Raw genomic sequence first — 48,120 nt, 5'->3', positions numbered from 1 at the left:
TTAGCAAAGCACCTCCGATATTGATTAAGAGGTTGGCCAAGGCTGTACGCTGGGCCGCACGAGAGGAAAACAAAGCAGCTATCAAAGCCGTACTACAGGTGCCTATATTAGCACCGAGAACTATGCTCAAGGCGCCGGGCATGGTAACTACTCCTTCGGCGGTCAGTACCATGGTTATTCCTGTAACAGCGCTGCTGGAGTGAAGGAAGGCAGTAAAGACCATCCCTGCCAGTAAAGCCTGCCAAGGGGAGGTGCCCAAGGCGGTTAAAAGCCCGGGCAAACTCGTACTATGCTTTAAGGGTGCCGAAGCCCAACACAAAAGGTAGAGGGAGGAAAATATAAGTCCGCAGCCCAGCAGGCTTAAGCCCACTGGCCGGGAGAAACGCAGGATGAGAAAAAGGAAACCCGAGATTACGGCCGGCCAGGCCAGGGTTTGCAGGTTAAAGGCCAGGAGATGGACGGTCAAACAAGTTCCTACATTGGCACCCAAGACCAGGCTTAAGCCTTGATAAAAGGAGATTGTTTTGCTGTCTACCATACCTACGATCAACACCGTGGTGGCCGTGCTGGATTGCACCAGGGCCGTAGCTAAGGTTCCCCAGAAGAAGCCCTTCCAGGGGTTATCGGTGGCCCTTTGCAAAAGCCTTTCCAGGCGGCTGTGACTTAAAGAGACGAGGCCGGAGCGTAATAAATTAACCCCCAATAAAAGTAGCCCTATGCCTGCGGTAAGCCCGAAAAGTATTTTCCCCATGGTTCGTCCCCCTTTGAATTGCCCCAACCGTACAAGACTCTACGGTGGATTTTTTTGTTTTAGACCTGGACTTTGTGTGAAACCAAGAGGATTTTGAGGCTCAAAGGAGAATAAAAAGTTACAGTTTGGATTTATAAAGAGGTGAAAAGTATGGAGCCCCGCGAGTTATCCAGCATAATGGCTCAAAATTGGGATTTGCTTAAGCGCGTAGAGAGAAGAAGCGGTGTGGACGTAAAAAATTGCTATCAATGCGGCAAATGTTCGGCCGGCTGTCCCATGGCCTTCGCTATGGACTACGTTCCCCGGCAGATAATACGCTTGCTACAGCTGGGTTTTGTTGATGAAGCTTTAAGGAGCCGGACTATATGGATATGCGCACATTGCCAGACGTGCTATACGCGTTGTCCTAAAGAGGTAGACCTGCCGCGGCTTATGGAAGCTTTGCGCCAGGAGGCTGGCCGTGCGGGCCTGGTAACGGATAAGAAGGTACACCTTTTCGACCGAGCCTTCTTAGGTTCTGTGGAACGTTACGGAAGGGTGCACGAGATGGGGCTTATAGTGCAGTTTAACCTCCAGTCTGGCCAGCCCTTCAAGGATGCCGGATTGGCTCCCGCCCTATTTTTGAACGGTAAAATAAGCCCTTTCCCTTCCCGGATTAAGGATAGCGCGGCAGTTAAAGCCATCTTCCAAAGGGTGCGCTCCCGAGGAGGTGCTGAGCATTGAAGTACGCCTATTACCCCGGGTGTTCCCTTCACGCCACAGCAGTGGAATACGATATCTCTGCCAGGTTGGTGGCCAAGCATCTGGGCTTGGAGCTATGGGAGATCCCGGAATGGAACTGTTGTGGAGCCTCGGCAGCTCATAATACCGATCATCTCCTGGCCCTTGCCCTTCCGGCTAGGAATCTGGCCATTGCCGAAAGGGAGGGCCTGGATGTGGCCGTTCCTTGTGCTGCTTGCTTTAACCGGCTAAAGGCTTCCCAAGTGGCGGTACGCGGGTCAGAAGAGATGCGCAACACTATCAAAGAAATAATCGGGATGGATTACCAGGGACGGGTCGAAGTGCGGGCTTTTTTGGATGTTGTGGTGAACGGAGTGGGATTGGAAAAAATCCAGGGCTTGGTAACCCGGCCCCTTACGGGGCTTAAAGTAGCAGCCTATTACGGGTGCCTTCTGGTGAGGCCACCGGGGCTTACGGGATTTGATGACCCTGAGGATCCGCAGACTATGGACCGGCTGGTGGAAGCCTTGGGAGCTACGCCGGTACCCTGGGCTTTTAAGACCGAGTGCTGCAGCGCTAGCCTTGCTACATCACGGACGGATATAGGGCTGTGGCCCATCTTCCGGATTTTAAAACATGCCAAGGCCAGTGGCGCAGATTGTATAGCCGTGGCCTGTCCGCTATGTTTTCTTAATCTCGACATGCGTCAAGGGGAGGCCAAGCGCCGATTCCAGGAGAGCCTTGATATTCCTATATTCTACTTTACCGAACTTATAGGGATAGCACTGGGTTACCCGCCCAAGGAGTTAGGCTTGTCCAAGCATTTTGTTAACCCGTTACCCTTATTAGAGAGCAAGGAGATTTTACGACATCCTGCAACGAGGAGGGAGACGGCTTGAAGCGGGTAGGGGTATTCGTTTGCCACTGCGGGACAAATATTGCTTCGGTGGTGGATGTTAAGCGGGTAGCAGAGGCGGCCCGGAGCTTTCCCGGTGTAGTTTTTGCTACTGATTACCAGTATATGTGTTCGGACCCCGGTCAGGAGCTTATTCGTAAGACCATTAAGGAACAGCGCTTGAACCGCGTAGTGGTAGCCTCTTGCACCCCCAGGCTGCACGAACCCACCTTTCGTAAAACCCTGGAAAGTGCGGGGCTAAATCCCTACCTCTTAGAGATGGCCAATATCCGTGAACAGTGTGCGTGGGTTCATGCCAAGGACAAAGAAGGAGCTACAATAAAGGCTATAGAATTGGTACGCGTAGCTGTGGCCAAGGCTTGCCTCAATGCGCCCCTTAAACCCAGTACCATCCCCATTACCAAGCGGGCCTTAGTAATAGGGGCTGGCATAGCGGGTATGCAGGCGGCTTTAGATATTGCCGATGCAGGATATGAGGTGGTCCTCCTGGACCGTGAGCCTACCATAGGGGGGAACATGGTCAAGCTGGATAAGACGTTCCCTACCCTTGATTGTTCTGCCTGAATAAGCACGCCTAAGATGGTTGCTGCGGCGCAGCACCCTCAAATTCAGGTTATAACCTATGCTGAGGTGGAACAGGTAGCGGGGTACGTAGGTAATTTCCAGGTAACGATCCGCAAGAAAGCCCGTATGGTGGACGCTACCAAGTGTACGGGTTGTGGTACGTGCTGGGAGAAGTGTCCGACTAAGGTGGACAGTGAGTTTGATTTAGGCTTGGGCAAGCGTAAGGCCATATATATACCTTTTCCGCAGGCCGTTCCCGCCGTGCCGGTTATCGACAAGGAGCACTGCCGCCAGTTCACCAAGGGGAAGTGCGGGGTATGCCAGAAGGTTTGTCCTACAAAGGCGATAGACTACGAGCAGCAGGATGAGGTAGTCACGGAAAGCTTCGGGGCCATCGTTGTAGCTACGGGCTATGAACTTTTCCCTTGGGAGCAAGTATACGGAGAGTACGGTTATGGCCGCTACCCAGACGTCATCACCGGTATGCATTTTGAACGTATGAACAGCGCCTCTGGCCCCACAGGCGGTAAGATCGTACGGCCCTCAGACGGTAAGGAGCCTAAGACTGTAGTATTTATCAAATGCGTAGGTTCGCGTGATGAGGCTAAGGGTAAAAGTTACTGTTCCCGGGCGTGCTGTATGTATACGGCCAAACATGCCCACCAGGTGCTAGAGAAGATACCGGGCGCCCAGGCTATTGTATTCTACATGGACGTCCGTACACCGGGCAAGGCTTATGAAGAATTCTATTCGCGGACCGTCCACGAAGGAGCAGTATACGTTCGAGGTCGGGTAAGCCGTATCTATCAGGAAGGAGACAAACTTATCGTCTGCGGCGAGGATACCCTGTTAGGTAGGCAGGTCACGGTGGCTGCGGACCTGGTGGTTCTGGCCACAGCTATGGTGCCCAGTCGCGGATGGGAAGAATTGGCCAAGATGTTGGGGTTGGCCACGGATAAGGACGGCTTTTTCCAGGAAGCCCATCCTAAACTGCGTCCGGTGGAAACCTATACGGCAGGAGTGTTCATAGCGGGGGCTTGTCAGGGGCCCAAGGATATACCGGATACAGTGGCCCAGGCTAGTGGCGCGGCAGTGAAGGTGTGCCAGCTTTTAAGCAAAGATGAGATGGCTACCGATCCCATGATCTCTACGGTGGACGAAAATTTATGTTCGGGTTGCGGCCTTTGCCAGCCTGTCTGCCCATATAAGGCCATCGATATGAAGACCATTACCGAAAGGGTGGCAGGTAAGACCGTAGCCCGCCGGGTAGCCAGTGTCAATATGGGATTATGCCAAGGTTGCGGCTCCTGCACCGTTGTATGCAGGTCTGGTGCCCTGAACCTGCGCGGGTTTACCAACGAGCAGATACTAGCGGAGGTGGATGCAGCATGTCTGTAAATCAAGAGGCCAGTCGTTGGGAGCCTAAGATAATTGCTTTCTGTTGCCACTGGTGCGCATATGCTGGCGCGGACCTGGCAGGGCTAAACCGTCTTAGTTATCCGGCCAATGTCCGCATTATACGGGTACCTTGTTCTGGGAGGGTAAATCCGCAATTTGTTCTCCGTGCCTTCCAACGCGGAGCGGATGGTGTGCTGGTGGCCGGTTGACACCCGGGCGACTGCCACTATGTTAGTGGCAATTATCACGCCCGCCGGCGGTTGCTGGTGTTAGAGCGTGTTCTAGAATTTATAGGCATTGAGCCCGCTCGGTTTAGGGTGCGCTGGGTTTCGGGCTCGGAAGGCCCTCGTTTTGCAGAAATAATTACCCAAATGACCGAAGAGATCAGGGCATTAGGCCCCAATAGGAAGCTGAGGGATGTGGTATGAACAAGATCACCGAAAGGATGCGGGAACGCGCCCAGGAGCTCCTTGCCAAAGGTGAGGTTGAATGGGTTATCGGTTGGGAGAAGGGTTCTTTATGGTATCATTCTTCGCCGGCTTTCGTACGCCGTCCGGAGGAAGTGGAGCGCTTAATTTGGGATGATTTTTGCGCCAACAATTTGGCCAAGTATCTCCTGGATTTTACCCAGCTGGAGGGGAAAGTAGCGCTGTTCGTAAAAGGATGCGATTCGAAGGGTATAAACAGGCTCCTGCAGGACCAGCAGATAGAGAGGGAGAAAGTATATATCATCGGTATCACATGTCCCGGGGTGCGGGATGCTCGTAAGGCCCGGGGGAAAGGCCCGGAGGCCTTGGAAACGATTGACTTAGAAGAAAGATGTACTTTTTGTACCCGTCCGGAACCTGTGATTTTTGACGAGATCATCAATACAGGCGAGAAGTTACCCGGTAGAGGGGAAAAGGAGCCCCGGGACCGCTTTACGGAAGTAGAACGCTTACTGGCTTTAAGTCCTGATGAACGTTATGAGTTTTGGGCAAAGCAGTATGAACGGTGCTTGCGCTGTTACGCTTGCCGCAACGTGTGCCCGGCGTGCAACTGCCGGGAGTGCATCTTCGATCGTTCCCAATCCGGTTGGTGCAGCAAGCGCATAGTTAAAACTGAAAATGAATTTTACGGTTTAACCCGGGCATTGCATGTGGCGGGACGCTGTATTGAGTGCGGGGAGTGCGAGCGGGTATGCCCGGTGGGGATTCCCATCATGAGCCTGCACAGGAAGATAATCAAAGATCTTAACGAACTCTTCGGACCGTATGAAGCCGGCCTGGATACGGAAACCCCGCCACCTTTGGGTACCTACCGGACAGAGGATCCTGATTACTTTGTCTAGAGGGAGGTGCTGAAATGTTAAAGGTTAAAAGAGATAAATTACCCCAAGTTTTATCTGTATGGTCGGAGGAGGCTGTGGTATATACTCCCCAGGAAGAGGACGGTGTCAGCACCTTCCGCCCCTGGACCGGGCAGGCAGAAGTAACTTTTAAACCCGGAAGCACAGTTTTGCCGCCCAAGGAGTTATTTTTCCCGCGTACGGAAGAAATGTACCGATACCGTGTAGAAGGCCAGGCGGCTTTTTTAGAGGAGCTTTCTCTTCCCCAACAAAAGTGCGTGCTGGTCGGGGTGCGCTCTTGCGACGCACGGAGTCTTTTGCTTTTAGACGACGTTTTCCTTACCAAAGGGTATGTGGATGAATTCTACCGCCGGAGGCGGGAGAATACCTTGGTAGTAGCCCTGGCCTGCCGGGAAGCACTAGATACTTGCTTTTGCACCTCCTTAGGCGTCGACCCGGCCCGGGCCGAGGGAGTGGATATCCAGGCCTGGGAGAAAGACGACGGGTACCTCTTGCAAGCCACCAGTGAAAGGGGCAAGGCTCTTCTGGATAAGGTAGGAACTCTATTGACCGAGGTATCTGAGGAACCTCCTGCTGGGGCTCGTCCTTCGTTGGAGGTAGACCCGGAAGGGGTTACGGAAAAGCTCCAAAGGATGTTTGAGCATCCCTTCTGGGATGACCTGTGGCACAAATGTGTAGGTTGTGCGGCCTGTACCTTTCTCTGCCCCACCTGTCACTGTTTCGACATTCAGAGCGAAAACCGGGGCAATGAGGGTTTTAAATTTAGGTGCTGGGATTCATGTATGTTTGCAGAGTACACCCGCATGGCCGGCGGCCATAATCCCCGACCGACAAGGAAAGAACGGGTACGCAACCGCATTTTACACAAGCTCCGGTACTTCCCCGAGCGCTATGGTAAGCTGGGTTGCGTGGGATGTGGCCGTTGCTTGGAACGCTGTCCGGTGCATATGGATATCACCAAAATAATCCAGGCCATAAAGGAGGTGGCCTTGGATGGCTGAAAGTTTTAGAAACGGGAATCCTTTGGTACCGCAGCTCGGCCGGATCATAAACATCGTTGAGGAGACGCCGGATATAAAGACTTTTTATATAACTACCGACCAAGGTAAACCATTTACTCCTTTACCTGGCCAGCTAGCTATGTTATCATTATTAAACGTGGGAGAAGCCATGTTTTCTATTACTTCGCAGGGGCCTGAACACCTGGAGATTTCTATTAAAAAAGTGGGCACCCTGACGGAGGCCTTTCATGAAGCTGAGGTAGGCCAGACCGTTGGCATACGGGGTCCGTATGGCAACGGGTTCCCCCTGGAAATGTTTTACGGTAAAGACGTTCTCTTCATCGGCGGCGGTATAGGGCTGGCCCCGGTACGCTCCCTGATCAATTACTGTATTGAACACCGTGATAAATTTGGGCATTTGTGGATCATCTACGGGGCCCGCTCACCGGCTGACCTGTGCTTTAAGAAGGATCTTTTTGAAAACTGGCCTAAAGTGGAGAATTGCCGTGTAGACGTCACAGTAGACAAAGGAGACGACACCTGGACCGGGCACGAAGGTTTTGTTCCCGCCTTTGTGGAGGAGCTTAAGCCTACGCCTCAAGGCAGGGTAGCGGTAACTTGCGGGCCGCCCATAATGATTAAGTTTGTCCTGCAGGTACTGGAGAAGTTGGGCTTCAAAGACGACCAGATTGTTACCACCCTGGAGATGCGCATGAAGTGCGGTATCGGAAAATGCGGGCGGTGCAACTTGGGAAGCAAATACGTATGTCTGGACGGCCCGGTGTTCACTTTGGCGCAGCTTAAGGAGTTGCCCAATGAGTACTGATCTGCATGTCCATGGCTTGGGACATATCGGTCCGCCTCATACGATAGAACGGCTGTGGCCTTATGTTGAAGCGGCTCAAAAGCAGGGCTTGAGAGAACTCGGTTTTGCCGAGCACGATGAATACCTCTACGGCCTGGATTTTAAGGTTTTTGAAGAGTTACGCCGGTTATCTCCTATAGAAATAAAGAGGGGGCTGGAGGTTAGCTTCCGGCCTGACAGGTGTGATTTAGAGACTGTTGCCTCCCGCCCCTGGGATTACCTTATCGCTTCTGTTCACGATATTGGGGCTTGGGGGTTTGACAGCCCGGGCGGAGAGGCCTTTTATGCTGATTGGGATATGGACGAGCTTTACAGTGTTTATTTTGAACTGGTTGCCCGGGCTGCTTCCAGCGGTTTTTTCCAGATAATTGGGCACTTAGATCTGATAAAGTTATACGGACATAGGCCGCGAAGGCCTGTGGTGGAGCTGGCTGAGCCTGCCCTTAGGGTTGTCGCCCGGGCCGGTGTGGCAGTGGAGGTAAATACTGCAGGATTGTACAAGCTGGTGGGAGAAATATACCCTTCGGTGGAGCTGTTGGAGCGCTGCTTTGAGCTTAACATTCCGGTAACCGTGTCTTCGGATGCTCATAGTCCGGAGGAGGTGGGTAGAAGCCGGGAGAAAGCCATTCGCCTACTCAAAAGAATAGGTTATACCAAACTTGTGACCTTTAGGGAGAGAAGAAGGGAAGTTATAGCATTAGAGTAGCACAAATAGGTTGGGAGATTGTGCTCTAAGGGACATCTAACACACACGGTAAGGGTGGCAGAGGATACTCTACAGCTTCCATAGAGGAGCTGAAAACAAGTAACATACATGGTGTGGGCTCTAAGGGGAGTAGCCGCCGGGACTCATACAGAACGACCCGGTACCAGGATCCGTCAGCACGGCGTATATGGCCCGGATCCGGTTTACATAAGGGCGAGACCTTACCGCCCAAGTTAGGGGGGGGAGGTCTCTTAATTTTTTCAGGTAAGATTTGAGATTTTTAAGAAGTTCCTGTGAAGCTTATGATTAATCGGGGGTGAAGGTGTATGGCAGATATAGTCTTGCTCGTTATCAGCCTCGGAATCATCTTACTCGGAGCAGAAGTGTTCACTAATGGTGTGGAATGGTTGGGCAAAAAACTCAACCTCGGTGAAGGAGCTGTGGGCAGCATACTTGCAGCCGTGGGGACTGCCCTCCCCGAGAGCATGATCCCGGTGGTAGCCATCCTGTTTGGAGGCGGTCACGTAGGAGAAGAGGTAGGTATCGGGGCTATTTTAGGAGCACCTTTTATGCTTAGTACTTTAGCCTTTTTCATTGTAGGTCTCGCCGTAATTGCCTACCGGGGCAGGCGCCATGATTTTCCCCGCATGCGCATTAATACAGTGATCATGGGGCGGGACCTGGCCTTCTTTTTGCTTGTTTATGCTGTAGCTATCCTGGCTGCCCTATTAAAAACACATCTATGGAAGCAGATAATAGCCATTTTCCTCGCCATAGCCTACTTTGTTTACGCCTATCTTACCGTAACCCGGGAAAGCGGCAATAACGAAGAAGAGGAGTTACACCCGCTTTATTTTGCGCGGCGTAGCGAAGACCCTGCCTTAGGGTTGGTCGTATTTCAGGTTTTAGTAGCCCTGGGATTGATTATAGGAGGGGCGCGCATTTTTGTCAGAGGCGTGGAGCATTTATCTAACCTGTTAGGTGTACCGGCCTTTGTATTATCCCTCATCATAGCACCGATAGCTACAGAGCTTCCCGAGAAGTTTAATAGTATCATCTGGATAGGTAGGGGGAAGGATACCTTAGCTTTGGGTAACATTACGGGGGCCATGGTTTTCCAAAGTTCCCTCCTGCCTGCACTGGGAATAACCATGACCAGTTGGGACCTTACTGTTGGTGCGATGATCAGTGCGGTTCTAGCCATTCTTTCAGCAGGGGCTGTATACCTGCAGATCCGCTGGAAGAAACATTTAACGCCGTATACCCTTATGGGCGGTGGGGCATTTTACCTGATATTTGTAGTCTTGGTTTTTGCCGGAGTTATAAGATAAGTAGCGGAAATCAGAGGCGGCTCTCCCTTAATTATATATTTGCGCATAGTACAGCCCGGGATGACCGGGCTTTTTCTTTATGGCCTGTAATGGGGAAAGCCGAGTTGACAGCACGGATAACGAAAGTTAGAATGGAATCGACTAGATTGATAACTATTATTGATTTTAAGCCTGTGCGGGTGATTATATGAAGCGGGTAATCAGGCGTATGACCAAACAAAAGAGGCTGATATTGGAGATTCTGCGCAGTACAAAGTCCCACCCCACAGCCGACTGGATTTACGACCAAGCCCGCAAGGTGCTCCCGAGCATAAGCCTGGGTACAGTTTACAGGAATCTGGCCATTCTTAAGGAAGATGGGCAGATCATGGAGTTAAGTTACGGTAGCACTTACAGCCGGTATGACGGTAACCCTGAAAACCACTATCATTTCGTGTGCTTGAAATGCGGCCGGGTGGAGGATGTGGATATACCAGTGCGCGGTGAGCTGGAAAGGGAGGTAGAGAAAACCGGGGTAGGCGATGTTTATTACCACAGATTAGAATTTTATGGCTTGTGCGCGCATTGCCGGAGTAGCAGGACAGATAAGCCCGGAGGAGCGGGGGAGGATAGTAGGTGAAGGAAGCCTGGAAGTATCTGAAGCAGATACCTGTTTTTGCCGATCTGGAGGAGGAAGACCTTAAGAAGATCGCTGGCCTAGCTCTGACCAGGCGGTACCCTAAGAATGCCTATATTTTCTTCGAAGGAGAGCCGGGGAAGGCGTTTTACTTTGTTAAATCAGGAGCCATTAAACTTTTCCAGGTATTAGAGGACGGACGGGAAAAAATTCTCCATTTTGTTCGGGAAGGGGAGATTTTTGCCGAAGTTGTCCTTTTCGACGGGGGTCCTTATCCTGCTACTGCCCAGGCTTTGGAGGATACTGAAGTAGGTTATATCCGGAACGAAGATATGGAAGAACTGTTGCGCCGGCATGGTGAGATAGCAGTAAAGATTATTAAAGTGATGAGCCGGAGGTTAAGACAAGCTCAGCTCCATATCCGGGATTTAGCCCTCAAGGGAGCTTACGGCCGGCTGGCTAGTATGTTGCTTAATCTTGCCGAGGAATACGGGGAGAAGGAAGACGATGGAGTGACCATTGTCTTGTCCTTAAGCCAGCAAGAAATAGCAAATCTAATAGGCGCCTCCAGAGAGACCGTCGCCAGGATTTTAGGAGAATTTAAGCGCCTAGGAGCTATTAAAGTAGAGAGGCAGCGGATAACCGTCCTACGGCCGGAACTTCTTAAAGATTGGGTTTAAAGATTCACCCGTTGGGAATAATATTTTTGCACTCTAGACCCAGAAAGTTACTTTTTAACCCATAGTACTTGCGAAAATACCTAAAGGTATTATAGAATAAAGAACAAAGATTAAGTTTTGCACCTAGGAGGCGGCGATTATGAACCACGAAAGCGAACTCAGCGTATATCCAGAGCTTAACCCGGAAAACTGGCTTGAGCGCCTGAAATGGTTGGGTATCAATGTAGAGAAGGTAGCAGAAGATAAGAATTAAAACAGACATCCAGCGTAGGGCCCCGTTGTTAACGGGGTTTTTATTTTGGTGTTAGTGAGATTCCTGGTCTTAGGCATTTAAGACGTGCGGCCATTCGGAGCAAAAACCTTCGTCCGCAGTTAGCGGATAAAAAGGGAAAGTTAGGCGGGCCAAGGATAAATGCTCTCTATTGACAGCGTAAATTACACACAGTACAATAGAAACAGTCACAGGACCTAGGGGGTGAGAGGGATGCCACTTTATGAGTTTCAGTGCAAGGATTGCGGGGAAAAGTTTTCGGTTCGGGTTTCCTGGCAAGAAAAGGATAAAGCGACTTGCCCTTCCTGTAAAGGCCGGAACTTAAAGCAGCTCTTTAGCGGTATAACCATACTGGGTGGCAGCTCTAAGGTTGGCGGCTGCAGCACTCCCGCGGGTAGTCCCTTTAGCTGAGCGTAGTTTTACAGGGCCGTGGGCCCTGTGAGATAAGTGAGCCCCTTGGAATCAAGGGGCGTTTTATTTTTTTGAGCAAGGCGTTCTTCTTGCCACTTAGGTAAGTACGTTGTAAAATCCTTGGTGGTAAGCCTTTGAGGAAGGGGTTGTATACTGGTGGGTTTCATGAGCAATTTGAGGAACTTGAGCAGGAAGCGACCTGTACTTGGCATAGCATTAACAGTAATCATTAGTTTAGGACTCATTGCCAGCTATGTGTTTTGGGCCCTTCCCTCCAGTAACTCCGCAAATACAGGCCAGGCGACTAGTGAACTGGAAAGCCAGGTTGAGGCTTGGCAGAAGGCAGCCCAGCAACAGATAAAACAGACAGAGGAAGAAGTTAAGGAACTGGAAAAGCAGGTTCAGGAGAAGCCGGAGGATGCCGGTTTGTGGCTAAAGTTGGGCGATGGACATTATACGCTGGGGTCTCTATATCTTCTTACCGGTAATGACACGGCTAAGGCAGAAACTGCTTTTAAGGGAGCCTTGGCAAGTTACCAAAAGGTACAAGAACTTAATCCCCAGGAAAAAGGGGTTTACCTAAGGCTGGCCAAAACAGCGGTTTTTTTGGGAGATAATAACCTGGCGGAAGCTAACTACCGCCAGGCCGTCGCTGCAGATCCCAAGGACAATAGTGCCAGGATGTCCTACGCCATGTTTTTGGCCTGGGTGAAGTCCGACTACCAAGGAGCTATAAATCAATGGCAAGAGATATTGAATAACAATCCGGACGAAGAAACTGCCGAACACGTCCGGGAGATGATAAAACAAGCCCAGGAAATGGCCCAGAAAAGCTCCGGACAAGGGAACGAGTAAAGTTTAGCTGCTTTGTTTAGCCAGCGAAGGAGAAGGAAGGGTTAAGTTGCTTAAGCGGTCCAGGAAGTGCTGGAAACGTTTGCGTATATTTAAGTTCAAGGCCCACAGTATGGCGGCATGCTTTTTAACCAGTCCGAGGCGGCGCGAGATGGAGCTTAAAGAATAGAATTCCTGCCAGGCCCAGTTGAAACCTTCTTGAAGGGTTTTGGGGCTCATACGTTTGGGCTCAAAGACTACTTTGTTTATGGTATACTCGCTCCAATCATTACTCAATATCCGGTGTTCTTTTTCCAGTTTTTGACGGAGAGGGGTACCGGGAAAGGGGGTTAGGATACCGAACTGAGCTGCTTCTAACCTGTTTTCCTGGGCGAATTTTACCGTACGCTCGAAGATACTTTCATCGTCTTCGTCAAAGCCGAAAATGAAAGCTCCTTCAATGGCGATACCGTGGTCGTGGATCCTTTTTATGGCTGCACTGTATTCCTCAACCTTATTAAAGGATTTCCCGACTGCGGCAAGGTTATCGGGGGAAAGGGATTCAAAGCCAATAAACAACCCGATACAGCCGCTCTCCGCAGCCAGGCGCAGGAGATCTTCATCCCTTGCTATATTAAGAGACCCCTGGCTAAACCACTTAATCTTAAGGGGAGCGAGGGCCTTAAACAAGCGTTTAGCGTAAGAAGGATTTCCTATGAGATTGTCGTCTACAAAGGCAATAACTTCGCCTTCCAGAGTTTTTACTTCATTTACCACTTCTTCCACCGGCCGGAAGCGGAAGCGGCGACCGAAAAACTGGCTTACGGTACAGAAGGAGCAGGAATGGGGGCATCCCCGTGTAGTCTGAAGAGTGTCGGGGACAAGGTAGCGGCCCCGATCCAAAAGGTCCCGGCGGGCAACCGCCATATTTCTTAGCGGGGTTATTTTTTCCTGGCGGTAGAAGGGCTTTAACTCACCGCGAGATAAATCTTCCAGCAGGAGGGGCCAAGTAATTTCAGCTTCACCGATGACTACTGCATCGGCGTGCATCTTGGCTTCGTCGGGGAGGGTGGAGGGGTGCATGCCCCCGAGGACTACCGGTATCCCACGGCTCCGGAAAGCATCGGCGATGGTGTATGCTCTCGGGGCCAGGGCGGTCATGGCCGATATGCCTACTAAGTCGTATTTTTCTTCCCAATCGATATCCGTGACGCTTTCATCTATTACTATGACCTCATGTTCTGGCGGGGTCAAAGCAGCTAGTGTGATCAGGTTTAAAGGTGGAAAAATAGATTTTTCCTTTTCGCTTTTCCACAAGGGATCTTCCCAGGCTGGAGCAATTAAGGCTATCTTCATATTCTAGATTCCCCCTCGGTAAGTTAGTTTTCCCCGCCAGGCGAACTTTACATGTGTTGGATGTTATGATAAAAATTCGTTAGTGTGCAGAAAATTCCTGCTAAAGAAAGGGGAACAGGGGTGTATTTTTTAGGCATCGACCTGGGTGGTACCAGTATAAAGGGGGGAATTGTAGATAAGGAAGGGCGCATTTTGGCCCAGGGGCAAGTCCCTACTAAAGCTCAAGATGGAGCGGAAGTAGTTTTAGCCCAGATGGCAACCTTGACCGAAGTACTCAAGGTCACTGCAGGTATAAAGGAAAGCGAGCTCCAGGGGGCAGGCGTGGGTATTCCTGGTTCAGTAGATGTGGAAAAAGGCTTAGTAAGGCTAGCCCCCAACCTTCACTGGTCCAACTTCCCGTTAAAAGAGAAAATGGAAAAGGTCCTGGGGATTCCGGTGTCCCTAGATAATGATGCCCATGTCGCTGCTTTAGGGGAAATGTGGCAAGGGGCCGGCCGGAACTACAAGGATATTTTGATGGTTACCATTGGTACGGGTATAGGCTCCGCGGTAATATTAGACGGCGAAGTCCGCCGGGGTTTTTGGGGTTACGGAGCCGAGTTGGGACATGTTAAGGTAGATCCCGAGGGCGCCCTATGTCAGTGTGGAGGTCGGGGTTGTCTGGAAACGCTGGCTTCAGCCACGGCCATAGTCCACCAGGTAGAGCGTGAATTGAAAAGAGGGCGGCCTTCTTCATTACAACATAAACCGGGCTTGGAGGCCAAGGATGTTTTACTTGCGGCCCGCGAGGGCGACGAGCTGGCTCTGGAAGTAGTAAATAGGGCGGCAAGTTACCTGGGAATAGCCCTGGCCAATGCCGTCTTTCTTTTAGGGCCGGAAGTGGTTATTATAGGAGGGGGGGTGGCTCAGGCGGGAGAGGTGATTTTAAAGCCTCTTAAGGAGAGGTTTGTTGAGGCTTTAGGCCCGTGGCAGATAAGGCCGTTACCCTTGCTTGCGGCCCGTCTGGGCAATAAAGCCGGGTTTGTAGGAGCGGCCTATTTAGCCTTAAGCCTCTTGGAAAAGGGGTGTAATGAATAGACCTACTGCAGGGGAAGGCCGCTGGCGGTTTGTAGTTCTACTTTATCGGTATCGAGGTACATGCGTTGCCAGACTCCCCTTACAGGTCCGTACCTGAAACCGTGGCGGAGGTAAAAGTGGATGGCACGGTAATTACGGGCTCCCACCCACAAGCCGATACGTCTATGTTTTCTAGAATATAGAAAACGAATGCCACAGTGCAGGAGGAGGCTACCCGCACCCCTACCCTGAAATTCCCGGGTAACTACTAGTTCATGGATTTCGCCGATCCTTTTGTCGTCCAAATCCCTCCAGTCCGGATCGGTACATATAAACCCCCGGGGTAGCTCCGAGTGCAGCAAGAGGAAAAACCCTCCCCGGCTCCGGTGGAAGAGCCACTTGAGGTAATGCCAGATGTCCTGCGTGGTCGTGTAAGCATATTCCGGTATGGTGGCGTAGCCGGAAAGATAAATATCGGTAAGGGCATGGCGCATTCTATTAAACTGAGCCGCTTCGGTAAGGCAGATTACTTCCATAATCACTCAATGTTTATAATACCACGCGCTCCACAAAGATTAAACGCAAGAGTACTGCCTTGAAAGGTGGTGGAAACCGTGCAGGTGCCGGGAAATTTTTGGCCCTGCGGTATCGGCAGCTTACCTTTTAAAGAGCCCGAGCCTGCGCTGGAGCTAATTTTTAAAAGCATGCCTCAGATCCCCCATTGGCCGCAGTTACCCAAGAGGGGACGGGTGGAGCATTTTGTATACCAGAGCCTAGCTCCTTTGGTACGGTTGGGGCTGATTGTAGTACCCGAGGGTGAGGGGTTGCCTTACTTTAATACCAGGGCTTCAGATTGGCCGGAGAAGCTTACTCAATTTTATACGCTACTTTTGGATGCCGCTTCGGGACACTCCCGGGCCTTAGAGTACTTTGCCATCCCTAGGGAGGCCGGCCGGGGTTTTTATGCTTTTGTTGAGTTCCTGTCGCGTGAAGGAACAGGGCAAGCTTTATTTCTTAAAGGACAGGTGGCCGGCCCTTTAACAGCGGGATTATACTTAACCGATGCCGAGGGACGTTACGCGTTTTATGACCCTCAGCTCCGGGATTTAATCGTAAAAACTACGGCTATGCAGGCACGCTGGCAGGCCAAGGTTTTAGGAACAAGGGGCCTACCGGCCATAATCTTTGTGGATGACCCGGCTTTATCCGCCTACGGTACCTCGACCCACGTAGCCTTAAACCGGGAGGAAGTGATAGAAGCTTTAAAAGAGGTGGCTTTAGAAATTATCAACGCCCCGGGGATCCCCGGAGCACACTCCTGCAGCGGCGTAGACTGGTCCATTTTTATGGTATCCGGTTTCCGGATAATAAGCTTCGATGCCTATAACTATTTTGAGAGCCTAAAGGTGTATGCTTCCCAGGTCGAGGATTTTCTTAATGAAGGAGGGACCCTGGCGTGGGGTATCGTACCCACCTATGAGAAGGCCTGGGAAGAAAGTTGTGCCACCTTGTGCGCTCTCCTCAAAAATTATATCGAGGAACTGGTGAAAAGGGGAGTAAACTCTAGCCGCCTTTACCGGCAAGGATTGGTAACTCCTTCTTGCGGTACCGGTGTACTAGATGAAGAATTGGCTAGACGGGTCTACCAACTTACATTTGAGGTCGCGGAAGCAATGGCTGGGGAATAACTGTACGAGTTTTTAAACCGAGCATGAGAAAACTCCCTCCCTTGCTTTATTTAAAAGTCTGGAGGGAGTTTTTTATTTTTCCTTGGCAGGAATTTTCCTCCTGGTGAAGAATATATGTGGTGGAAAGTGGTTGATAGTGGTGAAATAGGGAAAGAAAGTGGGGCCCGGGTCCTTGTTTATCGGAGAGTATTACCACACCATAGATGAAAAGGGTCGCCTCATCATCCCGGCCCGCTTCCGCGAGGGGCTGGGAGACCGGTTTATTGTTACGAAGGGCCTGGATAATTGTCTCTTCGTTTATCCCCGTAAAAACTGGGAGGAGATAGAACAGAAGCTCAGATCCTGGCCTCTCACCAGAGCTGATGCCCGGGCTTTTATGCGCTTTTTTTTCTCCGGAGCTACGGAATGTGAGTTCGACCGCCAGGGGAGAATATTGCTGCCGGCAAGCCTAAGGGAATATGCCCGCTTAGAAAAGGAAGTGGTCATCGCCGGGGTTTCTACCCGCGTAGAAATTTGGAGCCGGGAGCTATGGGAGAAATATTTGGCGGAGACTGCCGCCCAGTACGAAGCTCTAGCGGAGAAGATGGGTGATTTAGGCTTTTAGAATGGGGTGTCTTATCCTACTTGAATTTTGTTCATAAACCTGTTCTTTTGTCGGAGGTTTTGCGTTTCCTCGATCCCAGGCCAGGTGAGATTTTTATAGATGCTACCGTGGGCGGTGGGGGGCATGCGTATGCTCTCTTGGAGCGTCTGCAGCCCGGAGGCTTCCTTATAGGCCTGGACCGGGATGAAGAGGCCGTACATGCAGCCGGCCTAAAACTTAAACCCTTCGAGGGGAGGTTTAAACTCTTTCACGCTAACTTTAGCTCGTTATCCTCTATCCTGGAGGTAGAAGGGTTAAAGGGAGCCGATGGCTTGCTTTTCGATTTAGGAGTGTCTTCTTATCACCTGGAAAATGCAGAGCGCGGGTTCACCTATCAGGTTGACGCTCCCCTGGATATGCGCATGGACCGCCGGCAGGAACTAACAGCAGCGGAAATCGTAAATACCTGGCCGGAGGAGGAACTGACCCGTATCTTAAAGGAGTACGGTGAAGAACGCTGGGCGGCGCGTATAGCCCACTTCATAGTTAGGGCCCGCGAGAAAAGACCTATATTGAGCACCTTGCAGCTTGTGGACATCGTTAAGGCTGCCATCCCCGCCAGATTTAGAAGGAGCGGCCCCCATCCTGCTAAAAGGACTTTTCAAGCCTTACGTATAGCAGTAAACGACGAGTTAGGGGAGCTGCGGAGGACGCTTGCTGAGCTAGAACGCGTGCTCAATCCGGGAGGACGGATCGTAGTCATATCGTTTCATTCCTTAGAGGACAGGATTGTAAAGCAAACCTTTAAAGAGCTTAGCGGAAGGCTGTTAGAAATACTGACCCCGAAACCTGTAGTGCCTTCTTTAGAAGAGATTGAATCTAACCCCCGGGCACGCAGCGCAAAGTTGCGGGCTGCCAGGCGTGTTCTAAAAAAGGAGGAAGGTGAATAAGTTGTGTTAGCGGCACCTCAGGTTAAGTTATCCTGGCCCCAGCAACCCTTGGTGCAACCTTATCCCCAAAGAAGCAAAGCTCGAGGCAAGCCGAAAGCAATGGCCGTAGTATTAGTCTTGCTGGCCTTTGCCATAGGTCTAACCTGGACTGTACAATGTGTCTTCTTAACACTAAAAGGATATGAGCTGACCAGGATCAAAAGAGAGATCCTTGCCTTGCAGCAAGCTAATGAACAGTTAGAGCTGGAGGTAGCACGCCTTAAGTCTCCCGAACGGGTGGCGGAGTTAGCTACCACCAAGTTGGGGATGGTTAAGCCGGCGCCCCAAGATGTGCGCCTTAGCACTTCAACCTGGGATGATGATCCTAAGGTAGCTGAGAATTCCCCAGCCACCCAGTACTCCCAGGAGACGAAAATGCATTCCTTCTGGTTAAGGGTCGGCCAGGCTTTGCAACAATGGTTAGCGGGGGCCCGGCCGGCCGAAGCTGCTGACAGTTAGAAATTACCGGGGATAAGGGGAGCCAAAGCTGGGGGACTGAACAAGGGGCAGGCTAACATGTATACCAGTATAAACCTCAAGAAGCGGCTACTGGTTGTCTTTTTGCTTCTCTCGGCCGGCCTTTTCATTATTATGTTGCGCCTTACTTGGTTACAGTTAGTTCGTGGAGGGGATTTACAGAAAAAGGCCCTGCAGAACAGGTTGGCCGTTGTTCCGGTACCAGCCCAGCGGGGCATTATTTATGACCGCCTCCGGCGGGAGTTGGCGATAAATATAACTAGTGACTACATAGGAGTCTTTCCGCCGGAGGTCAGGGACTCTGGCCGGCAGCAGGAGATAGCTGCTAAGCTAGCTGAGATTCTGGGACAGCCTCAAGAGGAGATATTAGAAAAAATCACACGTCCTACCGGCTTTGAATTTATAGCTCGCCGCGTAGACTTGGAGAAAGCGCGCAAAATAAGGGAGCTTAAGCTTCCAGGTATAGTGGTGGTGCCGGAAAACCGCAGGTATTACCCTAATGGCGTACTAGCTGCCCACGTTCTGGGATTTGCTGGTATAGATAACCAGGGCCTCGAGGGGCTGGAGGCTATGTACGATAAGGAGCTTAGCGGTGTACCCGGACAGATCGCCCGGGAGTTCGATGCCTTAGGCCGTGAGATACCTCAGGCTACCCACCATTACGTACCACCCCAGAACGGGCACAGCTTAGTTTTAACCATCGACCAGACCCTCCAATATATAGCGGAAAGAGAATTAGATCAGCTCATGCATAGCTCCACCAAGCCCCGCAAGGCCAGTATTCTAATTATGAACCCCCATACCGGAGAGATCCTAGCCCTAGCCAGCAGGCCTACCTTTGATCCCAATCGTTTCTCCGAGTCGCCTCCGGAGGTCTGGGGCAATCCTGTAGTAAGGGATGCCTACGAGCCGGGTTCAACTTTTAAAATCATAACTGCAGCTGCAGCCCTGGAAGAAGGTGTGGTAAAACCTGAGGATAAATTTTACGATCCGGGTTACATCCAGGTAGGCCAGGACTCCATTAGATGCTGGGCCTATCCCTTAGCTCACGGCAGCCAGACTTTTGCCGAAGGGGTAAAGAATTCTTGTAATCCCGTTTTTGTTAGCGTAGCTTTAAAACTGGAGGAGAAGAGAGCGGGGAGTTTTTATGATTACATACAGGGCTTCGGTTTCGGAAGCCCCACCGGGATCGATTTGACGGGTGAGGGGACAGGGATACTTATTCCCCGGGAAGAATTAAAGCCCATCAACATTGCCACCATTGGCATCGGCCAGGGCATAGCCGTTACTCCTATACAGCTCGCCGTGGCTGTAGCTGCCGTGGCTAACGGGGGGAAGATCGTAAAGCCCCACTTGGTTAAGGAGATTTTGGACAGCGAGGGGAAAGTGGTACGGCGTATAGAGCCGGAGGTACAACGGCAGATAATATCTCCAGCTACAGCCCAGGTTCTTCGCCAGCTTCTGGAGGGGGTAGTGAGCGGAGGAACGGGGAGAAATGCCTATATTCCCGGGTACCGCGTGGCGGGAAAGACCGGTACGGCCCAGAAGCCCGGACCGGGAGGTTACCAAGAGGGAAAGTATGTTGCGTCATTTATAGGGTTTGCTCCGGCCAACGATCCCCAGATACTGGCTCTAGTTATAGTAGATGAACCCCAGGGTTATCCCTACTATGGTGGAGTAGTGGCCGCGCCCATCTTTCAGAGGGTGGTAGCCGATGCGCTCCGTTATCTAAAAATACCTCCACAGTATGTTGAGACCCCCAAGGAAGAAGGAGAAAAGAAGTCGGTAGAAGTTCCTAGCCTTACGGGGTTGTCCGTGCAGGAAGCTAAAGCCAAGTTGGCAGCCTTGGGGTTAGAAGCCCGGGTAGAAGGAGAGGGCGGGGTGGTGGTAGCCCAGATACCTAAGGAAGGTGTGATGGTCCCCCAAGGTAGTAAGGTTATCCTTTTTCTCCAAGGGCAGGGTGAAGAGCCCAGGGTGCCGGATTTAACGGGGCTCCGTATTCCTGAGGCGGCAGAAGTCCTAGAAGCTTTGGGTCTTAAGTTGTGGCCGGAAGGCAGCGGCCAAGCAGGCGAGCAAAATCCCGTACCAGGTACCCGCGTACCGCGCGGTACGCAGGTAAAAGTAAAGTTTTACGAACCCACCCGTCCTACTTTAGGACCCTAACCTGTTGTCTAAAAGATATGTAGATGGTTAAAAATAGAAATGACAGCCTTTGATTCAGTTGCGCCGGCGGGTGAGGGGGAAACAAAGGGGGCAGTTGTTTATGTTTAGCTTGCAGGAACTGTGTTCTGTGGTGGAAGTTCTGGATCGCGGTGGGCGGCAGGATTTGCCCATACGCGGGATCCATTATGACTCCCGCCGGGTGGAGCCCGGGTTTCTTTTTGTAGCCATACCTGGTTTCCGTACCGATGGTCATTTTTTTCTTAGGGATGCGGCAGAACGGGGGGCAGTGGCAGCGGTGATCCAAAAGGAGGCGCCCTTGCCCCCGGGGATGTCGTGGATTAAGGTGGAGAATTCTCGCAAAGCTCTGGCCGACCTGGCAGCTTACTTTTACGGGTATCCCTCACGGCGGCTACGCTTGTTCGGTGTCACGGGAACCAACGGGAAAACCACAACTACTTATCTTATTGAGGGAATTTTGAACTCTGCTGGTTGTGCTACAGGCCTGCTGGGTACGGTAACCAACCGGTTGGGGGGGCGAGTGCTAACTACGGAACACACTACCCCCGAATCTTTAGATCTCCAGAAAATTTTAGCTTGGATGGCCGACAATGGGGCTAAAGCTGTAGTTATGGAGGTATCTTCCCATGCCCTAAGTTTAGACCGCGTGCGGGGTACGGAATTCGATGTCGCCGTATTCACCAACTTGACCCAGGATCACCTGGATTTTCACCTGACTATGGAGGATTACTTTAACGCCAAGGCCAAGCTTTTTACTTCTTTAAAAGAGGGCCACAAGCCGGGTTATAAGTATGCCGTAATAAATTGTGATGATGTCTGGGGCCAAAGGCTTATCACTTTAACGAAGGTGCCGGTTATTACCTACGGTTTAAACACAGCGGCTATGGTCCGGGCGGAAAATATACAACTTAGAAGTACGGGGACTCTGTTGGAAGTGGTCTGTGACGGCAAACGCTATACGTTACAGTTGAAGCTAGTAGGCCAGTTTAATGTCTATAATGTCTTGGCTGCGTGGGCTGTAGGATGGCAGGAAGGGATAGAACCGCCGTTATTAGCCGATATATTAAGCCAGCTAGAAGGAGCGCCGGGGCGCTTTGAGAAAGTAGACGCAGGCCAGGATTTTATGGTGATAGTGGACTACGCCCATACTCCGGACGGTTTAGAAAACGTGCTTAAGACAGCTCGGCAGGTGACACCAGGACGGGTTATAGTAGTATTCGGTTGCGGTGGCGACCGGGACCGGACGAAGCGTCCTCTTATGGGGGAAGCGGCGGCCAGGCTAAGCGACTTCTGTATTATAACCTCTGATAACCCCCGGAGCGAGGATCCCGAAGCCATCATAAAGGATATTCTTCCAGGTGTGCAACGTGTTAAAGATAGGGATTATATGGTGGAAGTAGACCGGCGCCTAGCCATTGCCCGGGCATTAGAAATGGCGAGGGCGGGAGACACCGTCGTCATTGCAGGGAAGGGCCACGAAACTTACCAGGTAATTGGTGATAAGGTTTTACCCTTTGATGATAGAGAAGTAGCCCGGGAAGAACTGAGACGTCTGGGGTGGGAAAGATGATCTCCTTTAGCGTTGGAGACCTTTGCCGTGTATTGGGAGGAGAGCTGCTCCTAGGAGAACCCGATGTTAAAGTACAAGGCATCAGCACGGATAGCCGCCAGATTAGGGGAGGAGAAGTATTTTTCGCCCTAAAAGGTGAGCGGTTTGACGGTCACGATTTTGTGGGAGAGGCTTTGGCTAAAGGAGCAGTAGCGGCTGTGGTGGACAGGCGGGTGGAGGGGATAGGCCGGGGCGGGCTTATTTTGGTGCGCGATACTTTAAAGGCCCTTCAGGATTTGGCCCTTTATCATCGGCAAACCGTATTCAAAGGAGAGCTTATAGGGGTTACGGGCTCATGCGGTAAAACTACTACAAAGAATCTCTTGGCCCGGGTTTTAGAGGCCAAGTTTAAGGTATGGAAAAATCCTGGTAATTTCAATAATGAAATAGGCCTCCCCCTGACCCTGCTAAATCTTAAACCCGACCACCAGGTTGTGGTGGTGGAGATGGGGATGCGGGGAAAGGGGGAGATCGCCTCCCTTTGTAGGATAGCCCGGCCCACGGTGGGTGTCATAACAAATATCGGTACGGCCCACCTGGGAAGGCTAGGCTCGGTGGAAAACATAGCCCGGGCCAAAAGGGAACTTTTGGAGGCACTTCCTGAAGGCGGGTTGGCCGTCTTAAATGGAGATGACCCTTGGTGCCGGCGCCTGGCGGAGGGGCTACCCGTGCGTACTGTATTTTACGGCTTTGAGAATGGAGCCACCGTTCAAGCACGGGACATGGCAACGAGGGGATTAGAAGGCGTAGAATTTGTAGCAAGGTTTCCGGAAAAAGAAGCGAAGGTCCATCTTCCGGTACCGGGGAAGCATAACGTTTTAAATAGCCTAGCCGCCTTAACCGTGGGATACATTTTGGGGGTAAATATAGATGATATGGTGACTAGGTTGCAGGAATGGCCGGTCGAAAGCCTAAGGCAGGAAGTTCTGCCGGGCCCCCGGGGTTCCGTGATTTACAACGATACTTATAATGCGAACCCGGAATCCGTTGTAGCCGCTTTGGAGGTTTTAAAAGAGCTGCCAGGCCGGAAGATCGCTGTGTTGGGCGACATGCTTGAGCTAGGGGAAGAAGGTCCGGAGCTTCACCGGAAAGTGGGGAGACGAGCTGCAGAGGCGGGGGTAGCAGTTCTGGTGACTGTGGGGGAGCTGGCCCGGGAGATAGCTACCGGGGCAATTGCCTCTGGGATGCCAAAGGAGCAGGTATTTTCCTTTCTTCATCCTAGCGAGGCTGGCCGGTTCCTTGCCCGGTACCTGCAGCGCGGGGATGTAGCGCTTCTTAAGGGTTCGAGGGCGGTAAAGTTGGAGCAGGCTTTAGAGGAGCTAAAAGAGGTGAGAGGATGAAAGCAGGGCTTGTTGCACTCCTTTTAAGTTTTGCGTTTACCGCCCTTCTAGCGCCTCCGCTTATAAGAGTATTACAGTTGATGAAAGCTGGCCAGACAGTACGGGATGACGGGCCCCGGAGACACCTTAGCAAGGCAGGAACTCCCACCATGGGAGGACTTATATTCCTTATAGGGCTGACCCTGGCCGTCTTGATTTTAAGTGAACGCAGTCTACTTTCATTTACTTTATTAGGTATTACTTGGGGTTATGGCCTACTGGGTTGGATAGATGATATGCTGAAGGTGGTTATGCGGCGCCCCTTAGGGCTTTTGGCCAGGCAGAAGCTGGCCGGGCAGCTAGCTTTGGGTTTATTAGCGGGAATAGTGGCCATGCTTTATTTAGACCGGGGTACTGAGGTAACACTCCCTTTCAGCTCTGTGCAGTGGGACTTGGGATGGTACTATCCTGCTTTAGCCGCGGTGGTGTTGGTGGCGACCAGCAACGCTGTGAATTTAACAGACGGATTGGACGGGCTGGCGGCGGGAACTACTCTGTTAGTGTCCCTGGCCTATTTCATTCTTACCCTAGCTTTGGACAAGGTTGAGCTCGTGATTTTTGCAGGGGCGCTAGCGGGTGGATGTTTGGGGTTTTTACTGTACAATTTCCATCCTGCGCGTGTGTTCATGGGTGACACGGGCTCCCTGGCTTTAGGAGGGGCTGTGGGTATTTTGAGTGTTTTAACGAGGACAGAACTTGTTCTTCCTATTTTAGGCGGAGTTTATGTCTTAGAAGCGTTATCCGTGATTTTGCAAGTAGTATACTTTCGTTTAACGGGTCGGCGCCTTTTCCGCATGAGCCCCTTGCATCATCATTTCGAACTGGTGGGTTGGTCCGAGACCAAGGTAGTCTTGTTTTTTTGGGTATTAGGCCTGGTTTTTTGTGGCTTGGGGCTATATGGCTTGTCCTGGAGCTAAAACGAGGGTTGAAATTAATCACGCTTAAGAAAGGTAGTTGAAAGTATGGAATGGCATTCTAAAAGAGTGTTGGTAGTCGGATTGGGAAAAAGCGGTATGGCAGCCTCCCGGGTGCTGGCCGGGTTGGGGGCCAAAGTTTGCGCCTGTGATAAGGATGTGAAAAGCGAAGAGGAGATCAGGCCCCTTAAAGAACTAGGGGTAACTGTGTTTGTAGGGGGTTACCCTGAAGTTGGGGAAGTCTGCCCAGACCTTGTAGTAGCTAGCCCTGGAGTACCCCTAGAGGAGCCTCCTTTGAAAGCGGCCAGGCAAGCGGGTATCTCCATATGGGGGGAACTGGAGCTTGCTTTTAGGCTTCTTCCCGCTGGCGTAAAAATAATAGCCATAACCGGGACCAACGGTAAAACAACAACTACCGCGCTGGCGGGGCAGGTGCTTAAAGATGCGGGGTATCCCGTGGTAGTAGCGGGTAATATTGGTGTACCCTTGATAGAAAAAGTAGGCGAAGCCTTTCCGGGACAGTATTTCGTCTTGGAGGTAAGCAGTTTCCAACTGGAGACGGTAGAGACTTTTCACCCCAATGTAGCTGTTATACTTAACATCACCCCTGACCACCTGGACCGGCACGGAAGTTTTTCGGAATACGTTAAAGCTAAAGCTAGGCTCTTAAGTTTGCAAGGGCCTGAGGACTTTGCTGTACTAAATTATGATGACCTTAACACGCGAAATCTAGAAAAACAGGTCAAAGGGCACCTGGTGTATTTTAGCCACCGAGAACCTTTAAGTTTGGGGTGCTTTGTCAAGGATGGAGTTATTTGCCTTGACCTAGGGAATGGAGTACACCCTATATGCCGCGTGGAGGAACTAGCCCTTAAAGGTGTACATAATCTAGAAAACTCTTTGGCGGCGGCAGCTATTGGAGGAATCCTGGGAATTTCACCTTCCACCTTAAGCTATACTTTAAAAACCTTCCCAGGAGTTCCACACCGCTTAGAACCCGTAGCGTGTGTGGATGGTGTTCTTTACGTAAATGATTCTAAAGGGACTAACCCCGAGGCTACTATTAAAGCCATAGAGGCTTATTCCGAGCCCCTTATTTTGATTGCTGGAGGTAAAAATAAGGGCAGCGATTTCAGTTTCCTTGCCCAGAAGATGGTGGGGAGGGTGAAACACCTTATACTTTTGGGTGAGGCAGCACCTGCTATTAGACAGGCCGCCCAAAAGGCCGGACTAACCTCTATTTTTATGGTACGGGATTTAGGAGAAGCCGTAGAACGCGCCAGGGAACTTGCTAGTCCCGGCGATGTAGTTCTACTTTCCCCGGCTTGCGCCAGCTGGGATATGTTCCGGAATTATGAGGAGAGGGGCAATCTTTTCAAGACCTTGGTGCGTTCTCTATCCGAGGGGAGGAATGATTGTGCTGCGGCGGGCCGGCACAATTGATTTTGGGCTTCTTTTAAGCGTTTTGGTCCTTTTGAGTATGGGTATTATCATGGTATTCAGCGCTAGCGCTGTAACCGCGGCCAACAATTTAGGTGATGCCTTTTATTTTCTTAAACGCCAGCTCGCCTGGGCTGGGTTGGGTCTTACGGGCATGGCTACTTTGATGCGCATGCCTTACACCGTTTTCCGCCGGCTGGCCAACCCCCTTTTAGGGATATCTTTACTGCTCCTTATTTTAGTACTTATTGTAGGTATCAGCGCCAAAGGATCTAGCCGGTGGCTGGGGGTGGGCTCCCTTTCTTTCCAGCCCTCCGAGGTAGTTAAACTGGCTATAGTGATATTCTTGGCCTCAAGGCTTGCCGAAGATTCGCGCCACCTCGGTAGTTCCTTCATAAGGGGCTTGGGACCATATCTTTTACTTATCTTCTTCGTATGCGGGTTAATCCTCGCCCAACCCGATTTGGGGACAGCCGTAGCCGTAGCAGGTACATCTTACTTGCTGTTGGTCGCTGCCGGAGCTGACCGCAGGCACCTGGCGGTCTTATTTCTGGCGGGCCTTGCCCTGGTCGCCCTGGCCATAGTTATAGCTCCCTACCGCATGGCGCGCTTCACGGCTTTTTTAAACCCCTGGGCTGATCCCCAGGGGAAGGGGTACCAGACTATACAGTCCCTCTTAGCCTTAGGGTCAGGAGGTCCTTTTGGTACAGGGCTCGGTCAGGGACGGCAAAAACTCTATTATGTTCCCGAGGAACATACGGATTTTATTTTTGCCATTTTAGGTGAAGAGCTGGGGTTTATAGGTACGGCCCTGGTGGTGGCCGCCTTTAGCCTTTTGCTCTGGCGGGGTTTCCGGACAGCCATGAAGGCACCGGATGCCTTTGGCTCTCTTCTTGCTGCAGGTATCACCATTATGATAACCCTTCAAGCCCTGATCAACATGGGGGTAGTTACAGGGCTACTGCCTGTCACCGGTATAACCTTGCCTCTGGTAAGTTACGGGGGTTCCTCCCTTGTTTTTACCCTGGCGGGGATAGGTATACTGCTTAATATTTCCCGCTATGTACGGACCTAGATACAGGAGGGGGTGCCTTCCCTTGCGAGTAGTAGTTACCGGTGGGGGTACGGGAGGGCATGTTTATCCAGCTCTGGCTATCGCCCAGGGTCTTCTTAAGGCTAAGCCGGGGATAGAGATCTTATATATCGGCACCGACCGGGGCTTAGAGGCTGAAGTGGTTACCAGGGCAGGGCTCCCTTTCGCTACGATAAAGGTACAGGGACTTGAGAGAAGGCGCCTTTGGAAGAATTTTAAAGCCCTGGCCCGGCTGGGGCAGGGCTTGTGGGAAGCTTATAGTTTACTTCGTCTCTTCCGGCCTCAGGTGGTAGTGGGTACAGGGGGTTATGTGTGTGCCCCCGTATGTATGGTGGCTGCTATTCTGCGGATCCCCGTTATCCTCCATGAACAGAACGCCTTTCCTGGCCTTACCAACCGCATTTTATCTAGGGTGGCCCGGACAGTTTGCCTCACCTTTCCGGAGGCCAAAAAATATTTTCCTTCCAGGGTGGAATTAGTCACTACAGGTCTACCCGTGAGGCCGGAGATCTTAGCGACGAACAGGGAAGAGGCGAGAGCTAAGCTTAAAATTGGACCGGACCAATTTTTTATCCTGATTGTGGGAGGAAGCCAAGGCGCCCGGAGTTTAAATTATGCAGCGCTTTCTCTTTTTCGCGCTTACCAGGGGCGGCCCTCCCTTAAGATTTTACATGTAGCGGGCCGTAAAGATTATGAGCAATTAAAAGCCGAGGCTGCAAAGTTGGGGATATATGTGGATGGAAATGGAAATATTACCATTGTACCTTATTTACACGATATACATCTAGCTTTGGCCGCGGCGGATCTCGTAATAGGTCGGGCGGGAGCCTCTTTTCTAGCCGAGGTTCTGGTCAAGGGTTTACCGGCCGTTCTTATACCGTACCCGTATGCGGCCGGCAATCACCAGGAGTACAACGCCCGTGCGTTGGCCGAAAAGGGGGCAGCCATAATAATACGTGACAATGAGTTGGCGGCGGGAAAGCTCCTGCGCACAGTAGAAAGCCTTTTGGCCGACCCTGAAAGGCTTAAAAAGATGGCTCAGGCGAGTGCTCGTTTGGGTAGACCAGATGCTTTGGAGAAGATTGTAGATAAAATACTTGCGCTGGCAGAGGAATGTCACCCTTAAAGTAGCTAAAGCATATCATACAGGTGAAACCAGGCTGCTGGTGGGGGGAAGGAGATGGAAGCTTGCCGGTAGAAGGTTGGACCCACTTTGTTGGTATTGGCGGGGTAGGCATGAGCGCACTTGCGCAGTTGCTTTTGGGGTTAGGACATAAGGTTTCGGGTTCGGACATAAAAGAAAACAGGTATACAGAACTTCTTAAAAAACGCGGCGCGCTGATTTACCAGGGCCATAACGCCAGTAACCTCCATCCCGAGGTTCGGCGGGTGGTAATCTCTTCGGCCATTTCCCCGGAAAATCCGGAGGTGAAAGAGGCAGAAAGGCGGGGGCTGGAGATAATTAAAAGGGGGAAACTGCTGGCCGAGCTAATGTCCTCCAAAAGGGGGATCGCGGTAGCGGGAGCCCACGGAAAGACGACCACCTCGGCTATGGTCAGCCTTGCCCTGTGGCAAGGCGGACTCGATCCCACGGTGGTCGTTGGGGGCTATGTTCCTCCTCTGGGGAGCAACGCTCGCCTGGGGAATTCCGACTTTTTTGTAGCGGAAGCTGATGAGAGCGACGGTTCCTTTTTATGGCTCCATCCCGAAATAGCGGTAGCCACTAACATCGAAGATGATCATCTGGACCATTACGGGAGCTTAGAAAACATTGTAGAGGCCTTCCAGGAGTTTTTGCAAGGGGTAAAACCTAAGGGAAAGGTTGTGCTTTGCCTGGAAGATGTTTTATTGCGGGAATTGACTCCGGGGATAAAAAGGACGCTAATAACTTATGGTTTCTGCCCGGAAGCCCATTACCAGGCCCGGGATATCGAGCTTAAGGGTCTGGGTAGCAGGAGTAAAATTTATTATCATGGGGAATACCTGGGGGAACTAGAGCTTAAAGTACCTGGTAGGCACAACGTCCTTAACGCTTTAGCTGCTGTAGCTGTAGCACACCAGCTAGAATTGCCTTGGATGATACTTCAAGAGGCATTAGGGTCCTTTCGGGGGGTAGAGCGGAGGTTCCAAATTTTGCAGGACGCCGGTGACATCTGGGTGGTAGACGATTATGCGCACCATCCTACCGAAATCCGGGCTACTTTAGCGGCTGCACGCCAGGTAGGAGCGAGGCGTATTATTGCAGTGTTCCAACCCCACCGGTATACACGTACCTTTTACTTGCACCGCGAGTTAGGTCGTGCCTTGCAAGAAGCAGATGTGGTAATTGTAAACGATATATATGCCGCCGGGGAGAAACCTTTGCCCGGAGTCCATGCCCGGCTAATAGTTCAAGCGCTGCAAGAAATAGGGCATCCCGCAGTTTACTACATCCCCTCTGGAGAAGATACTTTAAGGTTTTTGAGGAAAGATTTAAGGTCCGGGGATCTCATCCTCACATTGGGAGCAGGAGATGTATACCAGATTGGAGAACACCTAGCGCGTTACCTCCAGGCGGGGAAGATACCCCAGGTGGGAGGATAAAGGTTAAAGGATATGGGCGATTATCTTACTCTTTTGGCTGGGGAATTACAGCGTTCTATCGCCGGCCGGGTATTACTTGAGGAGCCCTTGTCGCGGCACACCACTTTCCGTATAGGCGGGCCGGCCGATCTTCTAGCTTTACCTACGAACCGTGAAGATATAGAGGCTTGTATAAGTTTTAGCCGCGAGAAGGGCCTGCCCTTTTATATTCTGGGTAATGGGTCCAATCTTCTAGTACGAGAAAAGGGGGTCCGGGGCTTAGTAATAAAGACCACCGGTCTATCCCGTCTAGAGGTGAAGGATGCAAATATTTGGGCAGAGGCTGGGGTTTTGCTGGCTAGGGTTCTTTCAAAGGCCCAGAAAGCCGGTCTTTCCGGGCTGGAATTTGCTGCCGGAATTCCAGCCACCTTAGGCGGGGCCACAGTAATGAATGCCGGAACGCCCGCAGGCTCCATGGAAGATGTAGTGGCAAGGGTGGAGGTCTTGGATAAAGAAGGCCGCTTCGTAATTGCAGACGGTAGCCAGCTGGGATTTGGATACCGGGAGAGTAGGATTAAGGGTTCCGGCCAAGTAGTGGTAGCTGTACTGTTGGCCCTAAAACCGGGGCACCCTGAAGAAATTGATAGGTTGATAGCTCAAAGGCTAGCCTTGCGCAAGAAGAAACAGCCTTTGGCTTGGCCCAACGCCGGGTGCATCTTTAAGAATCCCCCAGGTTATGCTGCCGGGTGGTTGATAGAACAGGTAGGAGCCAAGGGTTGGAGCCGGGGGGATGCCGAAGTTTCTACCATCCATGCCAACTTTATTATTAACCGCGGAAGGGCTACGGCCTCCGATGTGTTGGGCTTGATAGAGAGAGTGCGGGAAGAAGTGTTTAAACGTTTCGGTATTTACCTTGACCTAGAGATCGAAATTTGGGGAGAGGGCCCCTAGAAGGGGAGGGAAAGGCCTTGGAAATTTTAAATATTGTCGGGGGTTATAAGTTAGAAGGAGAGGTCGAGGTTAGCGGGGCCAAGAACGCCATTCTCCCCATTATGGCAGCCACTTTATTAACCCGGCATCCCTGTTACCTGGAAGGAGTACCTGATTTAATTGATGTAAAAGTGATGGGAGAAGTTATAAAAACCCTGGGAGCGGAGGTTAAAAAGGAGGGCGACAGCCTCTATATAGACCCTTCCTTAGCTGAGGAAAAGGAGGTCCAGCCCGAGTTAACCAGGCGGCTAAGAGCTTCAAACCTGGTGATGGGTCCTTTGCTTAGTCGGTGGCACCGTTTCCGGGTGGCCTACCCGGGAGGGTGTGCTATAGGGGCACGACCTTTAGATTTGCACCTTAAAGGGTTCGCGGCTATGGGTGCTACGATTCGGGAAAGCCAGGGTTTTATTGAAGCTACGGCACCGAGGTTACATGGAGCTGATATACACCTGGACTTTCCCAGTGTCGGGGCAACGGAAAACCTCATGATGGCGGCTGTGCTGGCTGAGGGGGTGACTGTGTTAAGGAATGTGGCGCGAGAACCTGAAATTGTTGACTTACAAAATTTTCTCAATAAAATGGGAGCCAGGATACAAGGGGCGGGTCAGGATGTTATCAGGATAGAAGGAGTATCAGAACTGCGGGGAGCGAGACACCGTATCATACCTGACCGAATAGAAGCCGGAACTTTTTTAGTGGCTGTAGCGGCAACCAGGGGGAAGGCCTTTGTGAAGGGGGCCCAGCCGGAACACCTTGCCGCTGTGATAGCGAAATTACAGGAGATGGGGGCATACGTAGGGTGTAAGAAAGACGGTATTTATTTGGAAGTGACGAACCGGTTACAAGCGGTAGATTGTAAAACCTTACCCTACCCGGGGTTTCCTACTGACATGCAACCGCAAATTATGGCCTTAATGACTACCGCCCAGGGAACCGGTATAATTATTGAAAGCATTTTTGAGAATCGTTTCCACCACGCGGCCGAACTTAAGAGAATGGGTGCCGATATTAAAATTGAAGGGAGAATTGCTGTCGTTACAGGAGTGCCTGCTTTAAGCGGTGCTCCTGTCGAAGCTAGGGACCTGAGGGGGGCCGCGGCTTTAGTAATTGCCGGGTTAATGGCCCAAGGTTTAACCTCTGTGGAAGGGGTGCAACATCTAGACCGTGGCTACGAGAGACTGGAGGAAAAGCTACAATCTTTGGGAGCCAAGTTATGGCGGGAAGGCACAGAATAGATTTCCCTTTTTTGGCCTCACCTTGGACAAACCTGAGCCTTCTGTTATAATGGCGATAAATAAGCGCCGCCCTTATCGTGCCCGGCGGCTAATGATATGTATGTTATGTTGTATTTCCTTCTTTTTTTTCCTACAATCTGACTTTTTTAGTCTGCAGAAGGTGGAGGTGCAAGGTAACAAAAGGATCCCTACGGAGGAGCTCTTAAGCTTAGCTGGGTTAGAATACGGTGTTAACCTGTGGCGCATAGATACCGAAGGAGTGGTTGAACGCCTTAAGGCGCACCCTCTACTTAAAGAAGCAAGCGTTAAGCGCAAGTGGCCCCACGCTTTGGTAATCTACGTTACAGAAAGGGAGCCTCTAGCTTTTGTTCCCGGACACGGTGTATTTTGGATTGTCGATGGTGAAGGCTATATTATGGAAGGCTCAAGTATGATAGCTCTTAGTAAGCTCCCCTTTATTTCCGGGATCCAGGTAAAAGATGATGCGGGCCCCGGAGCTAAGGTTGAGGACCCGCGGCTTAAACCGGCTTTAGAGGTTTTAAAGGTTCTTCCCCTTGAGGCCAGGGAAAAGATAAAAGAGATCCAGGTTATAGACCCCGAAAACCTGTTGCTTTATTTACCCGAAAGGGTTAAAGTGAAATTTGGCAATGCTAGTTCGGTAAAAGAGAAATGGGTTCGCTTAGAGGGGGTATTAAGGGAAACGCAACAATTAGGATTGTTAGAATACATAGATGTAAGCTTTGACGGGCCGCCGGTTATAAAATTTAGGGAAAAAAGGTGAACAGACATGTGGCTACCCCTGTTAGGGCTTTTGATAGGAATATTGGTGGGGTTGCTTATCCCGGTAAAGATACCTGTAGCTTACGCTAAGTACATGTCCGTCGCCGTATTGGCTGCCCTGGATTCTGTATTCGGGGGCTTACGCGCTACTTTAGAAGACAGTTTTGACCATTCCATCTTCCTTTCCGGCTTTTTTGCTAATACCCTGCTTGCTGCTTTTCTAGCCTATATCGGCGATCAGTTGGGGGTGGAGCTGTATTTGGCTGCCGTATTTGTTTTCGGTGCCCGCCTCTTTCAAAATCTAGCTATCATACGCAGACATCTTTTAAAGCGATAAATTTATCTGAGAGCTAAAAGGGAAAATAAGGGGTTGTGTTGAATTTCCTTTTTAAAACTCCGGGGGTGCCAGATTTGCCCAAAGGAGAAGTAGTATTGGGTTTGGATATTGGCAGTACCAAAATAGTAGCCATAGCCGCAGAGGTTGAGGCAGGGGGACACCTCAGTGTCATAGGTTTAGGGGAAGTTCCTTCTGGGGGCCTCCGGAGGGGTATTGTCGTAGACATAGAACACACTGCCCAGGCTATAGCGCAAGCTGTAGATATGGCCGAGAGGATGGCCGGGCACCGCCTGCAAAGGGCTTTTGTGGGGATCACAGGGCCTCATATAGAATCTATAAACAACCGGGGGATAGTAGCAGTTGCCGGGGAAAATAGGGAAGTAACGATAGAAGATGTGGAAAGGGTCTTGCAGGCGGCCAAAGTTATACCTTTAGCTTCTGAACGCCAGATTATCCACGTACTTCCCCGGCAGTACATTGTAGACGGCTACGGTGGTATAACTGACCCTGTAGGTATGACAGGTTCCCGGCTAGAGGTGGAGACCCTTATCGTAACGGCGGCTGGAGCGGCAGTACAGAACCTGGTTAAGAGTGTCCAGCGGGCCGGGATAGAGGTACAGGAACTTGTGCTCAATCCCCTTGCTTCGGCAGAGGCTGTACTCCAGGTAGCAGAAAGGGAACTGGGGGCGGTGGTAGTCGATCTGGGCGGGGGGACCACAGAGATAGCCATTATTGCTCAAGGCGGCTTGTGGTTTGCTTCTGTGTTGCCTGTGGGGGGAGAGCACATTACCAGCGACATAGCGGTAGGCTTGCGCACGCCCATAAACCAGGCTGAAAGGATCAAAAAAGAGTGGGGCAGGCTACCTTCTAGCTCAGTTCCCGAGAACGAACTGTTTCAGGTGCCTAATGTAGGGGGAGAAGGCACCCATACGGTCTCTCAAAAGATGCTGGCGGGAATCATAGAGCCGCGGGTAGAAGAGATATTGGGGTTAGTCCGCCAGGAAATAAGCCGGGCCGATTTTAAGGGTTTGCTTCCCGGAGGTGTGGTCTTGACAGGTGGCGGGGCCTTGCTTCCGGGTATGGCACAGTTGGCGAGTGAAATTTTAGAGCTTCCGGTAAGGATAGGCTTTCCGAGCCGTTTGGGCGGCTTGGCAGATATGGTGGCTAGCCCGGCTTATGCCACGGCGGTGGGATTGGTAATACACGGGATAAAACAGCTATCCAAATCCCAGGCTGCAGCCAGCAGGGAAGGGTTCTGGGGAAGCCTCTGGGGTTATTTTAGGGCATGGCTAAGAGAGCTATTTCAATAGCCCGGGGGAGAAGGGGGTATGGAAGTTGCTAGAGTTTGAAGATGGGGAACTCAATCACCAGTTTGCAGTAATAAAAGTAGTAGGGGTAGGTGGGGGCGGTAGCAATGCCGTCAACCGGATGATAGCAGCTGGACTTAAGGGAGTGGAATTTATCAGCATCAATACCGATGCCCAGGCCTTGCGTTTATGCCAGGCAGAACAGAAGATCCAGATCGGTGCGAAGTTGACTAAAGGCCTCGGGGCTGGTGCCAATCCCGAGATCGGCAAGAAGGCGGCTGAAGAAAGCCGGGAAGAGTTGGCTCAACGCTTACAAGGAGCCGACATGGTTTTCATCACCGCAGGAATGGGTGGCGGTACGGGAACGGGTGCTGCACCGGTTATAGCCCAGATAGCCAAAGAGGTAGGGGCCTTAACCGTAGGCGTCGTAACACGCCCTTTTAGCTTCGAGGGGCGCCGCCGCGCCCTCCAGGCTGAAAATGGTATTGCCGAGCTTAAAACCAAGGTAGACACCTTAATAGTGATTCCGAACGACCGACTGCTTCAAGTTGTGGACAAGCAAACATCCATTACGGAGGCCTTCCGGATTGCAGACGATGTACTGCGACAGGGGGTACAAGGCATCTCCGATCTTATTACAGTTCCTGGCCTGATAAACCTGGACTTTGCCGACGTAAAGACCATAATGAGCGATGCGGGTTCGGCTTTAATGGGTATAGGGCGGGCAACGGGTGAGAAGCGGGCTGTAGAAGCGGCTAAGATGGCCATATCCAGCCCCCTTTTAGAAACTTCCATCGAAGGTGCCCGGGGTGTCCTCCTTAACATTACGGGAGGGCCCAATTTGGGCCTGTTCGAAGTTAATGAGGCGGCAGAGATCATAGCTTCGGTGGCTGATCCCGAGGCCAACATCATTTTCGGGGCAGTTATCGATGAAAACCTTAAAGATGAGGTCAGGGTGACTGTCATTGCTACCGGTTTTGAGGGCCACAGGCGGGAAAGCGCCGTAAAGCAAGTGGCGGCAACAAGGGAGGTAGAAGTTAAAAGCTTTAACCTTGAAGATTTAGATATACCTGCCTTCTTAAGAAGGCGTTGAGCGTGGGAAAAGTGAATGATGTGGGGCTGCCCGAAAAGGCAGCCTTAATTTTTTGTCTCACCAGTTCTTGACATTTTTTTCCTCAAGACTTCTGTATAATGGAGATGGGAAATTGGTCTTAAAATGCCAGTTGCCTCATATGATGGTAATAATTGAGTGGAGGAACTGGAGGAAAGGACCGTGGCGGGAGTACAAATTGTCTACCTAGACATGGTCCTCCTTGTTAACCTTATAATGGATTATATAATTCTGTGGGCTACCGGGAGGTTGGCCCAGGTAAGTACGAACGGGTGGCGTTTACTGGCTGGTGCTACCCTGGGCGCGGCCTATGCTTTGACCCTGTTTTTTCCCCACCGGGAGCCCTGGCTGTGGTTTTTGGTTAAGATATTATTTTCCTTTCTTATGTTGTTGCTGGCCTTTTATCCTTTAACCTGGCAGAAACTATTACAGGTCTTCGGGTGCTTTTATCTGGTTTCTTTCATTATGGGCGGGGCTGTGGTCGGCGGGTTGTACTTGAGTAACAATCTTCTTGCAGCCCCGGCTCTGGCCGGGAGGGGCCTCCTTGTTCATCCTTTGCCTTCTGCGTGGTTGGTCTTAGGTGTTTTGGCGGCCGTTTTTCTGGTCAACTGGGGGAGCGCCACTATAAAAAAGAATTTTTGGCAAGCCCTGTTGCAGCTGCCCATAGTGATCGGGTTGGAAGGGAAAAGGCTGGCCCTTAAAGCTCTGGTGGATACCGGGAATAATTTGCGGGATCCTCTTACCGGTCGTCCGGTGATTATAGTCGAGTACCAGGCTTTAAAGCCCATTCTTCCTGAAGAAATCCGCTCAAGGGTACGGGCTGGAGAGGAACCCGAGCTGGAGAAAATTGTAACGTCCCTGGCAGGTACAGCTTGGGCGACCAAGGTACGTATCATACCCTTTCATTCCTTGGGGCGTACCGGTGGATTGCTTCTAGGTTTTAAACCAGACGAAGTCATCATTTTTTGGGAGGAGCAGCTCATCAAAATAACGGATGTTATAGTAGGCTTATGCTGGAACCGGTTGGCCCCGGGTGGTAACTACCGGGCTTTACTGCATCCCGACCTTTTGGAGGTAGAGACCAGGGTATAATTCGGAATTTAAGGGGGTATGCTCTATGAGCGCTTGGAACCGGTTGAATTTGGCTTTAAGGCTAAACTTAAGTAAAGTTTTGGCCACCATCCGGTGGTTGCAGGAGATCTTCTATGTAAGTAGCAGTGAAGCGTTACCCCCGCCCCTTACTAGTGACGAGGAAAACAATTTACTAAGCCGGTTGGAAAAAGGAGATACTGGGGTTAAAACTACCTTGATTGAACGGAACCTGCGTTTGGTAGTGTATATTGCTCGCAAGTTCGAAAACACCGGCGTAGGGATAGAAGATCTGGTATCTATAGGTACGATCGGCCTTATTAAAGCAGTGAACACCTTCGATCCCAAAAAGCGTATAAAACTTGCTACTTATGCTTCACGCTGTATTGAGAACGAGATCTTGATGCACCTTAGGCGCAATAACAAAACCAGGGTGGAAGTATCTTTTGACGAGCCTTTAAATATAGATTGGGACGGAAATGAATTGCTCTTGTCGGATGTTTTGGGTACTGATAACGATATAATTTACAAATCCATTGAAGAGGAAATGGAACGGAAGCTCCTACATGCAGCCATGCACAAGCTCAGCCCCCGGGAAAGAAAGATCATGGAGTTCCGTTTCGGACTTGTGGACGGGGTAGAAAAGACCCAAAAAGAGGTAGCCGATATCCTGGGTATATCCCAATCTTATATATCACGATTGGAGAAAAGGATTATTAAAAGGTTGCGCAGAGAAATAGCCCGCATGGAATAAGCGGGTTTTTTATTTTCGTATAAAAACGTGCCAGGGTGGTAATAATTTAACTGCTGACCTTTAAAGGGGACGGAGGTTTTGCACCCATGATGGTCAACAAAGTAGAAATCTGCGGGGTAAATACCTCCAAGCTTCCCCTGCTCACTAACGAGGAGATGCGGGAGCTTTTTAAGCGGATGAAAGCCGGAGATAAAAGCGCTCGAGAAAAGCTTATCCAGGGCAATTTAAGATTAGTTTTAAGTGTTATCCAGCGCTTTACCAACAGGGGGGAATATGTAGATGACCTTTTCCAAGTAGGTTGCATAGGCCTGATGAAGGCCATAGACAATTTTGATCTCGAACAAAACGTTAAATTTTCCACTTATGCAGTGCCCATGATTATCGGAGAGATCCGGCGTTATTTGAGGGATAACAATCCCATTCGTGTAAGCAGATCTTTGAGGGATGTAGCCTACCGGGCCCTCCAGGCCAGGGATGCTTTGGTTAGCAAGTACGCCCGGGAACCCTCGGTAGGCGAAATCGCCCAGGAGATCAACTTGCCTCCGGAAGAGGTAGTATTGGCCCTGGACGCCATTCAAGAGCCGGTCTCCCTTTTCGAGCCCATTTATCATGACGGGGGAGATCCCATCTACGTAATGGACCAAATAGGGGATGACAAAAATCACGATAGCAATTGGCTGGAAAGTATAGCGGTCAGGGAAGCGCTTAACAGATTAAGTGAAAGAGAAAGGCTTATCCTTTGCCTCCGCTTTTTCGAAGGCAAGACGCAGATGGAGGTAGCTGAAGAGATAGGCATTTCCCAGGCCCAAGTTTCCCGACTGGAAAAAGCTGCTTTAAATCACATGCGTAAATATATTTAAAAGGGGAGGGAAGAAAGAGGGTGAAGGCCTTAAAAGGCCAGTTTTTATTGTGGTGTCTGACGGTGACCATGCTGGTAGCTTTAACTGCAGCAATTTTCTTAAAACCCAAGACCCCGGCTGTACTTAATGTTCCTTTGCAGCCCGACAACCTTATAAGACTGCACGTTATTGCTAACAGCGACACGCCTGAAGATCAAAACCTTAAATTGAAGGTACGGGATGCCATTATTAAAAAGGCCGGGGAAGAATTAGCGAAAGCTAGGGAGCCGGAAGAAGCTCGCAAGTGGTTGGCTGAAAATTTACCGGGTCTGGTGTGGGTCGCCCAGCAAGAGCTTAAAAAGGAAGGGTATACTTACTCTGTCCGGGCCCAAGTGGGCGATTTCAATTTTCCTACCCGTTCCTATAGAGAGTTGGTGCTCCCTGCAGGCAGGTATGAAGCCTTGCGGTTGATAATCGGGGAGGGGAAGGGGGAAAACTGGTGGTGTGTTCTTTTCCCGCCCCTTTGCCTAGTGGATGTAGCAGAGGGAGAAACGAGCCGGGAGGTTGTGGCCTGGCCTGAAGAAGGCTCTCTCGAAACCTCAATAGAACTGCGGTTTAAAATCCTGGAAGTTTTACGGGCTTCTACGCAGCGCCTGGCATCCCTCTGGTGGTGGTAAGCTTCCAAGATAAAATATCCTTAGCCCCCTTGCATATAATGGTGTTAAAGGTGAGGGTATTTTTAAATCTTGGGGGTGGCGGGGGTGATTAAAGTCTCTGAACTCCGCCAGAGGGATGTTATTAACGTGGTAGACGGTCGGAGGCTGGGTTTTATTAAAGATGTGGAGCTGGACGTAGCAGAGGGAAAAATTAAAGCCCTTGTTTTGCCCGGGCAAGGCGGAAAGTTTTTATTTTTTTTCGGCCACAATGAGGATCTTGTAATTCCGTGGGAAAAGGTGATAAAAGTAGGTATAGACGTTATCTTGGTAGAGAACCCCAGCGTAGTGGCCCCAAAACATCTTAAGAGAACTTAGGTGCTTACAGGTAAAACTGGGCTTAAATAAACCTGGGCCGGGGAAAAACCCGGCCTTTCGTATCAGCAAGGAGATATTATATAATAGACGCCAGAGGTGAGTAACTGCTGGGTGTCTTGAAGCAAGTTGGAGGCCCTTTGCCTTTCTTTAGGGTATCTTTCTTAGAGAAACTAGCTCCGGTTACAGCTATTTTTAGCACCCGCCAAGGAGGACAATCGGAAGGGCCTTACAAGAGCCTTAATCTGGGATTTCACGTAGGTGATGATTACGCCAAAGTTTTGGCGAACCGGAGGCTTTTGGCTGAAGTTAGTGGCCTTCCCCTCGAAAAGTGGGTCGCTGGAGAACAGGTACACGGAGCAAAAGTGGCGGTGGTGGACAGCGGACAGGCAGGGAGCGGGGCGGAGGACCCCGGTACAAGCTTAAAGGGAGTGGACGGCCTCATCACCGCCGATAAGGGCGTAGTACTGGCGGCCTTTTTCGCGGACTGCGTTCCGGTATACTTGTTGGATGTTAAAAGGCAGGTTATCGGATTAGTACATGCGGGCTGGAGGGGTACGGTCAAACGGATTGCTGCCAGGGCCGTAGAGCTAATGAACGAGGTCTTCGGGTCCCGGGGAAGGGACTGCTGGGCGGTTGTTGGCCCCTCCATAGGGCCCTGCTGTTACGAAGTGGGACCAGAAGTGGAGGAAAGTTTCAAAAGTTTTTCCTGGGCGGGAAAAGTTTTAAAGCCCGGTGAAGGTGGACGCCTTCACCTTGACCTTTGGGAAGCCACCCGCTTAACCCTTTTAGATATGGGTTTGCTCCCCGAAAGAATAGCTGTAGCAAGTCTTTGTACTGCTTGCCATTCCGATATTTTCTTTTCCCACCGAGGTTCTGGGGGCCATACCGGACGTCTTGGTGCCCTTTTGGGCTGGAGGCTTGACGGGGAATGAAGGAGGGAAAAAGACGGCAGCAAACTTTCAGGCGCCATTATCTTTTTCCTGCTCTTCTGGGCCTGGCTTTTTTAAGTCTTGTGCTTTATCAAGCCGGGTTGGGGATAATGAGGCTGGTAGCGTGGCGGGCCTTGGATACCGAGCGGCCGCAGGCAGGTGTGTTAGAAAAGACGACGCATTTGAAAGCATTGGTTATCAGGGAGGAAACGTTTCTTACTGCTCCAGCAGGAGGAACTTTGGAGAGGGTAGTCCCGGAAGGCGAAAGGGTAGCTGCTGGGGGGACCATAGCCCGGGTTAAGCTTGCCGGTGTGGAGCCTGGTGATACAGGGGTAAGGAATATTGTGGCTCCATTCGCGGGTCTAGTCTGCTTTCACCCTGACGGGTTGGAGAACACCCTTAAGCCAGGTGTATGGGAAAAAATATCTCATCATGACATTTTTTCTCTGGCTCAAAAAGCCACCCCTAACAGCCCGGGAGAAACAGTAAGAACCGGCGAGCCCTTGATAAGGCTAGCCAACAATCTACATCCCCTTTTCCTGTGCGCCGTGGTGGACGGGTTACCCCAAGAGTGGGAAGAAAAGAAGCAGGTGACCTTAGTTTGGCCTGGTGAAAAAGATAGGCTTAAGGTTAAAATGGTTAAGCTTTATACAGTGAATAACCAAAAGGTCGTGGTTCTGCGCCTAGATAATTGGGGTAGCGAATGGTTAGACAAACGATTGGTAGAAGTAGAAGCCGTGGTAGAGCATTATTCAGGATTTATACTGCCGCGAAAGGCTCTGGTGATTCTTCCTGACGGTTCTAAGGGAGTTTACATATTGTCGGGGAAGGGGGTTCGCTTCCAAGAAGTACAGATTGTAGGAACAGTAGGGGATAAGATGAGCGTGCAAGGTATAAAACCTAACGTAGAAGTTATCCTAAACCCTTTCTGGACACGCTGGCTGTAAGGAAACTTAAAAGCTCACCGGCAGGATTTCCCGGCAGAACTGTAGAAAGAAATTTTAGGGAAAGGAGAGGGTTGTGGTGTGGGTCTGAAGGAAAATATAGAACGGGTTTGGGACCGTGTAGCGCGAGCTGCGGGTAAAGCAGGGCGCAACCCTGACGAGATCACTTTAGTGGCAGTGACTAAGACTGTTCCGCCTGAAATTATAAGGGAGGCTGTGGCCCTGGGGTTGAAGGACCTAGGAGAAAACCGGGTGCAGGAACTACTTAAAAAGCAGCCTCTCTTAAGTGATCTGGGGATTAACTGGCATCTTATAGGGCATCTCCAGCGCAACAAGGTCAAGCACGTATTTAACCGGGTAAAGCTTATACATTCCTTAGATAGCATAGAGCTTGCCCGCGAGCTAGATAAACGGGCGGGGAGTGCCGGCAGCGTGGTTGATGTTCTGGTGGAGGTTAATGTGGCCCAAGAAAGTACAAAGTTCGGGCTCTTTTTGGAACAGGTTCCCTCTTTTTTAAAGGAAGTGGTAGGTTTCGACCACCTGCGTATTCTTGGACTTATGACCGTTGCTCCTTTAGTTAATGATCCCGAAGAAGTAAGGCCCGTTTTTAGGCGTTTGAGGGAGCTGGCCAGGGAGGTTGAAGCCTTGCGATTACCAAAAGTGGAGATGAGATACTTATCTATGGGTATGAGTAATGATTTCGAGGTAGCTATAGAAGAGGGCTCCAACATGGTACGGATAGGCACTGCTATTTTTGGCCCGCGCGAATAGGGGGTAAGGGAAAGTATGGGCAAGATTTGGGAAGCTTTTCTTAATTGGTTGGGATACGAGCAAGAGGAAGAGGAAAGAGAGCCCGTTGCTGTAGAGGCCCCTCCTCTGCCCAGAACAGCTAAAGTGGTGGGGCTACCTACCGCCCGAGGGGCGATGCGCTTAGTGGTAGTACACCCCCAATCGTACGAGCAGGGAGCTGCCTTGGCTGAAAATCTAAAGAACTATCGCCCGGTAATTGTTAACCTGGAGAGGATGGAACCTGAAGAGGCTCGCAGGCTCGTGGATTTTTTAAGCGGAGCCGCTTTTGCCCTGGGCGGACAGGTACGCAAGGTAAGCCATGGTATTTTTCTCTTTACACCGAGCAACATTGACTTAAGTGTTGACCAAGAGCTTAAACCCGGCGGTGGTGCATTTTTTTGGGAATTAAATTCTTCTGGAGGAAGAAGGTAGAGTATGAACCAGACCATCGGGTTTATCGGCGCAGGGGCCATGGGAGGTGCCCTGATAGCAGGGTTAATCAAGAGCGGCCTTATTTCTCCCGGTAAAATTTATGCCTACGATATCTGTCGGGAACGTCTGGAGAATGTTGGAGAGGAATACGGAATACAGATAGCGTATAATAGCCAAGAAGTGTTGGATAAGGCAGAAGTTATAATACTGGCCGTAAAACCCCAAAACCTTCCGGAGGCGGTGCAGGGATTAAATTTTAAGCCTTCCCACCTGATTATTTCCGTGGCGGCAGGCATTGCTTTAAAGCAACTTATGAACTGGCTGGGGCCTAATCTGGCCATTATACGTGCTGTACCTAATACTCCTGCTTTAGTGGGAGAAGGGATAACGGCTTTAGCTGCCAACCCCGTGGTCAGTACAGAGCAGAAGGAATTGGCTCTGGCCATCTTTGGTAGTGTAGGACGAGCGGTACTGTTACCGGAAGAACAGCTCGATGCGGTTACAGGTTTGAGTGGTAGTGGCCCTGCCTATGCTTATCTAATGATAGAGGCCCTGGCTGACGGAGGAGTATGGTGCGGGCTATCCCGGGATGTAGCTTTGGAGCTGGCAGCCCGGACACTTTTAGGGGCCGCGAAGATGGTTCTTCAGACCGGGGAGCACCCTGCAGTGCTGAAGGACAGGGTGGCTTCGCCAGGGGGCACTACCATAGCCGGGCTAGAAGTTTTGGAAAGGCGTGCGGTACGGGGAGCCCTTATGGAAGCTGTAAAGGCGGGGGCTGAACGGGCCAGGGCCTTGAGTGAGGGGCATAAGGAATGATCTCCCTGGCAACTATTGTAAAGGTAGCCCTGGAGATATTACAGTGGCTCATCGTGGCCCGAGTCTTCATTTCTTTTATCCCCCATAATCCCCGCCATCCGGTTATAAGCTTTATTTACGACATGACTGAACCTATACTCGGGTTTTTCCGCCGCCTCCTACCTTCCACCCCCTTGCCCCTGGATTTTTCTCCTCTAGTGGCCATTCTGGTGATTCAGCTCTTAGAACATTTTATAATAGGTTTTCTTTAGAATAGGTTTTCTTTAGCAAAATTTAAAGTGAAACCGGGAGTTGAGGGAACGTGGTTCTCACACCCTTAGATATAAACAAGAAGGAGTTCCGCCGTTCATTCCGGGGTTATTCCTGCCCAGAGGTAGATGAATTCCTGGAGCAGCTTTTAAAGGATTACACCCAGGTGTTCCGGGAAAACCAGGAGCTCCGGGATAAAGTATTGCGGCTAGAGGAAGAGCTTGAGCGGTTTACCCGTCTGGAAAACACTCTAAAAGAGACCCTGGTTGTTGCCCAAAGGGCGGCCGAGGAGACGCGGGAAAACGCCAGGCGAGAGTCTGAGACTCTTTTAAAGGAAGCTGAAGCCAGGGCCCAGGAGATCATGAGTCAGGCCCTAAATAAAGTAGCTGAGGCTGAACGGCGCTTGGCTTCCCTAGAGGAACAGGCTCGTGCCTTTAAAGCCCGCCTGCGCTCTTTCCTTCTTGCCCAGCTTAAGCTTCTAGATAGCGAAGACGAGATTTCTTCAATTGCGGTAGAAAAAGATGATGGCCAAGAGGCACTTCAGGCTTAACATTTGACGGGAGTTATTTTAAGGCGGTATACTTAAAACTAAAGCAAATTTTGGGTTTTAGGAGTGAGTATACGGTAATGGATTATAGCAAAACTTTAAACTTGCCGAAGACCGATTTTCCCATGCGGGCCAACCTCCCTCAGAAGGAGCCACAGATTCTAAAGTTCTGGGAAGAAAAGGGATTGTATAAGGCAGTCCAGGAGGCCAACCGAGGAAAACCCAAATTCATCCTTCATGACGGGCCGCCTTATGCCAACGGAGATATACATTTAGGGCATACTTTGAACAAGATTTTAAAGGATATTATAATAAAGTACCGCTCTATGAACGGCTATGATGCGCCTTATGTGCCCGGCTGGGACACCCACGGGCTTCCCATAGAACAGCAGGCCATTAAGAATTTGGGGCTCGACCGGCGGAAGGTGGATGTGTTGGAATTTCGCAAGCGCTGCCGGGAATATGCCCTAAAATATGTAAATATCCAGAGGGAACAATTTAAACGTTTGGGAGTGCGAGGGGATTGGGAGCACCCTTATCTCACTTTGGAACCAGAATACGAGGCCGTCCAGATCGGTATTTTTGGAGAGATGGCTAAAAAGGGATATATATACAAGGGGCGCAAACCTGTTTATTGGTGTACCGACTGCGAGACAGCCCTGGCTGAGGCAGAAGTGGAATATGAGGAAAAGCGTTCACCTTCTATATACGTTAAGTTTCCCGTTATAGACGGGCGAGGTATTCTGGAATCCGGCACTACTTCTATAGTGATTTGGACTACCACGCCCTGGACTTTACCGGCAAACGTGGCTATTGCCCTGCATCCTGAAGCAACTTACCTCGTAGTAGACGTTGAAGCAGAAAAGCTCCTTTGGGCAGAGCCCTTGCATGAGAGGATGACGGAGCTTTTACAGCTAAAAGATTTCCGCGTAGTAGGGCGCTTCCAAGGAGCTCAGCTAGAGGGGGTAGTATGCCGCAATCCTCTCATGAATCGGGAGTCTCTCGTTATAGTGGGGGAGCACGTCACCATGGATCAAGGTACGGGTTGCGTGCATACAGCTCCCGGCCACGGTTTGGAGGACTTTGAAATCGGGCAGCGCTATAGGCTTCCCGTGCTTTCACCTTTGGATGATCAGGGACGCTTTACTTCTGAAGTTCCCCAGCTCCAGGGCCTTTTTGTCGAAGAAGCCAACAAGGAGATAGTTAAAGAACTAGAAAGGAGAGGGGTTTTACTAAATTTTGGTTTCATAACCCACCAGTACCCCCATTGCTGGCGTTGTAAACACCCTGTGATTTTTCGAGCAACAGAACAGTGGTTCGCCTCTATAGACGGCTTCCGGCGGGAAGCTTTGGAGGCTATAAGAAAGGTAAAATGGATCCCCGCCTGGGGAGAAGAGCGTATCTACCGGATGGTGGCTGAGAGGAGCGATTGGTGTATATCCCGCCAGCGCAGCTGGGGGGTTCCTATACCTATTTTCTACTGTGCGCGTTGCGGCAAAGAAATTATAAACGATACCACTATAAAGCACCTTCAAGGGTTGTTCCGGCAGTACGGCTCAGATGTGTGGTTTGCCCGGGAGGCGGCGGAACTAGTTCCGCCGGGGCTTGCCTGTCCGGAGTGCGGAAGCCGGGAGTTCCGCAAGGAGACGGATATTATGGATGTGTGGTTTGATTCTGGATCAAGCCATGCTGCGGTTTTAGAAACCCGCCCGGAACTTTCCTGGCCCGCTGATCTATATTTAGAGGGGAGCGACCAGTACCGCGGTTGGTTTAATTCCTCCCTTTCCACTGCGGTAGCTACCAGGGGTCAGGCGCCTTACCGGGCAGTCCTTACCCACGGCTTCCTGGTGGATGAGGAGGGCCGGAAGATGTCCAAGTCCTTAGGGAACGGCATCGATCCGGCGGATGTTATTAAGATTATGGGCGCAGATATCCTGCGGCTATGGGTCGCTTCTTCCGACTATCGCCGGGATGTGGCGGCTTCTTTTAACATTTTCCGCCAGGTGGTGGACGCTTACCGGAAAATACGCAATACCTTCCGTTTCCTTCTCGGAAACCTGTATGATTTTGACCCGGAGCGAGATGCGGTTCCCTACGACCAGATGTTGGAACTCGATCGCTTCATCTTAGGGAAGTTACAGCGCGTAATAGAAAGAGTTACCCACGCTTATGAGGAATACGAGTTCCATATTGTTTATCATACTATATCTAACTTCTGTGTGTCAGATTTAAGTGCCACGTATTTGGATATTTTAAAGGATCGCCTTTACACATGGGAAGCCAAATCCCTTGGTCGGCGCTCCGCTCAGACTGCTCTCTATCAGATATTAAATGTTTTGGTACGCCTCCTCACTCCTATCTTGGCTTTCACCACGGAAGAGGTGTGGCAGCACCTGCCCGGGAAGGATAAGCCCTGGAGCGTACAGCTTTGCCCCTGGCCGTCTGTCAGGAAGGAATATATGGATGAGGAGCTGGAGGCCAAGTGGACCAGGGTATTTAAGGTTCGGGAAGAAGTTAACCGTGCCTTGGAGGAGGCACGCCGGGAACAGGGCCTGGGCAATTCTTTAAATGCGTGCGTGCATCTATACCCTGACCAAAAACTATACAGCTTCCTTAAGCCCCTGGAGGATGAGCTGCCTACGGCCTTCATAGTTTCCCAGGTTGTCTTGCATGTACCTGGCGAAGAGGCACCGGAAGGCAGTCTAGGGGCTACTGAGATAGAAGGGCTACAGATTTATGTAGAGCCGGCCTCTGGGCGTAAATGCGACAGATGCTGGCGGGTTACGGAAGACGTGGGCAAGGAGGCTGCCTATCCGGACGTTTGCTTGCGGTGCGCTGCGGTGCTGCGGTCCTTGAACGTTCAAGGAGAGTTATCGTGCGAAAAATAGTGCGAAAAATAGATGAGATAGCTTTGGCGTGATTTCCTGCCCTGACGGGCAGGATTTTTTATTTTCCTGTTTAAAGCCCGGCCGGGAAGGGTAATATTTAGCAGGAGGGGATGGAAGGTGGATGATCGTGGGCCGGGAAAAGAAGGGCTTGTAGAAAAGGTGGAGGAACTTATACTAGCCCTGGAGAAGGCCAGTTTAGCTGAATGGGTCGAACTTTACCGCCGTCCGGCCCGCCTGGTCTACCTCAATTTTATCGCCGGCGTAGCGCGCGGTTTGGGCATAGCGTTAGGGGTGACCGTGTTAGGAACACTTATCATCTACCTGGTGAGGGAGCTGGCTCTTCAGAATCTCCCCTTAATTGGCAAACTCATCGCCGAAATTGTGCGTATGGTCCAGAAGGAGATTTACCTCCCTTAAAACTTAAGTGCAGGAGGAACGGCCGGTATGGAAAGAGAAAAACTAGAATACTTCCGCAGGAAACTTTTAGCCCTTCGGGCTTCTTATGAAGAGCAGTTAGACTCGATTAAGAGAGGAGGGCTTGCCCAGTCCCTCAGGGATTCGGTAGAGGAACTTTCTAGCTACGATAACCACCCGGCGGACCTGGGAAGCGAGCTATTTGAAAGAAGCAAGGATCTCGCTTTACGGGACAACATTATCATTCAACTTAAGAAAATAGAAGACGCCTTAGCCAGTATCCGTCAGGGGACTTACGGGCGCTGTCAGGAATGCGGGCGTGAAATACCGCTGGAGCGACTAGAGGCCGCTCCTGAAAGCACTCTTTGCCTGGAATGTCGGAAAGTAACGGAAGGATTGGGCGAGCGCCACCCCCGCCCCATCGAAGAGGATGTGATAGCCCCCCCTTTTGGCGGGATAACCCATGACACCAGCCCCAGGGAGCAACCTGACGCTGAAGATGAACAGGAATATGATGGGGAGGATGCCTGGCAGGAATTGGCCAAGACTACCGAACATGCTTCCGAGGCAGGAGTAGGGGCTTACTATGGCCCCTTGGACTTAGACGAAGACCGGGGATATGTAGAGCCGGTGGACGGTATTCCTTATTTTAAGGGAGCAGATGGCATGTTTTACAAGGATACGGGAGCTTACTTTGATGATGAGGGAGCTCCACGGGAGCGGGTTGTCGGAGATGAGGGGTGGGATAAGTTAGAGGATTAACCTCTACGGGCGAGAAAAAGTATGATATTATAAACTTAAGCGACACAAACCTAGGGAGAGGGGTAACAAATGTACAAAGCTTTAACTATAGCTGGCTCGGACTCCGGAGGGGGAGCGGGGCTGCAGGCGGACCTTAAAACT

The 48,120-nt window shown here is 50.9% G+C and carries 51 protein-coding genes (1 of these 51 cut by a window edge); 48 read left to right on the top strand and 3 right to left on the bottom strand.

What is annotated here, in order from left to right; genetic code table 11:
* Positions 1-751, bottom strand: a 751-nt coding sequence (locus L5656_RS00550; RefSeq protein WP_297197465.1) for a Na/Pi cotransporter family protein, incomplete at its 3' end; no start/stop codon positions are given.
* A gap of 150 nt (positions 752-901) precedes the next feature.
* On the opposite strand from L5656_RS00550, the gene L5656_RS00545 reads away from it, so the two are divergent.
* The 13 genes from L5656_RS00545 to L5656_RS00485 all read left to right on the top strand — a co-directional run bounded on the left by L5656_RS00545 (position 902) and on the right by L5656_RS00485 (position 12,433).
* Complete coding sequence (locus L5656_RS00545; RefSeq protein WP_297197463.1) at positions 902-1,474, top strand: 4Fe-4S dicluster domain-containing protein; 573 nt, start codon at positions 902-904, stop codon at positions 1,472-1,474.
* Positions 1,471-2,370 (top strand): CoB--CoM heterodisulfide reductase iron-sulfur subunit B family protein, encoded by a 900-nt coding sequence (locus L5656_RS00540; protein ID WP_297197461.1) that lies wholly within the window; start codon positions 1,471-1,473, stop codon positions 2,368-2,370. Before L5656_RS00545 ends, L5656_RS00540 begins: the two co-directional genes overlap by 4 nt.
* Positions 2,367-4,349: a CoB--CoM heterodisulfide reductase iron-sulfur subunit A family protein gene (locus tag L5656_RS00535; RefSeq protein ID WP_297197458.1), complete on the top strand. Its 1,983-nt coding sequence runs from the start codon at positions 2,367-2,369 to the stop codon at positions 4,347-4,349. Before L5656_RS00540 ends, L5656_RS00535 begins: the two co-directional genes overlap by 4 nt.
* Complete coding sequence (locus L5656_RS00530; protein WP_297197455.1) at positions 4,340-4,777, top strand: hydrogenase iron-sulfur subunit; 438 nt, start codon at positions 4,340-4,342, stop codon at positions 4,775-4,777. Before L5656_RS00535 ends, L5656_RS00530 begins: the two co-directional genes overlap by 10 nt.
* Positions 4,774-5,679, top strand: coding sequence for a 4Fe-4S dicluster domain-containing protein (locus L5656_RS00525; protein ID WP_297197452.1), 906 nt, complete (start codon positions 4,774-4,776; stop codon positions 5,677-5,679). Before L5656_RS00530 ends, L5656_RS00525 begins: the two co-directional genes overlap by 4 nt.
* A 14-nt stretch (positions 5,680-5,693) precedes the next feature.
* Positions 5,694-6,698 carry a 4Fe-4S dicluster domain-containing protein gene (locus tag L5656_RS00520; protein ID WP_297197449.1) on the top strand — a complete coding sequence of 335 codons (1,005 nt, stop codon included), beginning with the start codon at positions 5,694-5,696 and terminating at the stop codon, positions 6,696-6,698.
* Positions 6,691-7,524: an FAD/NAD(P)-binding protein gene (locus L5656_RS00515; RefSeq protein WP_297197446.1), complete on the top strand. Its 834-nt coding sequence runs from the start codon at positions 6,691-6,693 to the stop codon at positions 7,522-7,524. The genes L5656_RS00520 and L5656_RS00515 overlap by 8 nt, the downstream gene beginning before the upstream one ends.
* A complete protein-coding gene (locus L5656_RS00510; protein ID WP_297197443.1) occupies positions 7,514-8,269 on the top strand; it encodes a histidinol-phosphatase HisJ family protein in 756 nt (251 codons plus the stop codon). Before L5656_RS00515 ends, L5656_RS00510 begins: the two co-directional genes overlap by 11 nt.
* A gap of 326 nt (positions 8,270-8,595) precedes the next feature.
* Entirely contained in the window at positions 8,596-9,600 is a 1,005-nt protein-coding gene (locus tag L5656_RS00505) for a sodium:calcium antiporter (RefSeq protein WP_297197440.1), read from the top strand.
* 208 nt (positions 9,601-9,808) lie between these two features.
* The gene (locus tag L5656_RS00500) at positions 9,809-10,219 is read left to right on the top strand and encodes a Fur family transcriptional regulator (RefSeq protein WP_297197438.1); all 411 of its coding nucleotides are present in this window, start codon (positions 9,809-9,811) and stop codon (positions 10,217-10,219) included.
* Positions 10,216-10,896, top strand: a complete 681-nt coding sequence (locus L5656_RS00495; protein WP_297197436.1) for a Crp/Fnr family transcriptional regulator — start codon at positions 10,216-10,218, stop codon at positions 10,894-10,896. The genes L5656_RS00500 and L5656_RS00495 overlap by 4 nt, the downstream gene beginning before the upstream one ends.
* A 484-nt stretch (positions 10,897-11,380) precedes the next feature.
* Positions 11,381-11,578 (top strand): FmdB family zinc ribbon protein, encoded by a 198-nt coding sequence (locus tag L5656_RS00490; protein ID WP_297197434.1) that lies wholly within the window; start codon positions 11,381-11,383, stop codon positions 11,576-11,578.
* Between the two features lie 165 nt (positions 11,579-11,743).
* Positions 11,744-12,433: a tetratricopeptide repeat protein gene (locus tag L5656_RS00485; protein WP_297197431.1), complete on the top strand. Its 690-nt coding sequence runs from the start codon at positions 11,744-11,746 to the stop codon at positions 12,431-12,433.
* A 3-nt stretch (positions 12,434-12,436) separates the two neighbouring features.
* On the opposite strand, the gene L5656_RS00480 is transcribed toward L5656_RS00485, so the two are convergent.
* Positions 12,437-13,765, bottom strand: coding sequence for a B12-binding domain-containing radical SAM protein (locus tag L5656_RS00480; RefSeq protein WP_297197429.1), 1,329 nt, complete (start codon positions 13,763-13,765; stop codon positions 12,437-12,439).
* A gap of 120 nt (positions 13,766-13,885) precedes the next feature.
* On the opposite strand from L5656_RS00480, the gene L5656_RS00475 reads away from it, so the two are divergent.
* A complete protein-coding gene (locus L5656_RS00475; protein WP_297197426.1) occupies positions 13,886-14,842 on the top strand; it encodes an ROK family protein in 957 nt (318 codons plus the stop codon).
* Positions 14,843-14,844: 2 nt separating this feature from the next.
* On the opposite strand, the gene L5656_RS00470 is transcribed toward L5656_RS00475, so the two are convergent.
* Positions 14,845-15,357 carry a GNAT family N-acetyltransferase gene (locus tag L5656_RS00470; protein ID WP_297197423.1) on the bottom strand — a complete coding sequence of 171 codons (513 nt, stop codon included), beginning with the start codon at positions 15,355-15,357 and terminating at the stop codon, positions 14,845-14,847.
* A gap of 78 nt (positions 15,358-15,435) precedes the next feature.
* On the opposite strand from L5656_RS00470, the gene L5656_RS00465 reads away from it, so the two are divergent.
* The 34 genes from L5656_RS00465 to thiD form a co-directional block, all read left to right on the top strand.
* Positions 15,436-16,509: a hypothetical protein gene (locus L5656_RS00465; RefSeq protein WP_297197420.1), complete on the top strand. Its 1,074-nt coding sequence runs from the start codon at positions 15,436-15,438 to the stop codon at positions 16,507-16,509.
* A gap of 172 nt (positions 16,510-16,681) precedes the next feature.
* On the top strand, positions 16,682-17,113 hold the full coding sequence (mraZ, locus tag L5656_RS00460) for a division/cell wall cluster transcriptional repressor MraZ (RefSeq protein WP_297197417.1): 432 nt from the start codon (positions 16,682-16,684) through the stop codon (positions 17,111-17,113).
* Between the two features lie 20 nt (positions 17,114-17,133).
* Complete coding sequence (rsmH, locus tag L5656_RS00455) at positions 17,134-18,042, top strand: 16S rRNA (cytosine(1402)-N(4))-methyltransferase RsmH (protein ID WP_297197415.1); 909 nt, start codon at positions 17,134-17,136, stop codon at positions 18,040-18,042.
* Positions 18,043-18,045: 3 nt separating this feature from the next.
* Entirely contained in the window at positions 18,046-18,540 is a 495-nt protein-coding gene (locus L5656_RS00450; protein ID WP_297197412.1) for a septum formation initiator family protein, read from the top strand.
* Between the two features lie 57 nt (positions 18,541-18,597).
* Positions 18,598-20,721, top strand: coding sequence for a stage V sporulation protein D (locus L5656_RS00445; protein ID WP_297197409.1), 2,124 nt, complete (start codon positions 18,598-18,600; stop codon positions 20,719-20,721).
* Positions 20,722-20,821: 100 nt separating this feature from the next.
* The gene (locus L5656_RS00440) at positions 20,822-22,309 is read left to right on the top strand and encodes a UDP-N-acetylmuramoyl-L-alanyl-D-glutamate--2,6-diaminopimelate ligase (protein WP_297197406.1); all 1,488 of its coding nucleotides are present in this window, start codon (positions 20,822-20,824) and stop codon (positions 22,307-22,309) included.
* Entirely contained in the window at positions 22,306-23,688 is a 1,383-nt protein-coding gene (locus L5656_RS00435) for a UDP-N-acetylmuramoyl-tripeptide--D-alanyl-D-alanine ligase (RefSeq protein WP_297197402.1), read from the top strand. Before L5656_RS00440 ends, L5656_RS00435 begins: the two co-directional genes overlap by 4 nt.
* Positions 23,685-24,644, top strand: coding sequence for a phospho-N-acetylmuramoyl-pentapeptide-transferase (gene mraY, locus L5656_RS00430; protein WP_297197399.1), 960 nt, complete (start codon positions 23,685-23,687; stop codon positions 24,642-24,644). The genes L5656_RS00435 and mraY overlap by 4 nt, the downstream gene beginning before the upstream one ends.
* A gap of 45 nt (positions 24,645-24,689) precedes the next feature.
* Positions 24,690-26,084 carry a UDP-N-acetylmuramoyl-L-alanine--D-glutamate ligase gene (murD, locus tag L5656_RS00425; protein ID WP_297197396.1) on the top strand — a complete coding sequence of 465 codons (1,395 nt, stop codon included), beginning with the start codon at positions 24,690-24,692 and terminating at the stop codon, positions 26,082-26,084.
* The gene (ftsW, locus tag L5656_RS00420; protein ID WP_297197393.1) at positions 26,059-27,156 is read left to right on the top strand and encodes a putative lipid II flippase FtsW; all 1,098 of its coding nucleotides are present in this window, start codon (positions 26,059-26,061) and stop codon (positions 27,154-27,156) included. Before murD ends, ftsW begins: the two co-directional genes overlap by 26 nt.
* A 22-nt stretch (positions 27,157-27,178) precedes the next feature.
* The gene (murG, locus tag L5656_RS00415; protein WP_297197390.1) at positions 27,179-28,300 is read left to right on the top strand and encodes an undecaprenyldiphospho-muramoylpentapeptide beta-N-acetylglucosaminyltransferase; all 1,122 of its coding nucleotides are present in this window, start codon (positions 27,179-27,181) and stop codon (positions 28,298-28,300) included.
* 62 nt (positions 28,301-28,362) lie between these two features.
* Positions 28,363-29,757: a UDP-N-acetylmuramate--L-alanine ligase gene (murC, locus tag L5656_RS00410; RefSeq protein ID WP_297197387.1), complete on the top strand. Its 1,395-nt coding sequence runs from the start codon at positions 28,363-28,365 to the stop codon at positions 29,755-29,757.
* Between the two features lie 12 nt (positions 29,758-29,769).
* Positions 29,770-30,687: a UDP-N-acetylmuramate dehydrogenase gene (gene murB / locus L5656_RS00405; protein WP_297197384.1), complete on the top strand. Its 918-nt coding sequence runs from the start codon at positions 29,770-29,772 to the stop codon at positions 30,685-30,687.
* 17 nt (positions 30,688-30,704) lie between these two features.
* Positions 30,705-31,961, top strand: a complete 1,257-nt coding sequence (gene murA / locus L5656_RS00400) for a UDP-N-acetylglucosamine 1-carboxyvinyltransferase (RefSeq protein WP_297197380.1) — start codon at positions 30,705-30,707, stop codon at positions 31,959-31,961.
* Positions 31,962-32,010: 49 nt separating this feature from the next.
* Complete coding sequence (locus L5656_RS00395; protein ID WP_366017775.1) at positions 32,011-32,742, top strand: cell division protein FtsQ/DivIB; 732 nt, start codon at positions 32,011-32,013, stop codon at positions 32,740-32,742.
* A 6-nt stretch (positions 32,743-32,748) separates the two neighbouring features.
* Positions 32,749-33,078 carry a small basic family protein gene (locus L5656_RS00390; RefSeq protein WP_297197373.1) on the top strand — a complete coding sequence of 110 codons (330 nt, stop codon included), beginning with the start codon at positions 32,749-32,751 and terminating at the stop codon, positions 33,076-33,078.
* Between the two features lie 65 nt (positions 33,079-33,143).
* Positions 33,144-34,388 carry a cell division protein FtsA gene (gene ftsA / locus L5656_RS00385; protein WP_428849285.1) on the top strand — a complete coding sequence of 415 codons (1,245 nt, stop codon included), beginning with the start codon at positions 33,144-33,146 and terminating at the stop codon, positions 34,386-34,388.
* A 25-nt stretch (positions 34,389-34,413) separates the two neighbouring features.
* A complete protein-coding gene (gene ftsZ, locus L5656_RS00380; RefSeq protein WP_297197366.1) occupies positions 34,414-35,478 on the top strand; it encodes a cell division protein FtsZ in 1,065 nt (354 codons plus the stop codon).
* A gap of 180 nt (positions 35,479-35,658) precedes the next feature.
* Positions 35,659-36,588 (top strand): sigma-E processing peptidase SpoIIGA, encoded by a 930-nt coding sequence (spoIIGA, locus tag L5656_RS00375; RefSeq protein ID WP_297197361.1) that lies wholly within the window; start codon positions 35,659-35,661, stop codon positions 36,586-36,588.
* 25 nt (positions 36,589-36,613) lie between these two features.
* Entirely contained in the window at positions 36,614-37,339 is a 726-nt protein-coding gene (gene sigE / locus L5656_RS00370) for an RNA polymerase sporulation sigma factor SigE (protein ID WP_297197358.1), read from the top strand.
* A gap of 86 nt (positions 37,340-37,425) precedes the next feature.
* Entirely contained in the window at positions 37,426-38,199 is a 774-nt protein-coding gene (gene sigG / locus L5656_RS00365; RefSeq protein ID WP_297197355.1) for an RNA polymerase sporulation sigma factor SigG, read from the top strand.
* Between the two features lie 20 nt (positions 38,200-38,219).
* Positions 38,220-38,855, top strand: a complete 636-nt coding sequence (gene spoIIR, locus L5656_RS00360) for a stage II sporulation protein R (protein WP_297197353.1) — start codon at positions 38,220-38,222, stop codon at positions 38,853-38,855.
* A gap of 84 nt (positions 38,856-38,939) precedes the next feature.
* On the top strand, positions 38,940-39,209 hold the full coding sequence (locus L5656_RS00355) for a YlmC/YmxH family sporulation protein (protein ID WP_297197349.1): 270 nt from the start codon (positions 38,940-38,942) through the stop codon (positions 39,207-39,209).
* A gap of 137 nt (positions 39,210-39,346) precedes the next feature.
* On the top strand, positions 39,347-40,141 hold the full coding sequence (pgeF, locus tag L5656_RS00350) for a peptidoglycan editing factor PgeF (protein WP_297197346.1): 795 nt from the start codon (positions 39,347-39,349) through the stop codon (positions 40,139-40,141).
* The gene (locus L5656_RS00345) at positions 40,138-41,085 is read left to right on the top strand and encodes an HlyD family efflux transporter periplasmic adaptor subunit (RefSeq protein WP_297197344.1); all 948 of its coding nucleotides are present in this window, start codon (positions 40,138-40,140) and stop codon (positions 41,083-41,085) included. Before pgeF ends, L5656_RS00345 begins: the two co-directional genes overlap by 4 nt.
* A gap of 78 nt (positions 41,086-41,163) precedes the next feature.
* Positions 41,164-41,853, top strand: coding sequence for a YggS family pyridoxal phosphate-dependent enzyme (locus L5656_RS00340; protein WP_297197341.1), 690 nt, complete (start codon positions 41,164-41,166; stop codon positions 41,851-41,853).
* A 15-nt stretch (positions 41,854-41,868) separates the two neighbouring features.
* Positions 41,869-42,303 carry a cell division protein SepF gene (locus tag L5656_RS00335; RefSeq protein ID WP_297197338.1) on the top strand — a complete coding sequence of 145 codons (435 nt, stop codon included), beginning with the start codon at positions 41,869-41,871 and terminating at the stop codon, positions 42,301-42,303.
* A gap of 3 nt (positions 42,304-42,306) precedes the next feature.
* Positions 42,307-43,119: a pyrroline-5-carboxylate reductase gene (gene proC, locus L5656_RS00330; RefSeq protein WP_297197335.1), complete on the top strand. Its 813-nt coding sequence runs from the start codon at positions 42,307-42,309 to the stop codon at positions 43,117-43,119.
* Positions 43,116-43,370, top strand: a complete 255-nt coding sequence (locus L5656_RS00325) for a YggT family protein (RefSeq protein WP_297197333.1) — start codon at positions 43,116-43,118, stop codon at positions 43,368-43,370. The genes proC and L5656_RS00325 overlap by 4 nt, the downstream gene beginning before the upstream one ends.
* Positions 43,371-43,420: 50 nt before the next feature.
* Positions 43,421-43,918: a DivIVA domain-containing protein gene (locus tag L5656_RS00320; RefSeq protein WP_297197330.1), complete on the top strand. Its 498-nt coding sequence runs from the start codon at positions 43,421-43,423 to the stop codon at positions 43,916-43,918.
* 77 nt (positions 43,919-43,995) lie between these two features.
* A complete protein-coding gene (ileS, locus tag L5656_RS00315) occupies positions 43,996-46,803 on the top strand; it encodes an isoleucine--tRNA ligase (RefSeq protein ID WP_297197327.1) in 2,808 nt (935 codons plus the stop codon).
* Between the two features lie 117 nt (positions 46,804-46,920).
* Positions 46,921-47,220: a DUF5665 domain-containing protein gene (locus L5656_RS00310; protein ID WP_297197324.1), complete on the top strand. Its 300-nt coding sequence runs from the start codon at positions 46,921-46,923 to the stop codon at positions 47,218-47,220.
* A 27-nt stretch (positions 47,221-47,247) separates the two neighbouring features.
* Positions 47,248-47,979, top strand: coding sequence for a TraR/DksA C4-type zinc finger protein (locus L5656_RS00305; RefSeq protein WP_297197321.1), 732 nt, complete (start codon positions 47,248-47,250; stop codon positions 47,977-47,979).
* 69 nt (positions 47,980-48,048) lie between these two features.
* Positions 48,049-48,120 carry the 5' portion of a bifunctional hydroxymethylpyrimidine kinase/phosphomethylpyrimidine kinase gene (thiD, locus tag L5656_RS00300; protein WP_297197318.1) on the top strand. It continues 729 nt past the right edge of the window, so only the first 72 of its 801 coding nucleotides appear in the window; the start codon lies at positions 48,049-48,051; its stop codon lies off the right edge, out of view.

It is taken from the genome of Thermanaeromonas sp. (assembly GCF_021890735.1).
Classification (GTDB): Bacteria; Bacillota; DSM-521; order Neomoorellales; family Neomoorellaceae; genus Thermanaeromonas.
The sequence above is the reverse complement of the archived record's forward strand: the minus strand, read 5'-3'. Positions and strand labels throughout refer to the sequence as shown.

What these genes read in the sequence shown, in the direction of transcription:
- L5656_RS00500 (WP_297197438.1), top strand. Translation starts at nt 9,809, where the DNA reads ATGACCAAACAAAAGAGGCTGATATTGGAGATTCTGCGCAGTACAAAG.
- L5656_RS00305 (WP_297197321.1), top strand. Translation starts at nt 47,248, where the DNA reads ATGGAAAGAGAAAAACTAGAATACTTCCGCAGGAAACTTTTAGCCCTT.
- L5656_RS00325 (WP_297197333.1), top strand. Translation starts at nt 43,116, where the DNA reads ATGATCTCCCTGGCAACTATTGTAAAGGTAGCCCTGGAGATATTACAG.
- mraY (WP_297197399.1), top strand. Translation starts at nt 23,685, where the DNA reads ATGAAAGCAGGGCTTGTTGCACTCCTTTTAAGTTTTGCGTTTACCGCC.
- L5656_RS00435 (WP_297197402.1), top strand. Translation starts at nt 22,306, where the DNA reads ATGATCTCCTTTAGCGTTGGAGACCTTTGCCGTGTATTGGGAGGAGAG.
- L5656_RS00480 (WP_297197429.1), bottom strand. Translation starts at nt 13,765, where the DNA reads ATGAAGATAGCCTTAATTGCTCCAGCCTGGGAAGATCCCTTGTGGAAA.
- L5656_RS00470 (WP_297197423.1), bottom strand. Translation starts at nt 15,357, where the DNA reads ATGGAAGTAATCTGCCTTACCGAAGCGGCTCAGTTTAATAGAATGCGC.
- L5656_RS00335 (WP_297197338.1), top strand. Translation starts at nt 41,869, where the DNA reads ATGGGCAAGATTTGGGAAGCTTTTCTTAATTGGTTGGGATACGAGCAA.
- proC (WP_297197335.1), top strand. Translation starts at nt 42,307, where the DNA reads ATGAACCAGACCATCGGGTTTATCGGCGCAGGGGCCATGGGAGGTGCC.
- L5656_RS00395 (WP_366017775.1), top strand. Translation starts at nt 32,011, where the DNA reads ATGGCGATAAATAAGCGCCGCCCTTATCGTGCCCGGCGGCTAATGATA.
- sigG (WP_297197355.1), top strand. Translation starts at nt 37,426, where the DNA reads ATGATGGTCAACAAAGTAGAAATCTGCGGGGTAAATACCTCCAAGCTT.
- L5656_RS00485 (WP_297197431.1), top strand. Translation starts at nt 11,744, where the DNA reads ATGAGCAATTTGAGGAACTTGAGCAGGAAGCGACCTGTACTTGGCATA.
- L5656_RS00510 (WP_297197443.1), top strand. Translation starts at nt 7,514, where the DNA reads ATGAGTACTGATCTGCATGTCCATGGCTTGGGACATATCGGTCCGCCT.
- L5656_RS00545 (WP_297197463.1), top strand. Translation starts at nt 902, where the DNA reads ATGGAGCCCCGCGAGTTATCCAGCATAATGGCTCAAAATTGGGATTTG.
- murB (WP_297197384.1), top strand. Translation starts at nt 29,770, where the DNA reads ATGGGCGATTATCTTACTCTTTTGGCTGGGGAATTACAGCGTTCTATC.
- L5656_RS00505 (WP_297197440.1), top strand. Translation starts at nt 8,596, where the DNA reads ATGGCAGATATAGTCTTGCTCGTTATCAGCCTCGGAATCATCTTACTC.
- L5656_RS00520 (WP_297197449.1), top strand. Translation starts at nt 5,694, where the DNA reads ATGTTAAAGGTTAAAAGAGATAAATTACCCCAAGTTTTATCTGTATGG.
- L5656_RS00525 (WP_297197452.1), top strand. Translation starts at nt 4,774, where the DNA reads ATGAACAAGATCACCGAAAGGATGCGGGAACGCGCCCAGGAGCTCCTT.
- L5656_RS00515 (WP_297197446.1), top strand. Translation starts at nt 6,691, where the DNA reads ATGGCTGAAAGTTTTAGAAACGGGAATCCTTTGGTACCGCAGCTCGGC.
- ileS (WP_297197327.1), top strand. Translation starts at nt 43,996, where the DNA reads ATGGATTATAGCAAAACTTTAAACTTGCCGAAGACCGATTTTCCCATG.
- L5656_RS00440 (WP_297197406.1), top strand. Translation starts at nt 20,822, where the DNA reads ATGTTTAGCTTGCAGGAACTGTGTTCTGTGGTGGAAGTTCTGGATCGC.
- L5656_RS00490 (WP_297197434.1), top strand. Translation starts at nt 11,381, where the DNA reads ATGCCACTTTATGAGTTTCAGTGCAAGGATTGCGGGGAAAAGTTTTCG.
- sigE (WP_297197358.1), top strand. Translation starts at nt 36,614, where the DNA reads ATGAGCGCTTGGAACCGGTTGAATTTGGCTTTAAGGCTAAACTTAAGT.
- L5656_RS00445 (WP_297197409.1), top strand. Translation starts at nt 18,598, where the DNA reads ATGTATACCAGTATAAACCTCAAGAAGCGGCTACTGGTTGTCTTTTTG.
- L5656_RS00390 (WP_297197373.1), top strand. Translation starts at nt 32,749, where the DNA reads ATGTGGCTACCCCTGTTAGGGCTTTTGATAGGAATATTGGTGGGGTTG.
- murD (WP_297197396.1), top strand. Translation starts at nt 24,690, where the DNA reads ATGGAATGGCATTCTAAAAGAGTGTTGGTAGTCGGATTGGGAAAAAGC.
- L5656_RS00345 (WP_297197344.1), top strand. Translation starts at nt 40,138, where the DNA reads ATGAAGGAGGGAAAAAGACGGCAGCAAACTTTCAGGCGCCATTATCTT.